Below are 46,462 nucleotides of genomic sequence, written 5' to 3'. Positions count from 1 at the left end.
AACCGGGGCTCCGCCCCGGACCCCGCTCCTCAAACGCCGGAGGGGCTGGAATTTGGGGCTCCGCCCTGGGGCCCGCTCCTCACACGCCGGGGGAGGGGCTGGGGGCAGGCTTCGGATGGCCTGCTCGGGGCCTAGCGGCGATGCTGCTCCTATGACTGACGTCGACGGGGGCGAGGGCGGGATCCGGGTGGCCTCGCCCGTGGGGCGGTGGGTCGTCCTGACCACCGTGCTCGGGTCCAGCATGGCTCTGCTCGACTCCACGGTCATCAACGTGGCCCTGCCCCGCATCGGTGACGACCTCGGCACCGATCTGGCCGCCCTCCAGTGGACCGTCAACGCCTACATGCTCACCCTCGCGGGGCTGATCCTGCTCGGGGGTGCGCTCGGGGACCGGTTCGGGCGGCGGCGGGTGTTCGTCGTGGGGGTGGTCTGGTTCGCCCTCGCCTCGCTGCTGTGCGGGATCGCGCCGAACGCGGAGGTGCTGGTCCTCGCGCGGGCCCTTCAGGGGGCCGGAGGTGCGCTGCTCACCCCCGGTTCGCTGGCCATCATCCAGGCGAGCTTCCACCCCGACGACCGGGCCCGTGCCGTGGGGCTCTGGTCCGGTCTTGGCGGGGTCGGGGCGGCGGTCGGGCCGTTCCTCGGCGGATGGCTGGTGGACGGGCCCGGCTGGCGGTGGGTGTTCCTGCTCAATCTGCCGCTCGCCGCGGTCTGCGTGCCCGTGGCCCTGCGGCATGTACCGGAGTCCCGGGACCCGGACGCCCACGGCCGGTTCGACGTCCTCGGCGCCGCCCTCGCCGCGCTGGCCCTCGCGCTGGTCACGTACGCGCTGATCGAGGTGCCGGAACAGGGCGCGTCCGTCATGGTGATCGGTGCGGCGCTCGGCGGTGTGGTCCTGGGGGCGGCGTTCGTACGGGTGGAGCGGCGCCGGGAGGATCCCATGGTGCCGCCGTCGATCTTCGCGTCCCGGCAGTTCACGGCCGTCAACATCGTCACGTTCTGTGTGTACGCGGCCCTCGGCGGGTTCTTCTTCCTGTCCGCGATCCAGCTCCAGGTGGTCGCCGGGTTCTCGGCGCTCGGCGCCGGCACCGCGCTGCTGCCCACCACGGTGCTGATGCTGCTCTTCTCCGCCTCCGCCGGTGACCTCGGACGGCGTATCGGGCCGCGGATCCCGCTCACCGTCGGCCCGCTGCTGGCCGCCGCCGGGATGCTCCTGATGCTGCGGGTCGGCCCCGGCGCCTCGTACCCGCTGGACGTCCTGCCCGCCGTGCTGGTGCTGGGCCTCGGCATGGTCACCCTGGTGGCGCCCCTCACCGCGACGGTGCTGGCCGCCGTGGACACCGGCCGGGCCGGGCTCGCCAGCGGCATCAACAACGCGGCGGCGCGGGCCGCCGGGCTGCTCGCGGTGGCCGCGCTCCCGCTGCTGGCCGGGATGGGCCCGGAGGCGTACCGCGACGCGGAGGAGTTCGCCTCGACGTTCCGGCGGGCCATGCCGATGTGCGCCGGTCTGCTGGTGGTGGGCGCCCTGATCGCCTTCCGGGCCGTACGGAAGGTTCCCGAGGCCGGGCGCGGGGCGCAGCCCGAGTGCACGATGCACTGCGGCGTCACCGCCCCGCCCTTGGAGCCTGAACGCCGGCCCAGGCACACTTGAGCCATGTCCATCCACGAGAACCTGCTCGGGGGCCCTGCCCCGACCCACCTGCCCGACGACCCGGAGCCGCGCGAACTGCTCGCCGGTGGCACGGCGCCCGCCGATGTGGCGGCGAAGTACCCCACGTCGTCGCTGGCCTGGGCGCAGCTCGCCGACGAGGCGTACGAGGCCGGCCGGGTCGTCGAGTCGTACGCGTACGCGCGCACCGGCTACCACCGCGGCCTCGACGCCCTGCGCCGCGCGGGCTGGAAGGGCCACGGCCCCGTCCCGTTCGAGCACGAGCCGAACCGCGGCTTCCTGCGCGCCCTGCACGCCCTCGCCCGGGCCGCGCAGGCGATCGGTGAGCAGGAGGAGTACGAGCGCTGCTCGTCCTTCCTGCGGGACTCCTCGCAGACCGCCGCCGACATCCTGGGCTGAGGCGACCTCGCCCTTCGGGCCCCGCGGGCCGTCGCCCGCGGGGCCCGACGCGTTCCGCGGATGGCCGTTAGGATGCCGAGCAGGGGACCGGAGCTCCACCACCTCAGAGGAAGGGGCGGACCGCTACCCGGAAGCTCGTGTCGAGGAGACAGCAATGTCGACGAACCACCCCGACCCCGAAGCCACCGGTGCGGAGACCCCGCACCTGGACTTCGCGGGAACGACCCCGTACGAGGACTACGTCCAGGCGGACGTCCTGACCCACCTCCAGCACCTGCGCTCGGACGATCCCGGCGAGATGGTCTTCCTGGTCACCACCCAGGTCATGGAGCTGTGGTTCACGGTCATCGTCCATGAGTGGGAGACGGCGGCGCACGCCCTGCGCGAGGACCGCATACCGGTCGCCCGGGACGCCCTGAAGCGCTCGCTGCGGGAGCTGGAGGCGCTGAACGCCTCCTGGAAGCCGCTCGCCGGCCTGACCCCCGCCCAGTTCAACTCCTACCGCGGATCCCTCGGCGAGGGATCCGGCTTCCAGTCGGCGATGTACCGCCGGATGGAGTTCCTGCTGGGCGACAAGTCCGCCTCCATGCTCGTGCCGCACCGGGGCGCGCCCCGCGTCCACGCCGAGCTGGAGAAGGCGCTCCACGAGCCCGGACTGTACGACGAGACGCTCGCCCTGCTCGCCCGGCGCGGGTACGCCGTGCCGCAGTCGGTGCTGGAGCGGGACCTCTCGCAGAAGTACGAGCCGTCCCCCGCGGTCGAGGCCGTCTGGGCGGAGATCTACGCCGACGCCGACCAGAACGCCGAGCTCGTACGGCTGGGCGAGGTGCTGACCGACGTCGGCGAGCTGGTGTGGCGCTGGCGCAACGACCATCTGACCGCGACCCGCCGGGCGATGGGTTCGAAGACCGGCACCGGCGGGTCCGCCGGGGTCGCCTGGCTGGAGAAGCGGGCCACCAAGAGCGTGTTCCCCGAGCTGTGGACGGCGCGTAGTCATGTCTGACTTCAAGGAGCGCGCCGAGGCGCTCGACACCGCCGACGAACTGGCCGCCCTGCGCGATCTGTTCACCCTCGACGACACCGTCTACCTCGACGGCAACTCGCTGGGGGCGCTGCCCCGCCACGTCCCCGCCCGGATGCAGGACGTCATCGCCCGTCAGTGGGGCTCGCTGCGCATCCGCTCCTGGGACGAGAGCGGCTGGTGGACCGCGCCCGAGCGGATCGGCGACCGCATCGCCCCGCTGGTCGGGGCGGCCGCCGGACAGATCGTGGTGGGCGACTCCACCAGCGTGAACGTCTTCAAGGCGGTCGTCGCCGCGACCCGTCTCGCGGGCGACGGGCGTGACGAGATCCTGGTCGACGCGTCGACCTTCCCCACCGACGGGTACATCGCCGCGTCGGCGGCCCGGATGACCGGCCACCGCCTCGTCCCGGTGGCTCCGGCCGATGTGCGGGCCGCGCTCGGCCCCCGTACGGCCGCCGTCCTCCTGAACCACGTGGACTACCGCTCGGGCAGGCTCCACGACCTGCCCGGTCTCACCGCCGCCGTCCACGGGGCGGGGGCCCTCGCCGTCTGGGACCTGTGCCACAGCGCGGGCGCCCTGCCCGTGGGCCTCGACGCGCACGGCGTCGACCTGGCCGTCGGCTGTACGTACAAGTACCTCAACGGCGGGCCCGGTTCGCCGGCCTACCTGTACGTCGCCGAGCGCCACCAGGAGGCCTTCGACTCCCCGCTGCCGGGTTGGACCTCGCACGCCGACCCGTTCGCGATGACCCCCGGATACACCCCCGCGGAAGGCTCCGTACGGGGCAGGGTCGGCACCCCGGACATCCTGTCCATGCTGGCCCTGGAGGCGTCGCTGGACGTCTGGGACGGGGTCTCGGTGGACGCCGTGCGGGCCAAGTCCCTGGCGCTGACGGACTTCTTCCTGGAGTGCGTCGCCGCGTACGTCCCCGAGGGCCGGGTCACCCCGGTCACCCCGGCCGCCCACGCGGAGCGCGGCAGCCAGGTCTCGCTGCGCTGCGAGGACGCGGAGGAGACGGAGCGGGTGATGGGCGCGCTCGTCGAGCGCGGTGTGGTCGGCGACCTGCGCCGCCCGGACATCCTGCGCTTCGGTTTCACCCCGCTTTACGTCGGTTTCGCCGACGCGGAGCGGGCGGCGCGGATCCTCGCCGAGGTGCTGGCGGTCTGAGCGAGGCCGTCGTGTGACGGCGCGTCATGACCCCTCCGCCGCCGTGCGGGTCCACACTCCGGGCCCGTGCGGCGGCGGTCCGCCTTACTGGTACCGTCCCCGCAGGTCGGTCCAGTTGGGCACGGGCCCAGGACGGTTGGAGCAGCATGTCGGATTCTGCCGCGCGCGAGCGTGACGCCGCCGAGACCGAGTCGGCGCTCGGGCACCCGGTGGTCGCCCCCGACGGGTCCGCGGCCTACGGGAGCCACCCCGACCAGGTGATCGACTTCTTCGCGCCGAGGGACGGCCGCACCGGCGTGCCCCTCGTGGTCCTGCTGCACGGCGGGGCCTGGCGGGCGCCGTACGACCGGCAGCACGTGTCGCCGTTCGCGGACTTCCTCGCGCGGCGCGGTTTCGCCGTCGCCAGCGTCGAGTACCGGCGCGGCGGGGAGATCCCGCAGCAGGGCGCGGCCGGGCCCGTCGCGGGCCGCTGGCCCGAGACCTTCGACGACGTGGCTGCCGCGATGGACGCGCTTCCGGCGCTCGCCGCCCGGGAGCTGCCGGGCGCGGATCTGCGCAAGACCGTGGTCACCGGGCACTCGGCGGGCGGGCAGCTCGCCCTGTGGGCGGCCGCCCGGCATGTGCTCCCCGAGGGGTCGCCGTGGCGGCTGTCCGCCGCTCCGCCGCTGCGCGGGGTGGTCGCACTGGCGCCGATCGGGGACTTCGCGAGCGCCGTGGAGCTGGACGTCTGCTCGGGCGCGCTGAACCAGCTGCTGGGCGGCGCGGACGACTTCGAGGCGCGGAGCGCGCACGTCGACCCGGCGCTGCTGCTGCCGACCGGGATCGCGACGGCCGTCGTGCAGGGCGCGGACGACATCACCGTGCCGCAGGCCGTGACGGAGGCGTTCGTGGACGCCGCGGCGAAGGCCGGCGAGATGGTGGGGCTGACCCTGCTGGACGGAGTGGGGCACTTCCCGCTGATCGACCCGTCCGCGGACGCCTGCGCCGTGGTGGCCGAGGAGCTCGCCCAGCTGGCCTGGTAGTACTTGCGACGGACCCCGAAGGATCCGTATCACTGCTGACGACCGGGGGCGCGGCCGCGCCTACCGTGTAAGCGTGACCGAGACGAAGACACGAAGCCCGGAGCACCGGGTGGCAGCCGGGGCGATAGAAGGCCTGCGGCAGGACCTGTTCCAGAACGTGCTCGACTACCGCCCGCTGAGCCCGCTGGGCACGGACGGGCCGGTGATCCGGCGCCTGCCGAGGAGTTTCCGGAAGGGCGTCGTCTGGTTCCCCCACGCGGTGGTGGGCGCGGTCGCGCTGATCTCGCTGATGGAGGGCGTCTTCTCGGCGAACACCTACTCGCCGTTCGGGATAGGCACCGTCATCACCGCCTTCCTGCCGGCCGTGGCGCTGATGATGACGCTGGTCCGCCCCGTCCTCGCGTTCTGGGTGTCGATCGCGATCACCCCCCTGGTGGCGGCGACGAGCAGCGACTGGCCGTGGGGGGCGAGCGCCTTCGCCTGCCACCTCGGCGTGCTGGTCGTGGTCGCGGCGCGGACCCGGCCGCGTACCGCCGCCTGGATGTGGCTGATCACGCTGTTCGTCGGGAGCGCACTGGGGAACTTCGCCGCCGCCTACTCCTCCAGCACCGAGGCCATGGCCGTCGCCTCCGCGCTGGCCCTGCTCCTCGTCGCACTGGTGCAGGTACGCCGTGACGCCCAGCGGGAGGTGACCGTGCAGCGCACCGTCACCGCCGTGGAGCGCGACCGGCGCACGCTGCTGGAGGAGCGCACCACGATCGCCCGTGAGCTGCACGACGTCGTCGCCCACCACATGTCGGTCGTCGCCATCCAGGCCGAGGCCGCCCCGTACCGGGTGGAGAATCCGCCGCCCGAGCTGGAGCAGGCGTTCGTCACCATCCGGGAGAACGCCGTCGCCGCGCTCACCGAGCTGCGCCGCGTCCTCGGCGTCGTCCGTGCGGAGGACTACGAGGCGCCGGACGCCCCGCAGCCCACCCTCGCCGAGATCGACCGGCTGCTGGACAACGTCCGGGAGGCGGGGCTGGAGACGGAGAAGACGGTCACCGGGGCGGTGCGGGAGCTTCCGCAGGGCGTCGAGCTGTCGGCGTACCGGATCGTCCAGGAGGCGCTGAGCAACACGCTCCGGCACGCGCCGGGAGCCGCCGCCAAGGTGGAGCTCGGCTATGTGCTGGGCGGGCTCGGGGTGCGGGTCGTGAACGGCCCCGCGCGGGGACTGGTCAAGCCGTCGCCGGGTGCCGGGCACGGGATCACGGGGATGCGGGAGCGGGTCGCGATGCTGGACGGGGAGATGACGGCGGGGTCGACGCAGGACGGCGGTTACGAGGTCGCCGTGTTCCTGCCCGTGCCGGCGCAGCGCTCCGAGGCGGAGGACGGTGAGGGCGCGTGACCGAGTCGCCCATCCGGGTCCTGATCGTCGACGACCAGATGATGGTCCGCGAGGGTTTCTCCGTCCTGCTCAACGCGATGCCGGGCATCGAGGTCGTCGGCGAGGCCGTCGACGGCCGGCAGGCCGTCTCGCAGGTCGCCGCGCTCCGGCCCGACGTGGTCCTGATGGACATCCGCATGCCGGAGCTCAACGGCATCGAGGCCACCCGGGAGATCGTCGCCGCCGACGCGGACGCCAAGGTGCTCGTCCTGACCACGTTCGACCTCGACGAGTACGTGTACCAGGCCCTGCGGGCCGGGGCCTCCGGCTTCCTGCTGAAGGACGCCTCGGCGCGGCAGCTCGCCGAGGGCGTACGGGTGGTGGCGTCCGGTGAGGCGCTGCTCGCCCCGACGGTGACCCGGCGGCTGATCACCGAGTTCTCGAAGATCGCCGAGTCGCCGAGGCCGCCCGCCATGTCCAGGATCGGTGAACTCACCGAGCGGGAGACGGAGGTGCTCGTGCTGATCGCCCAGGGGCTGTCGAACCTGGAGATCGCCTCGCACCTGGTGGTCGCCGAGTCGACCATCAAGACCCACGTCAGCCGCGTCCTGGTGAAGCTGGGGCTGCGGGACCGGACCCAGGCCGCCGTGTTCGCGTACGAGGCGAGGCTCGTCACGCCCGGATAGCGTCTGCTCATGCACGTGTCCTTCGACCCCTGGTCCCCGGCGTTCGTCGCCGACCCGTACCCCGCCTACGCCGCGCTGCGCGCCACCGGCCGGGCGCACTACTTCGAGCCGACGCGGCAGTGGCTCGTCCCGCACTACTCCGATGTGTCCGGGCTGCTGCGCGACCGGCGGCTGGGGCGGACGTATCTGCACCGCTTCAGCCACGACGAGTTCGGTGTCAGCGCGCCGCCCGCCGCCCACGAGCCGTTCCACACGCTCAACGGGCACGGGATCCTCGACCTGGAGGCCCCCGACCACACCCGGATCCGGCGGCTGGTCGCCAAGGCGTTCACGCCCCGGCGGGTCGAGGCTCTCGCCCCGACCGTGGAGCGGCTGGCCGCGGCCCTCGTCGACGACTTCGTCGACGCGGGCGGCGGCGATCTGCTGACGGCGGTCGCCGAGCCGCTGCCGGTGGCCGTCATCGCCGAGATGCTCGGTGTCCCGGAGGCCGACCGGGCGCTGCTGCGGCCGTGGTCGGCGGCGATCTGCGGGATGTTCGAGCTGAACCCGCCGGAGGAGACCGCGCGGGCCGCCGTCCAGGCGTCCGTCGAGTTCTCCGGCTATCTGCGCGAGCTGATCGCCGCACGGCGCGCGGACCCGGGGACGGACCTGATCTCCGGGCTCATCGCCGCCCATGACGACGAGGACCGGCTGACGGAGCAGGAGATCATCTCCACCTGTGTGCTGCTGCTCAACGCGGGGCACGAGGCGACCGTCAACGCCACCGCCAACAGCTGGTGGATGCTCTTCCGGCACCCCGAGCAGCTGGCCGCCCTCCGGGCCGACCACAGTCTGCTGCCGACCGCGGTGGAGGAACTGCTGCGCTACGACACCCCGGTGCCCATGTTCGCGCGGTGGGTCCTGGACGACATCGAGATCGACGGGACCGTCATCCCGCGCGGGGCGCAGGTCGCCCTGCTCTTCGCATCGGCCAACCGCGACCCGGAGCGCTTCGCCGACGCGGAGACGCTGGACCTGTCCCGGCAGGACAACCCGCACATCTCGTTCGGCGCGGGCATCCACTACTGCCTGGGCGCCCCGCTGGCCCGCCTCGAACTCGCCGCCTCGTTCAGTGAGTTGCTGCGCCGTGCGCCCGGGATGCGGCTGACGGCGGAGCCGCAGTGGAAGCCGGGTTACGTGATCCGGGGGCTGCGGGAGCTACAGGTGGAGGTGTGAGCCGAGGGACCGTACGTACGCGGGGTCCAGCTGGTCGGCCCAGACGTACAGTCCCACCGCGTACAGGAGCGTGACGCCCACGGCCGCCGCCGCGGCGATCATGACCAGGCTGCCGCGCCCCACGCTCCGGCGGAGGAGCCGGACCGTCAGCAGCCAGACGGCGACCGGGAGCACGCCCGCGGCGAGGACGACGAAGGGGAGCTCCGTCCACAGGACGGAGAGATCCTCGCCCTCCCCCTCGAAGCCGCCGCCCATGTGGATGCCGGTGCGCCGGGACGAGCTCCACACGACGAGGGCGATGACGGCCGAGAGGATGGCCGGAACCCATGCGGCCTTCGCCGGGTTCTCCTGGGTGTCCGTCTGTTCCATGCCCACCAGGACGTGCTCCCGGCCGTACCCGGTTCCCCTACTTGCACTCCAGGTCGCGGCGCCGGAAGCCCTCCAGGCCCAGCCACAGCAGCCCGGCCGCGACCAGGGTGAGGACCGCCGACGGCGTCCAGTTCATCCCGGCGGACGGCAGCTGGGGCACATGGCCGAAGGGCGACACGTTCTTCGTCCAGCCGGGGAACCGGAGCAGCGGGCCCAGGTAGCCGGCCACGAACGCGTACACCGGGACCGCCCACGCGGCCTGGGCCGCCCGGGGCAGCCAGCCGAACAGGACCGCGGCGACCCCGGTGGTGACCCACAGCGCCGGTGCGTAGGCGAGCGCCGCACCCGTCAGGGAGAGCACCAGGCCGGAGTCGCCGGCCGAGGCCGCCCCCGCGACGCCGATGCCGAGCCCGGCGAGGAGCAGCAGGAGCGTGCCGCCCGCCAGCGCGACCGCGAGATGGCTGCCCGCCCAGCGGGCACGGGACAGCCCGGTCGCCAGGAGGGGTTCGGCGCGGCCCGCGTTCTCCTCGGACCGGGGGCGCAGGGCGGCCATCACGACGTACACCGAGGCGACGACGGCGAGGACCACCATCACCATGGAGGCGAAGGACTCGGCCATCGTCCCGCCGGTCTTCCGCAGCGCCTCCTGGATCGGGTCGATGTCCTTCAGCATCTCGTCGGCCTGCCCGAGGATCGACCCGTACATCGCCCCCATCAGGAACACGCCCGCCCCGAAGCCGGCGAGCATCGAGCGGTGCAGCCGCAGCGCGAAGCCCAGCGGCCGGGTGAGTGCGCCGGAGGCCACCGGGCTGCCGGTCCTGGGGGCCCGGAGACCCGCGCCAACGTCACGACGGGTCGACAGGACGAAGCCGGCGCCGGCGCAGAGCACGGCGAGCACCAGGCAGAGCAGCAGGGGCCACCACCGGTCGTCCACGTAGACGTAGGTCCGCTGGACCCAGCCGATGGGGGAGAGCCAGGAGAGCGCGTCGTCGCCGCCCGCGTCCCCGGCGGCCCGCAGCACATAGGCGAGGCCGACGACGGCGAGGGCCGTTCCGGACGCACCCCGGGTCTGGGCGGTGATCTGGGCGGTCACCGCGGCGACGCAGGCGAAGACGATGCCCACGGCGGCGTGCGAGGCCCCGTAGAGCAGCGAGCCCCCGGCGCCGAGGCCCATCGCTCCGAGGCCGACGGCCAGGAGCAGGGCCAGGACCAGGTTGGCGAGCACCGCGACGGACAGCGCGGCGGCCAGATGCGCGTGCCGTCCGACGACGGTGGAGCGGACCAGTTCGGCGCGGTTGGTCTCCTCCTCGTCGCGGGTGTGCCGGGTGACGGTGAGGATGCTCATGAGGGCGACCAGGACGGCCATGAAGCCGAGCATCTGGTGGCCCGTCATCGCCCCGAAGCCATAGGCGTCGAGGTAGTGGCGGGGGCCGGTCATGGCGAGTCCGGCCGGGCTGTCCATCGTGGCGGCGACGGAGGCACGGTCCTCCGGACCGGCGTACAGCGTGCGGTAGTTGCCCACGGTGGAGAGCGTGCAGAGGAACAGGGCGAGGATCCATACGGGGAGCCTCACGCGGTCGCGCCGCAGGCCGAAGGCGATCAGGGTGCGGGTGCCGGCCAGCACCCCGGCGGCGGTCACGGCGCGGGCCGGTGCGGGCGCCCTGGTGGCGGTGGTCGCGGCGCTCATCGTGCGCCCCCGCGGGTGTGGGTGCCGCCGGTGTCCCCGTGGCGGTTGGCGGCGAGCTCGTCGCCGTAGTGGCGGAGCATCAGCTCCTCCAGGGTCGGCGGATGGCTGATCAGGCTGCGTACGCCGAATCCGGCGAGCTCGCGCACGGCGGTGTCGAGGTGGCCGCCGTCCACGGCGAACCGCACCCGGCCTCCGGCACCCTCGGCGGTGACCTCCACGGAGTGCACCCCGGGCAGCCGGTCGAGCCCGGCGGCGGGCCGGTCGGTCTCGGCCTCGATGGTCGTACGCGTCAGATGGCGCAGCTCGCTCAGCGACCCGGACTGCACGGTCCTGCCGAGCCGGATGATGCTGACCCGGTCGGCGAGCTTCTCCACCTGGGCCAGGATGTGGCTGGAGAGGAGCACGGTCCTGCCCGCGGCCTTCGCCTCCAGGATCACGTCCTGGAAGACGACCTCCATGAGGGGGTCGAGTCCGGAGGTCGGCTCGTCCAGGAGCAGCAGCTCCGCGTCGGAGGCCAGCGCGGCGACGATGGCGACCTTCTGGCGGTTGCCCTTCGAGTAGGCGCGCCCCTTCTTCGTCGGGTCGAGGCCGAAGCGCTCGGTCAGCTCGTCGCGGCGCCGCTTGTCCGCCCCGCCGCGCAGCCGCGAGAGCAGGTCGATGGCCTCGCCGCCGGTGAGGCCCGGCCACAGCTCCACGTCGCCGGGCACATAGGCCAGGTGCCGGTGCAGCTCCACGGCGTCGTGCCACGGGTCCTTCCCGAGCAGCTGCGCCGCACCCGAATCGGCGCGGAGCAGGCCCAGCAGGACTCGGATGGTGGTGGACTTCCCGGCGCCGTTGGGCCCGAGGAAGCCGTGGACCTCGCCCGCTTCCACGGTGAGGTCGAGTCCGTCCAGTGCGTGTGTCCGTCCGAACGACTTGTGCAGTCCGGACACGGTGATCGCCTTCGTGGTCATGTTTCTGAACGTACGCGACGTTCACAAAGTTGTGAAGTTAAGGAAGCGTATAAAGTTGGACCGTGATCGGAGCAGGGGAGGCGTCGGAGGCCATGACCAGCGGGACCGGGGAATCCGGGAGGACGGGCGAGGGCGCGGGCGCCGGCCGCGACGAGGAGGCGGTGTCGCGGTTCGTCGAGCGCTTCGCGGCCGAGATGACGGAGGCGGGGATGCAGCGGATGGCCGCGCGCGTCTTCGCGGCACTCCTCGCGGACGACGACGGCTCCATGACCTCGGCGGACCTCGGCCGGCAGCTGCGGATCAGCCCGGCCGCGGTGTCGGGCGCGATCAACTACCTCACCCAGGTCAGCATGGTCGGCCGCGAACGCGACCCCGGCTCACGCCGCGACCGCTACCGCCTGCACGACGAGATCTGGTACGCCACCTTCGCCAACCGGGACCAGGTGCTGACCCGCTGGGAGCGCACGCTGAAGGACGGCGCACGCTCCCTCGGCGAGGACACCCCGGCGGGCGCGCGCCTCGCCGAGACGGCGGAGTTCTTCGCGTTCATGCAGGCGGAGCTGGTCGGCGTCCTGGACCGGTGGCACGAGCACCGCACCTCCAGGCGGTGAGACCGCCGGCGGCCGGGCCTCAGGCGCCGGCCGCCGGGAGCACCAGCCCCCAGGCATCCGCGCGTACGGTCCAGGTGCGGGTCCTCACGGGGCCCGCGACCTGTATGTCCGCGCGGTAGCGGAAGTCCGGGCCGGAGACCGTGACCGCCTTGGCCTCCGCCGTGTGCGTCCCGCCGGACGCCGTGTGGACGACCACGTCGGCCAGCCCTCCGTCGCCCTGCGCGGTCACCGAGACGCCCTCGACCGGCCGGTCCAGGTCGTTCAGCAGGACCCCGTCCGCCTCGACCCGCAGCCGGTGGGACCGGGAGGGGCCGGAGGGCGAGGGCGGGGCCGGGCGGACCAGCGACGCCACGAGGGTGCGGCAGGTGTCCCACACCGTGTGGGGCTGGCCCGGTGTGGGCCAGGCCGCCGGGATGCGCAGCTCGCCGAGGACCACGCCGTCGCTGTCGTCGACGAGCAGGTCCAGCCGGCGCACGGCCCCGCCGAGCGCGGTGCGCGCCGCCGCGACCGCGCCCCGGGGCACGCCGAGCGCATGGGCCAGTTCCAGCGTGTGCGCCGCGCCGACCGGGATCAGGGAGAGCGCGCTGTCGGCCAGCTCCCGCTCCCGGTGCAGCTGGGACACCGCCCGCAGCAGCGCGTGGTCGTCGCCGACGACGACCGGACGCCTGGAGCCCCGCCGGTGCAGGGCTCTGGCGAACTCGTCGGGGCCGTCCGGAAGGCAGATCTTGGCCTGCGCGCCGGCGCCCAGCACATCCTTCGCGATGCGCACGGACTCGCCGTCGTAGCGGCGGGCAAGGGGGTCGATGAGCACGAGTAGCTGGTGGTCGCCGTCGCCGGGGGGCTCTGCAGCCGACACCTCGGTCCTTCCTCGGGTAGCATCTTGGTGCAAGAGCCCCTTGCGCTATTGCGCCAGGGGCTTCGTCTATTCCGGGGCACCCGGTTCGACGGCTCAGGCTTTGCCGTACATCGTCGTACGGCAGGTACGACCTTTACGTACGCCCCCTGACCTTGGACATGCCCCGCCCGGAAGGGGTGTACGCCTGTGCCCGCACTTGTGCTGCTCGGTGCTCAGTGGGGTGACGAGGGCAAGGGGAAGGCCACCGACCTCCTCGGTGGATCCGTTGACTATGTGGTGCGTTACCAGGGCGGCAACAATGCCGGCCACACGGTCGTCGTAGGCGACCAGAAGTACGCACTGCATCTCCTCCCCTCCGGAATCCTGTCGCCGGGGTGTACTCCGGTCATCGGGAACGGTGTCGTCGTCGACCCGGCGGTCCTGCTCTCCGAGCTGAGCGGTCTGAACGAGCGAGGCGTCGACACGTCCAAGCTCCTGATCAGCGGCAACGCTCATTTGATCACTCCGTACAACGTCACCGTCGACAAGGTGACGGAACGCTTCCTCGGGAAGCGCAAGATCGGTACGACCGGGCGCGGCATCGGCCCGACGTACGCCGACAAGATCAACCGGGTCGGCATCCGCGTCCAGGACCTCTACGACGAGTCGATCCTGGAGCAGAAGGTCGAGGCGGCGCTGGAGCAGAAGAACCAGCTCCTGGCCAAGGTCTTCAACCGGCGCGCGATCGAGTCCGGCAAGATCGTGGAGGAGATGCTCCAGTACGCGGAGCAGATCAAGCCGTACGTCGCCGACACGACGCTGATCCTGAACAACGCCATCGACGACGGCAAGGTCGTGCTCTTCGAGGGCGGCCAGGGCACCCTGCTGGACGTCGACCACGGCACGTACCCCTTCGTCACCTCGTCGAACCCGACCGCGGGCGGCGCCTGCACCGGATCCGGCGTGGGCCCGACGAAGATCAGCCGGGTCATCGGCATCCTCAAGGCCTACACCACCCGCGTCGGTGCCGGACCCTTCCCGACCGAACTTCTCGACGAGGACGGCGAGGCGCTGCGCAGGATCGGTGGCGAGCGCGGTGTCACCACCGGCCGTGACCGCCGCTGCGGCTGGTTCGACGCCCCGATCGCGCGGTACGCGACCCGGGTCAACGGCCTCACCGACTTCTTCCTCACCAAGCTGGACGTGCTGACCGGCTGGGAGCAGATCCCGGTGTGCGTGGCGTACGAGATCGACGGCAAGCGCGTCGAGGAGCTCCCGTACAGCCAGACCGACTTCCACCACGCGAAGCCGGTCTACGAGATGCTGCCGGGCTGGTCCGAGGACATCACGAAGGCCAAGACCTTCTCCGACCTGCCGAAGAACGCGCAGGCCTACGTGAAGGCGCTGGAGGAGATGTCCGGCGCCCCGATCTCCGCGATCGGTGTCGGCCCCGGCCGTACCGAGACCATCGAGATCAACTCCTTCCTCTAGGGGACCCGCAGGAGATACCGACGGAGCGGCCGGACCTTCCCCCGTGGAAGGTCCGGCCGCTCCGTCGTGTGCGCTCCCGTGGGCCCGTCAGGGCAGCTGGCGGAGGAACGCGACCACGAACAGCGCCCCGGCCGCGCAGCAGACGAGCACCGCCGGCAGCACCCAGCCCGGCCTGCGCTCCCCGCGCAGCGGCGCCGTCAGCCGCTCGTGCAGACCGGTGATCCCGTACAGCGCGGCCACCGTGGCCACCACGCAGGGAGTGGCGACGGCGAAGTGCGCGAGCCAGGCCCCCGCCCTGCTGGGGCCGCCCCAGGAGTGGTCGTAGGGGCCCTGGTCCACGAGCCCGTAGAACAGTCCGCGGGCCACGGCCAGCAGGAGCACGCCGGCCAGGACCAGGGAGAGCGCGCCCAGCAGCACGGTCGCCAGGGCGTGCCCGGCCACGCGTACCGCTCCCGGACGCGGCACCTCCGGGCCCGCCCCCACCCGCAGCAGGGAGCGTCCGGAGCCGCCGCGGCCCGCGGTGGCCGCGGCGAACGCGGCCGCCCCGCGGGGCAGCAGGGTGACCGCGTCCCAGGCGCGGCGGACGACGCGGCGGGCGGGTGCGGACGGGGAGCGGCGCGGGCGTGTGGTGGTCATGGGCGCGGATGCTAGGAGCCGGTCCGGGCGGTCGGCCAGATACCGGGGTGCTGTTCCCGCCCCCTACCGGAGTAGGGGTCAGCCCACCCCGCAGAGCCGCATGCCCTTGGGGGTGGCGCAGGGCAGGTGCCCGCTGGTCCGCATGATCTCCTCGCCGTAGTTGTCCACGTAGTTGAGGAAGCCGGCCACCAGGGAGTCGGCGGGCGGTGACCCGTAGGTGTAGGCGTACTCGATCTCCCGGTACGGATAGCTGCTGCTGCCGATCGTGTCGACGGAGGGGACGGTGCCGTCGATGGCCGTCCGGTGCGCCCCGTCGGGCACGTCGCCGTTGCGCAGCTCGGTGTAGCCGATCGCGCCGTCCAGCCGGGCGACCTCGGCCAGGACCTGGTCCGTGCCGTCGAGTTCGCAGCGGAGGACCGGGGCGTCGGCGTAGTCCTTGGTGGTGCAGTCGCGCGAGGACGTGGCGGGCTCGCTGCCGTTCAGGACACGGCGCTGGAACACCTCACGGGTACCGGAGTTGGCGTCCCGGCTGACGAGCCTGATCTCCAGGTCGGGGCCGCCCCCGATCTCGTTCCAGTTGCGGATGTCGCCGCGGTAGATCCGTCCGATCTGGTCGAGGGAGAGGTCGGTGACCGGCACCGTGTCGTTGACGACGAGGGAGAACAGCGAGATCGCGACCCGCTTCTCGTGCAGCTCGGTGAGCGCGGCCGGCCTGGGGCCGTCGGAGAAGGCGATCATGGCGGGCGAACCGGACGGTCCGGCCTTGCCGCCCACGGCGTCGAGCTTCCGCACCCCGGCGTTGCTGCCATGGATGTCCAGAACGATCTCCGCACCCTCGCACTCGTCCTCGTACGTACGCTCCAGCTCCTCCAGGACGGGCTTGAACGCCGTGGAGCCGGTGACCGTGAGGGTGCCCCTGGCGCAGTCCATCGTCGGCGGGGAGTCGTCCCGTACGACGATGATGCCCGCGAGCGCGACGACGCAGACGGTGAGCGCGACGGTGATGCTCCTGGCGGCAGGGCCGAACAGCGGGGGCTTCTCGTCGGGGCGGGCGGCCTTGTTCCGCGCCACGACACCGTCCCGGATGCCTCCGGTGACCTTGATGGGGCCGCCCACGTGCGAACCGGTGAGCAGGACCAGGAGCTTGAAGTGCTCGTTGCGGTTGAGCGGGACGCGCGGCAGCCGGATGAACGAGCCGTGGTGCCGCATCCCGGCGGCCGGGGTGAAGTGGTCCATCAGGTGGTCGGCGTCCGGCGAATGGGTCACGGCGATCCCGCGGACGGTCCGCCCGGTGAACTCCGCCGTGAGCCCGTTGAGTTCACCGCGTCCGGTGTAGTCCTCGTCGCCGATCGACTGCGAGCCGTCGTTCTCGATGCGCAGCAGGACGAGCGTGGCGTCGGCCATGTCCGCGGTCTCGTTGAACAGGCCCAGCCGCACATTGGCCCGGCCCTCGCTGACCTCGCTGCCGATCGGGGTGTCCATCTGCACGCGGTAGCCGATGCGCTTGCGGCGCGGGACGCGGCGTTCGTACCAGAGCACGCCCGCCGACGTCAGGACGCCCAGGAGGGCGGTGAGGACGGCGACGACGTTCTCGGGGCTGAACCACTCCATGGTCCTCGCGCTCCCTCGGGGGTGCGGTGTGCCGGATGGCGTCACGGTACGGCCGGGGACCGTGGGGAGGGGGAGCCTCCGGATTCCTTCCGGTGAAGTTCGCCTTTCGTTCAATATGCCTACGCGGAAGGGGAGTTGGGCGATGGGTGGAATGGGGCGAGTTCTGGTCTAGACCTTGACAGGTCCAGACCATCGACGCTTGAGTGGCCCCAACCCCCCATGGCGGCGCTCGCCCGGTGCGGGCGCCGCGCCCGAAGGAGAGTTCACGTGGCCAAACGTGTCATGAGCCTGATTGCCGCGCTGGGCGCGGTCATCGCGACGTTCGTCTTCCTCCCCGCCTCCACGGCGTCGGCCGCCGCGTGCGCCCCGGCCTGGAACGCCTCCTCGGTCTACACGGGCGGCGGCTCGGCCTCGTACGAGGGGCACAACTGGTCCGCGAAGTGGTGGACCCAGAACGAGCGGCCCGGTACGGCCGACGTCTGGGCCGACCAGGGCAGCTGCGGCTCCGGCGGCGGTACGGACCCGGGGGTGCCGGACCCCTCGGGCTTCCTGGTGAGCGAGTCCCAGTTCAACCAGATGTTCCCGAACCGGAATTCGTTCTACACCTACAGCGGCCTCACCGCCGCCCTGAGTGCCTACCCCGGCTTCGCCAACACCGGCAGCGACACGGTCAAGAAGCAGGAGGCGGCGGCGTTCCTCGCCAACGTCAGCCACGAGACCGGCGGTCTGGTGCACATCGTGGAGCAGAACACCGCCAACTACCCGCACTACTGCGACACCAGCCAGTCCTACGGCTGCCCGGCCGGCCAGGCCGCCTACTACGGCCGCGGCCCGATCCAGCTCAGCTGGAACTTCAACTACAAGGCCGCCGGTGACGCGCTCGGCATCGACCTGCTCGGCAACCCCTGGCAGGTCGAGCAGAACGCGTCCGTGGCCTGGAAGACCGGCCTCTGGTACTGGAACACCCAGAGCGGCCCCGGCACCATGACGCCGCACAACGCCATTGTCAACGGCGCCGGCTTCGGTGAGACGATCCGCTCGATCAACGGCAGCATCGAGTGCAACGGCGGCAACCCGGCGCAGGTCCAGAGCCGCATCAACACCTACCAGGCGTTCGTCCAGATCCTCGGAACCACACCCGGCTCGAACCTGAGCTGCTGAACCCGGCCCCACCCCGGGGAGAAGGGGGCGCGTACGGCTGCGGCCGGGCGCGCCCCCGATTCGTGTACGGGGGCGGGCGGTTGGCAGGATCATGGCCCATGGACACGGAAAACGCCGGTACTCCTCCCGCGACCACCGAGGCCCGCCTCGCCCTGATCGACAGCGTCCTCGCCCTGCCCTTCCCGCCGGGGGAGGAGAGCGAGGACAGCGGCGTACGCAGCAGCGGTCCCGGACACCATCTGCTGATCCTGCGGGCGAGCCAGGACTTCTGGGACGACCGGTCGCCCGAGGTCGTCGAACCCGCCGAGCAGGAGATCGAGACGGAGTTCAGCGCGCTGGCGACCGCGCTGAGCGAGCGGTGGGGCGAGCCGGAGACCGTCGACCTCTGGCCGTATCTGGAGGGGGACGACGACGCCGAGGGCGAGGGTGTCGCCCCGGAGCCCCTGGGGCAGCTCTGCCAGCTGGCGGGGAGCATGCAGGTCTGGCGTGTGCCCGGGGGCACGCGCTGGCTCGGCCTCGCCGTGGGGCAGGCCGATCCGGAGTTCCCCATCTGGCTGCTGGCCGCCGTCGGCGGGTCGGCGACGCTCCCGGGGCACTGAACGGCATACGGCCCCCGGGGCCCGGGGGAGCGCGCCCGAACGGTCGAAGCGGCGCGCCGGGTACGAGGTTCGGAGCAGCGCGGTGGGTACGGGCTCCGGAGCAGCGGCGGGGTTCGAGGTTCAGGGCAGCGCGGCCGGTTTCGAGGTCAGAGCAGCGGCGGCTTCACGGACATCAGCAGATGCTGGTGGGTGGCCGTCCCGGTCTCCTCCCCTCCGGTGACCATGGCGCGCTGCCCCGGCCCCATCAGCTTCATCCGGACCGTGTCCTCCTCGAAGGAGGACAGCGCGTCCATCAGATACGCGGGGTTGAAGGCCACGGCCATCTCCACGGCCGAGGCCGAGACCGCGGGCAGCCGCTGCGAGGCCACGTCGTCCTCGAACCCCGCCTGGAGCAGAACCGAGCCCTCCGGTCCGGCGGAGAACGTCATCTGGAGCGGGCTGCCGCCGTCCGCCACGACGGAGACCCGCTTGACGGCCTCCACCAGACGGGCCCGGTCCAGCTCCACGACGGCGGGGTCCGTCAGCGCGAACAGCTTGTCGTGACGCGGGAGCCGGCCGTCCAGCAGACGCACCGTCGTACGCGTCCCGGCGTGCTCGAACCCGGCCGATCCGCCGTCCACCGCGACATCGACCTGCCCGGACCCGCCGAGCGACCGGGCGATCTCGGCCAGCCGGCGGGCCGACACCACGACATCGGCCGCCACCTCGGGTGCGGTCGCCTTGAACGGCAGGGTGCGCACCGCGAAGCGGTACCGGTCCGTCGCCGCCAGGGTCATCGTGGTGCCGTCGAGACCTATACGGATCCCGGTGAGCGTCGGAAGGGTGTCGTCCCGCCCCGCCGCCACCGCCACCTGGGCGACCGCCGTGGCGAACTCCCCCGCGTCCACCGCCCCGCGGACCTCCGGCAGCGGCGGCAGCGCCGGGTAGTCGTCGAGGGGGAGGACCGAGAGGCCGAAGCGGGAGCCGTCACCGACGACCGTGAAACGCGAGCCCTCCAGGGCGCACTCCACGGGCCCCTCGGGCAGCACCTTGCAGATGTCGAGCAGCCGCCGCCCCATGACCAGCACCTTCCCGGGCCGGACGGTGTGCGCCTCCGTCTCGACACGGGAGGAGGCCTCGAAGTCCAGGCCCGACACACGGAGCCGGCCGGCGTCGGCGACGAGGAGGAGCCCGCCGAGGACTGGGACGGGCGAGCGCGCGGGGAGCACCCGGGCCGCCCGCGCGACGGCATCGGTCAGTGCGCCACGCTCGATGCGGAATTCCACGGCAGGGGGCCTCTCGTCCGGCGTACGTCACGGTCGAGAACCACGCTAGGCGGCACCACTGACAGTGGCCGCGGACCGACGACAGCGACCACCCCCGTGAGCCGCTGCCGCCGTGTCGTCCGGACGTCCCCCGACGTCCTCGGGAACTGGATCCGGGACGTCCTGACGTCCCCCGACGTCCCCCGAAACGTCCCGGAACACGCTGGGGACTTTAGGCGGACGGTACGGCGGGCGGGGAGATTCAAATCGCACTGTGTGGTCCGCGATGGGTATCAAACCGCACAGCTGGACCGGTACTCTGCACTCCGGTTTCGGGGAGGAGCGGAGGACACGTGCGTGCGCGGGAACGGGCCGACGACGTACTTCTGATGTACCGGCTGGCGCGGAGCGGTGGATCACCGGAACTGCTGCGCAGGCTGGCCCAGCGGGCCGAGGGCTGGGCCGGGATCCTGGACGGGGACGGCACGGTGCTCCAGGCCGTGGCCGGAAACGCCCGGTGGCCGGGCCACGAGGCGGCCGGGCTCGCCGCCCGGGCGGCCCGGGAGCTGACGGCCAGGGCCGCGGGCTCGTACTCCCTCGACACCGACGCGTGCGCCGCGCTGCTGCTCCCCCTCGACCGGACGGCCGGGAACCACGGCCCGGTTCTCGCGCTCGTCGCCCCCAAACCGCTCCCCGGCGGGCTTTCCACGCTGATGGCCGACGCGGTGATGCCGCTCGCCCTGTCCTGGGCGTCGGAGAGCGTCGAACGTAAGCGGAAGCGGGTGGACCTCGCGGAATCCCGTGGACGCGAGGCCGTACTGCACCTGCTGATGACAGGTCAGCTCTCCATCGCCCACCAGGTGGCGGGCGCCCTGCGTCCCAAGCTCCCCGACCCCGTGCGCGTCTGCGTCGTCGAGTGCTCAGGGGGACAGCGGGACGAGGTGGCCCGGATCTGCACGGACCTCTCCGGGGGCCGGACCTGGATCGTGCGCTGCCCGGTCTACGCCCGTCACCTGATCCTGATCGTGCCGGCGGAGGAGAAGTCGGAGCCGGAAACGGAACGGAAGGACGGACCGGACGGACCGGAAGGTACGGCAGGTGCGGGGGCGCCGGAAGGCACGGAGGTGCCGGAGGGCGGGTGCGCGCTCGGTCTCGCCGTCGCCGGACTCGTGGAGGACTGCGTCGTGGGCGTCAGCGAGGAGGTGCGGCTGCCCGACACGGCGACCGCCTACCAGCAGGCCTTCCACGCCCTGGCCGTCGCCCGTGGACTCCCCGGACGCCACGCCGAGTTCGGTACCGCCCCCGAGCCCGCGCTGGTCGTCGGCGCCGCCGGGGCGCGGTGGGCCGACGCCCTGCTCGCGCCCCTCCTCTCCCATCTGCCCCGCCGCTCGCAGGACCCGGGCAGCCAGGAGCTGTCGGCGACCGTCGCGTCCTGGCTGGCGTTCTCCTACCACGCCACCCAGCACCTGAAGATCCACCGCAACACGCTGGCCGCCCGCCTCAAGCTCGTCGGTGAGCTCCTCGGCCTGGACCTGAACCGGGTGTCGGACCAGGCGGCCGTCGATCTGGCCCTGCGGATCAGGGCGACCCCGGCCCTGCCGCGCACCGGCCCGGGAGACGCGGCCACGCCCCGGGACCTCGACACGGTGCTGCGCGCCCCCGGGGTCCAGGACTGGGCCGTCCAGCAGCTGCGGCTCGTCGACCTGGCGGGCCCGACGGCGGAGGAGACCCTGCGGACCTGGCTGCGCTGCGAGGCCCAACTGGGCCCGGCCGCAGCCGAACTGGGCATCTCCGTGCCCGGCACGCGTAAGCGCCTCACCCGGCTCGAAGCGCAGTTGTGCCGGTCGCTGCTCCAGACGCCGAGCGCGCGGTACGACCTGTGGCTCGCGTTCCGGGCGGTGGACCTCGCGGCGGCGTGACCGCGTACGGCACCGCCCGTCTGCGTCCCCCGCTCGAACCCCTCAGCCCGTCTTCGTGTACGTCAGGCTCTGGCCGGTGGAGGTGATCTGACGGCGCAGGGTGCCGTCCGGCAGCAGCGTCAGGACGGTGGGCTCTCCCGGGGTGCACGACGTCTTCGGTGCGCCCTCGACGACCCGGGAGGGTCCGATGCGGACAGGCCCGCCGGAGGACGGCTCGCTCGCGAGGTCGGCCTCGAACACGCAGCGGTAGGAGCCGCCCGTGTCGAGCGGGCCCTCGGCGGTCAGGGACAACACGGTGTCGCCCACCTCGCCCTTCCGAACGGTCAGTTGACGTGTGGACGCCCCGCCACCGCTCTCGATGGTGCCGGTCCAGGTGCCGAGGAACCCGGAAGGGACGGTGCCGCCGGAGCCCTTGCCGTCGCCTCCGCCGGAGCCCTGGCCGCCCGAGGAGCCGCCACCGGACGAGGAGACCGCCCCGCTCGGGTTCGCCGTGGGGTCGCCGTCCCCGCCCCGCATGAAGGCGTAGACCCCCCAGCCCGCCCCCACCGCGACGAGCAGGGCGACTGCTATCAGCGCCAGGGAGGAGCCCAGCGCGCGACGGCGTGGGGGCTGGGGCGGCGCATAGCCCGCCGGCGGTCCGTACGGGGGCGTGGGCCCGTATCCGTGGGCGGGGGAGGGCTGTTGTGGATAGCCGTACGCACGCGACGGCGCGGCCGGCTGCGGCACCGGGGGCCGGGGATGCGTGGGGCCGGGGTAGGGGGCGGCGGGGCGCGGGGCCGGTGCGGGAGGAGTGGGCCGGAAGGGCGCGGGGGGCACGGGCGCCGCCCGCGGAACCCCGGCCTGGCCGGGAGCCGCCGGGCCGGGAGCCGCCGGGCCGGGAGCCGCCGGACCGGTCGGGGCTTCGGGTTCCTCCGGGTCCTCGGCGTCCAGCAGTTCCACGGCATGCCGCCCCAGCTGCGCGATCAGCGCGCCCGGAAGCCACGGCTCGGCCGTGTCCGTGTCGCCCAGCCGTTCCAGGACGGCGTCCGTGGAGGGCCGCGCGGCCGGATCCTTCGTCAGGCACTCCTGGATCAGCTCGACGAGGTCGACGGGTACGCCGGTGAGGTCGGGCTCCTCCTGCGCGATCCGGTACATCAGCGCGTGCGCCCCGGTCTCCGCCGAGCCGAACGGCAGCCGGCCGGTGGACGCGTACGCCAGGACGGCGCCGAGGCAGAACACGTCGCACGCGGTCGTCACCCGCTCGCCCCGCACCTGCTCCGGCGACATGAAGCCGGGCGAGCCGATCATCGCGCCGGTGCGGGTGAGGCCGCCGTCGGCCACGGTGTCCAGGGCCCGGGCGATCCCGAAGTCGATGACCCGGGGGCCGTCGATCGTCATCAGGACGTTGGACGGTTTCAGGTCACGGTGGATCAGCCCGGCGCGGTGGATGTCCTGGAGGGCCCCCGCGAGCCCGGCGCCCAGGATGCGGACGGAGCGTTCGGGGAGTGGACCGTACGCCCCCGAGTCGGCCAGCGGCGCGCCGGGGCGCCCCGAGACGATGCGGTGGAGGGAGGGGCCGGCGACGTAACCGGTGGCCACCCACGGGACCGCGGCGTCCACCCCGGCGTCGAGCACCGGCGCGGTCCAGGAGCCGCCGACCTGCCGTGCCGCCTGCACCTCCGCGCGGAAACGGTCGCGGAAATGCTGCAGTTCGGCGAGCTCGGGGCGGACCAGCTTGAGGGCGACGGTGCGGCCGCGGTCCGAGCGTGCCAGGAACACCTGGCCCATCCCGCCCGAGCCGAGGCGCCCCAACAGACGGTAGGTACCGATGCGTTGCGGATCACCGGAGCCCAGCTTCTCCATCGTGCGTTTCCTCCCCCGTGCGGCCGTGGCGGACCGTGCGTCGAGGATAGCGGCGCACCTGGACCGGAGAGCCCCTCAGCCCCCGGAGGGCTCCGGCGGAAGCCCCGGCGGGGACGCCAGGGTGTCCATCACGGCCGAGAGCCGCTCCAGCACCTCGACGGTCCGCGCGAACTCCTCCTCGCCCAGCTCCCCGGCCAGCCGCGCCGCGAACTCCGCGTGGGCGGGGACGATCCGCCTCACCGCGGCCCGGCCCTCCGCGGTGGGGCGGAGCAGCTTGGCGCGCCGGTGGGCCGGGTTCGCGACGTACTCGGCGAGGCCGCGGTCGACCAGGAGGTCGGCGATCCGCTGCACGCTCTGCCGGGTGATCCCCATCGCGCGGGCGATCCCCGACACGGGAAGCGGCTCGGTGAGGACCGCGCCGAGCACCTGCCACCGGGCGGCCGTGAGTCCTGCGGGGCCGGCCAGCTCCTCGGCGACGGCCAGGAACCGGCCGTTGAGCCGGAACACCCCGAGCGCGGTGCGGCTGAGCAGCGTGGGGTCCCCCGGGCCCTCCCCGCCCCCGGCGTTCTCCCCGGCCCCGGCGCCCCCGGCGCTCCCCTCGGTCGTACCGCTCATCCGTTCAGCTCCTCGTAGGCGCCCGCGTCCGAGTCGTGGAAGAGCCGGTACCAGGCGTCCAGCTTCTTCGGCTCGAACACCCCGAGCAGCCCGAAGATCTCGCGGGCGAAGGCGACCGGCTCGGTCGGACCCGCCGTGACGAGAGCGCCGCGCGACGCCCCACCCGTGTCCGTCACCGCGTCGGCCTCCACGTAGTGCGCGCCGCCCGCGTACCCCGTGGCGGCGAGGTAGAAGGAGACGGCGCTCGTGTGGCGGCGGTCGTCGAGCAGCCCCTCGCGGGCCAGCCCCGCGGTCGCCCCGCAGATGGCCGCCACGGGCACGCCCGCCTCCAGGAAGGCCCGTGCCGTCCGGGCGAAGGGGGCGAGGGTGTCCCCGGTGTCCCAGAGCGCGGCGCCGGTGAGGATCAGCAGCTCGCTCCCGGCGGGGTCCAGCGCGTCGAGCGACAGGTCGGGCTGGACGCGGACCCCGCCCATCGTGGTGACGGGTGAGGTGGTGAGGCCGACCGTGCGCACGGTGCGGCCGTGCTGGGTGAGCTGGGCCGTGGCGAAGCCCGGCTCCCAGTCGGCGAACATGTCGTAGACGGCCAGGTGGACGCTGGTGCCGGTCATGACGACCTCCGGTGGCGGAACTTCCGGATACTGCCCCTTATGACAGCAGCCTGTCATGATGACAACATGCTGTCAATCGTTCGGCCGGTCGCCGGGCGGGGACCCGACACCCTGCCGAGCCGCGCGGCCCACGCCGTACAGAGTGGCCATGGAGGACGGCCGCGCCGCCGCATACGCTCGCCGCATGAGCCCCGATGCCCCTCGCGCCCCGTACGCCGACCCCGCCGCGGGCGCGGCCGTGAAGGCCGCCGACCGCGCCCACGTGTTCCACTCCTGGTCCGCCCAGGGCCTGATCGACCCACTCGCCGTCGCCGGCGCCGAGGGGGCGTACTTCTGGGACTACGACGGAAACCGCTATCTGGACTTCACCAGCGGTCTCGTCTTCACCAACATCGGCTACCAGCACCCCACCGTGGTCGCCGCGATCCAGGAACAGGCGGGCAGGCTCGCCACGTTCGCCCCCGCCTTCGCCGTCGAGGCGCGCTCCGAGGCCGCCCGGCTGATCGCCGAGCGCACCACCGGCGACCTGGACAAGATCTTCTTCACCAACGGCGGTGCCGAGGCCGTCGAGAACGCCGTCCGCATGGCCCGCGTCCACACCGGGCGTACGAAGGTGCTCTCCGCCTACCGCTCGTACCACGGCGCCACCTCCACCGCGATCAACCTCACCGGCGACCCGCGCCGCTGGGCGTCCGACACCGGATCGGCGGGCGTCGTCCGCTTCTGGGCGCCGTTCCTCTACCGCTCCCCGTTCTACGCGGGGACGGAGGCCGAGGAGTGCGCCCGCGCCCTCCAGCACCTGGAGGACACCCTCGCCTACGAGGGCCCCTCGACCATCGCCGCGATCGTCCTGGAGACCATCCCGGGCACGGCCGGCATCATGACGCCGCCGCCCGGCTACCTCGCCGGGGTCCGCGAGATCTGCGACCGGTACGGCATCGTCTTCGTCCTCGACGAGGTCATGGCCGGCTTCGGGCGCACCGGGAAGTGGTTCGCCGCCGACCACTTCGACGTCACACCCGACCTGATGACCTTCGCCAAGGGCGTGAACTCCGGTTACGTGCCGCTCGGCGGCGTCGCGATCAACGCCGAGATCGCCGCCACGTTCGAGACCCGCCCCTACCCCGGCGGACTCACCTACTCCGGTCACCCGCTGGCCTGCGCCGCCGCCGTCGCCACGATCGGCGTGATGGAGGACGAGAAGGTCGTCGAGAGCGCGGCGCACCTCGGCGAGCACGTGCTCGGCCCCGGACTGCGGGAGCTCGCCGAGCGCCACCCGTCCGTCGGCGAGGTGCGCGGGCTCGGCGCGTTCTGGGCGCTGGAGCTGGTCCGCGACCGGGAGACCCGCGAGCCCCTGGTCCCGTACAACGCGACCGGTGAGGCCAACGCCCCGATGGCCGCCTTCGGCGCGGCCTGCCGGAAGAACGGCCTCTGGCCCTTCATCAACATGAACCGCACCCATGTCGTCCCCGCCTGCAACATCACCGAGGCCGAGGCGAAGGAGGGTCTCGCGGCCCTGGACGCGGCCCTGTCGGTCGCCGACGAGCACACGCGGTAGGGACGTCACCCGGCATGACGCCCCCCACCAGGTCGTAAGGTGACCCAAGCCGAGAACGGGAGGGGGCGTCATGGGTGCGAGCGGAGGCGTGACCCGCAGCACGCTGCGGCAGCAGATCGCCGACGCACTGCGTGACGAGGTGCTCGCGGGGCGCCTGCGGCCCCGGGTGGAGTTCACCGTCAAGCAGATCGCCGAGCAGTACGGGGTCTCCGCGACGCCCGTACGGGAAGCGCTCTTCGACCTCTCCGCGCAGGGCCTGCTCGAATCCGACCAGCACCGCGGCTTCCGCGTCCGTGAGTTCTCCGTCGCCGACTACCGGGCCATGGTCGAGGCGCGGGCCCTGGTCATAGACGGGGTGTTCCGGCGGATCTTCGACGGGACCGGTTCGGCGTCCGCCGTGATCGGCGCGCACCGGGTCGCCCTCGTCTCCGTACGCCGCCGGGGCGAGGAGGCCTCACGGGCGGCGCGCGGCGGTGACCTCGACATCCTCATCGGCTACGACCTGCGGTTCTGGCGGGAGCTCGGCGCGGTCATCGGCAACGCCTACATCAGCGACTTCCTGCAACGGCTGCGGATGCAGGCCTGGGCCTTCGCCGTCCCGTACCTGCGCGGCGACGGCGACGGCGTACGCGACTGGCTGTGGCACGGTCACCGGGAGCTGGTGGAGGCGATCACGATGGCCGACGGGCCGGCCGTACGCGCGGTGCTCGACGACTACTACGCGCACGGGCTGAACTGGGCGGACCGGCTGGCCCACGGCGACCCCCCGCACCCGGGTCACACCTGAGCCCGCCCCGGCCCACGGCATGCCCGCACCCTGTGCGCGGGGTCCCGGCCGCATTACGCTGTCCCGACCGTTGCACGAACCCGTTGGAGAGCGAGACTTCGTGGCCTGTGACCTGTGGCTGGTCCCCCTCGTCGATGTGCTGTGCCACAGCCCCGACAACCCGTTCGCCGAAGAGATCGCCGTCTACGACAAGGCGCTGACCGAGGCGGGGCTGCCGCCCGTGCCCGTCTACGCCTACATGCCAGGACTCACCGGGGACGTGGCCCCCGTCGCGGGCTTCGACTACGACGCCCTGCACTTCCTGCGCCGCGCCTACCTGCTCCAGCTCAGCGGCCTCGCCGTCACACCTGTCGACGCACTGGGCGGGGACTACGAGCAGCTGCTGGAGATGTTCGAGCAGAGCGCGCAGGAGTCGCACCTGGTCTGGCACTACGACCACGCCGGGGCGTACGTCCCGCTGGATTTCCCCCATCCGCTCTCCGACGACCAGCTCCTGGAGGGCGGCGGCCCGCTGGGCTCCTCCCACGGCCTGCTGCGGGAGCTGGAGTTCGTCGCCCCGTCCATCGGCATCGACCCGGCCAACCCGCCGGCCGCCCCCCTCCCGCCCGCCGGCCCCACCACGCTGGAGGAACCGGCCGCTCCGGTCCCGTACGACGAGAGTCCGTTCGCCCGGGAGCGGCACGTCTGGCTGGGCCTGCACGCGGCGGCGACCCGCAGCCTCGCGCAGGGCTCGATGATCATCTTCAGCTGAGCCGCCGCACGCTGAGCCGCCGCGCCCGCGGCAGCCTCCGCACCGGCTTCCGGCCGCCGGGCCGGCTTCCGGCCCCCGCACCGGCTTCCGGCCGCCGGGGGCCGCTCCTTCACCGGGGCGGCTCCGGCGGCCGCTGGCGCGGCATGTTCGGCCGGGCCACCGGCATGGTGAGGCGGCCGTGCGAGGTCCCCGGCTCGGGGCGGCCACCGGGCCCGCCCGTCACCAGCGACTGCATCCCCATGGGCGCGGGTCCGGCCCGGAACTCGACCATCCAGTCCGCCGTCTCCATCCGGACGAGCTCGGTGATGTCCTCGGAGAACCGGCGCAGCACCCCCAGGCACCGCTCCGCCGCCTCGCTGGCGGTGCCCTCCGTCGGCCCGAGGACCTCGCGGACGCACTCGGACGACCAGTCGAACTGGAGCACCTGGAGGCGCCGCTGCACGGCCTGTGCCGTCGCGAGATTCCTTATCCAGCCGGAGGTCAGTCCGAAGTACCGGTCGCACGCCATGCACGCGGCGCCCAGCAGCAGCGACAGATAGCCCCAGCCGGCCGACCCGTGCAGCTCCCCGGTCAGATCGAGCAGCGGGAGGGCCGCGCCCGCCACCACCCCCGCCGCCGTGCCGAGCCGGAGCAGCCTGGCGGTGCGCCGCTTGCGGACGCGGTCGCGCAGATACCACTCGGCGGTCTCCAGGGCACCGGCCTCGACCCACCGGTAGAGCTCGTCGAGCCGCTCGGCGGGTTCACCCCAGTCGCCGAGGGGGAAGGCGCGGCCGGCCAGGTCCCGGGGGCTCGAACCGTAGCGTGAACCGGACCGATCGGTTCCGGTGCCTGCACCGGAACCCGCGCCGGACTCCTTGCGGGGCGGCCCTTCGGGCTGCATCTCCGGCTGACTCACCGGGGGACTCCTCTGCACTCTGCGTTCGGCACGTATCGACGCGGATCGGCACGGCTCTCGGTCACGGAGGGGGCGGTTCCCGGCATATGACCGGGGCCCCACCCGTGTAACTCTGCGTTACCCTCGCTCTGCGTACGGGTACGGATACGCATGCTCTTCCTACCGCCGAATGGTGGGCCGCGGGGTCGAAATCGCGGGATTCCCGGGTGGGCACGGCCTCTGGTCAGGTATAGGAGCCCGGCAGGCAGTTTTCAGAACTCACTCGAAAGAGTTGGTCCCGGTGGGTGGGGCGCGGCGTCCGGCGAACACGTAGGCTCGGCGTACCGAAACAATCCGTTGTCGAAATGCCAGGAGTGACCGTGATTCCCGGTGGTGGTCAGCCCAACATGCAGCAGTTGCTCCAGCAGGCCCAGAAGATGCAGCAGGATCTCGCCGCGGCCCAGGAGGAACTGGCCAGGACCGAGGTCGAGGGACAGGCGGGCGGTGGTCTTGTGAAGGCCACCGTGACCGGGTCCGGCGAGCTCCGCGCCCTGGTGATCGATCCGGGCGCGGTGGACCCGGAGGACACCGAGACGCTCGCGGACCTCGTGGTCGCGGCCGTCCAGGCGGCCAACGAGAACGCCCAGCAGCTCCAGCAGGAGAAGCTGGGCCCCCTGGCCCAGGGCCTGGGCGGGATGCCGGGTCTTCCGTTCTGACCCTGTGGCTCCCCGGGCGCACCGGCTACGGTACGAACGGTACGAGCAGGAAAAAGGAAAGGCGTTCCGTTGTACGAAGGCGTGGTTCAAGAGCTGATCGACGAGCTGGGCAGGCTGCCGGGCGTCGGTCCCAAGAGCGCGCAGCGGATCGCCTTCCACATCCTGCAGGCCGAGCCCACCGACGTACGCCGTCTGGCCCATGCCCTCCTGGAGGTCAAGGACAAGGTCCGCTTCTGCGAGATCTGCGGCAACGTCGCCCAGCAGGAGCAGTGCGGCATCTGCCGGGACGCGCGCCGTGACCGCTCGGTCATCTGCGTCGTGGAGGAGCCCAAGGACGTCGTGGCGATCGAGCGGACCCGTGAGTTCCGGGGCCGCTACCACGTGCTCGGCGGCGCGATCAGCCCGATCGAGGGCGTCGGCCCCGACGATCTGCGCATCAGGGAGCTGCTGGCCCGGCTCGCGGACGGCTCGATCACCGAGCTGATCCTGGCGACCGACCCCAACCTGGAGGGCGAGGCCACCGCGACGTACCTCGCCCGGATGGTCAAGCCGATGGGCCTGCGGGTCACACGGCTGGCCAGCGGGCTGCCCGTGGGCGGCGACCTGGAGTACGCCGACGAGGTGACTCTGGGCCGCGCCTTCGAGGGGAGGCGGCTGCTCGATGTGTGACCCGGCATCTGACTGCGGCTTTATGTGCGACGGCGCTATGTTCTACCCACCGTTCGCGACCGTGCCCACGGGAGGTCCCCTCGATGTCTGACGCCACGCTGAACTCCGTCACGCAGGACCCGGACGACTTCGCCGTCCAGATCGCGGACCAGATCAAGACGTTCATCGTCGCGGTCACCGAGGTGTCCAAGGCGGAGGAGCCCGAGGAGGCCGTGCCGGTCCTGCTGCTCCAGGTCTCCCAGCTCCTGCTGGCCGGCGGCAGACTCGGCGCGTACGAGGACATCCTCCCGGACGAGCGCTACGAGCCGGATCTGGGCGCCGAGCCGGACGCCGACGGGCTGCGTGAGCGCTTCGCGGAGCTCCTGGAGCCCATCGACGTCTACTCCGAGGTCTTCGACCCGTACGAGCCCCGCAAGGCGCCCGTGCCCCACCGGATCTCCGACGACCTGGCCGACCTGGTCACGGACCTCGGCCACGGTCTCGCGCACTACGAGGCGGACCGCACGGCGGAGGCCATGTGGTGGTGGCAGTTCTCGTACTTCTCCAACTGGGGCTCCACCGCCTCCGCGGCCCTGCGCGCGCTCCAGTCGCTGATCGCCCACATCCGGCTGAACCAGCCGCTCCAGGAGCTCGACGGCCTGGACACGGACCAGGACCCGGGCGACGGGGACCTGGCCGAGGAGGCCGGGCGGGTGATGGCCGAGGAGATCGCCGGACCGCTGGGTCTGCGGCCGGTGCTCTAGCCGCCCCCGTGGCTTGTGCGACCGCTGTGCCTGTTGTGTCCTGGGACACAAAGAGGCGTGCGGAACGGTGAAGCGGGCAACAGCCCCGTACGAGCAGTTCGGAACGATGCCGTTCCGGGTGGTGGGCGGGACATCTCACCATCCGGTACCGACGGGTCGATTCCGGACTGCTCGTTAAACTGAGCCGACCGCACCATTATTGAGCGAGGAGCGCACGTGGGCCTTGTCGTGCAGAAGTACGGAGGCTCCTCCGTAGCCGATGCCGAAGGCATCAAGCGTGTCGCCAAGCGAATCGTCGACGCCAAGAAGAACGGCAACCAGGTGGTTGTCGTGGTGTCCGCGATGGGCGACACGACGGACGAGTTGATCGATCTCGCCGAGCAGGTATCCCCGATGCCTGCCGGGCGTGAGTTCGACATGCTGCTGACCGCCGGAGAGCGGATCTCCATGGCCCTGCTGGCGATGGCGATCAAAAACCTGGGCCACGAGGCCCAGTCGTTCACGGGCAGCCAGGCCGGTGTCATCACCGACTCGGTCCACAACAAAGCGCGCATCATCGATGTCACGCCGGGCCGCATCAGGACCTCGATCGACGAGGGCAACATCGCCATCGTCGCCGGGTTCCAGGGTGTGAGCCAGGAGGGCAAGAACATCACGACCCTCGGTCGCGGTGGGTCGGACACGACCGCTGTCGCTCTGGCCGCCGCGCTGGACGCCGAGGTCTGTGAGATCTATACAGATGTGGACGGTGTCTTCACCGCCGACCCCCGGGTCGTGAAGAAGGCCCGGAAGATCGACTGGATCTCCTTCGAGGACATGCTGGAGCTGGCGGCGTCCGGCTCCAAGGTGCTGCTGCACCGGTGCGTCGAGTACGCACGCCGTTACAACATCCCGATCCACGTCCGCTCGTCCTTCTCCGGACTGCGCGGCACCTGGGTCAGCAACGAGCCGCAAGGGGACCAGCAGGTGGAGCACGCCATCATCTCCGGAGTCGCCCACGACGTCTCCGAGGCAAAGGTCACGGTCGTCGGCGTTCCCGACAAGCCGGGCGAGGCCGCCGCGATCTTCCGCGCCGTCGCGGACGCCGAGATCAACATGGACATGGTGGTCCAGAACGTCTCCGCGGCCTCCACCGGGCTGACGGACATCACGTTCACCCTGCCGAAGGCGGAGGGCCGCAAGGCCATCGACGCCCTGGAGCGCAACCGCGCCGGCATAGGGTTCGAGTCCCTGCGTTACGACGACCAGATCGCGAAGATCTCCCTCGTCGGCGCGGGCATGAAGACCAACCCCGGCGTCACCGCGGGCTTCTTCGAGGCCCTGTCCAACGTCGGTGTGAACATCGAGCTGATCTCGACGTCCGAGATCCGCATCTCGGTGGTCACCCGTGTGGACGACGTCAACGAGGCCGTGCGCGCCGTGCACACCGCCTTCGGCCTCGACAGCGACTCCGACGAGGCTGTCGTCTACGGGGGCACCGGCCGATGACCGGACGCCGCCCTTCGCTCGCGGTCGTCGGCGCGACCGGGGCGATCGGCGGCGTCATGCTCCAGATCCTCTCGCAGCACGAGGACGTCTGGGGCGAGGTCAGACTGGTCTCCTCCCCGCGTGCGGCCGGCACCAAGCTGGTCGTGCGGGGCGAGGAGACCGAGGTCCTCGCGCTCTCCGAGGACGTGTTCGACGGTGTGGACGTCGCCCTGTTCCTGGTGCCGGACGAGGTGTCCGCGCAGTGGGGGCCGGTCGCGGCCGCCCGGGGCGCCGTGGTCGTGGACGACTCGGCCGCCTTCCGGCTGGACGACGAGGTCCCCCTGGTCGTCCCCGAGATCAATCCCCATGCCGCGCGTCTGAGGCCGCGCGGCATCGTCGCGTCCCCGAGCTGCACGACGCTGTCGCTGATCGTCGCGGTCGGTGCGCTGCACGCCGAGTTCGGGCTGCGGGAGCTGATCGTCTCGTCCTACCAGGCGGTGAGCGGTGAGGGCAGGGACGGTGTCGCCGCGCTCCGCGAGCAGCTCGCCCTGGTGGCGGGCACGGAGCTGGGCACCCGCCCCGGAGACGTGCGCCGGGCGCTGGGCGACGGGGAGAAGAGTCCCTTCGCCGCCCCCGTGGCGCTGAACGTCGTGCCGTGGGCCGGGACGGACGGCGGGGACGGCTGGTCCTCCGAGGAGCTGGCGATCCGCGGGGAGTGCCGGAAGGTCCTGGGTCTGCCGGAACTGAAGGTGACGGCGACCTGCGTGTACGTACCGGTCGTCGCCACGCACTCGATGTCCGTGCACGCCCGCTTCGAGAACGAGGTCTCCGTGGACCGGGCGCACGAGGTCCTGGCGACCGCGCCCGGGGTGGTGCTCTTCGACAGCCCGGCGGCCGGTGACTTCCCCACGCCGTCCGATGTGGTGGGCACCGACCCCACCTGGGTGGGCCGCGTACGGCAGTCGATGGACGATCCACATGCCGTGTCCATGTTCATCTGCGGCGATAATCTCCGAAAAGGCGCGGCCCTCAATGTGGCCCAGATCGCCGAGTCGGTGGCCGGGGAATTTCCTCGTACCTGATCGAACCTGTTTTGTAGGATCTGTGTGCGCCCTGTGGGTAACTTGCTGGTCTGAACCTCTTGAGCTGGGGCGTTGTCATATCCGACGATGATCTCCTGGCCTCCCGCAACCGCTAGGCGGATGCGACGCGTCTATGTCGTCACTTCTTGCGTGGCTGGACGCGTTTTCGGGGCATTTGGGGAAGAGCAGGTACGAATGAGGGCATGTCGCACAGCATCGAAAGCGGTGCCGTACGCGTACAACCCTGACGGGGGGAAGCGTGTCCAACTGGCGTGGCAGAGGTTCTCGACATCACAGTGGTGGGCCCGTTGCGAGGCGCTTCGGTGCGTCCGCTCCGGCGGCCCCGCGCACCCGGCGGTATGCCGGTGATCGCGCCCATGCCGGCCGCTCGGTCCACCCGGCTGCCTTCGCAGCGCGAGGGCGCTGAGGAGACGGTGGCGGCAGGAACGACCGTAGACCATCTCACCGAGACCTACCGCGCTCACTACCGCTCGCTGCTGGGCCTCGCGGCGCTCCTGCTGGACGACACCGCGTCCTGCGAGGACGTGGTGCAGGAGGCGTTCATCCGGGTGCACTCGGCACGGAACCGGGTGCGCGACCCGGAGAAGACGCTCGCCTACCTCCGCCAGACCGTGGTCAACCTGTCGCGGTCCGCGCTGCGTCGGCGCATCCTCGGGCTGAAGCTCCTTTCCAAGCCGATGCCCGACATGGCGAGTGCGGAGGAGGGCGCGTACGACCAGTTGGAGCGGGACGCGCTGATCAAAGCGATGAAGGGGCTGCAGCGCCGCCAGCGCGAGGTGCTGGTGCTGCGTTACTTCTCGGACATGACGGAGGCCCAGGTCGCGGAGACCCTGGGGATATCGCTCGGTTCGGTGAAGGCGTACGGCTCCCGGGGCATCGCGGCACTGCGCGTCGTCATGGAGGCGCAGGCATGAGCAGGCCCGAGCACAGGCACGACGATGACCGGACTGGAAACGGAATTGTGAACCACAGGCCGGAGGGCATCCCCGACACCGACCCGGAGCAGGACGGTGAACGGAAGCAGCACACCGACACCGCCGAGGTCGACGGCGCGGAGGCCGCCTCAGGGACCACCACTCCCGGGACGGACCCCGAAGCGGAACTGGAAGCGGAGCTGGAAGCGGAGCCGGGCGGTCGTGACGCCGGGTCTGCCGGGTCCGGCGGGTCCGACGGTGAGGGCGGCGGCGGCACGCTGACCGAACTCTTCGGCGGAGGCTCGGGCGGGTCTGGAGGCCCGGGTGGGTCCGGTGGCTCCGGCGGCGCGGGTGGGTCCGGTGGCTTCGGCGGCGCGGAGATGGACGAGGCCGCGCTGCGCCGCATGCTGCAGGGCGCCGTCCAGGACCTGGAGCCCTCCGAGGGCACTCTCGACCATCTGTACCGCGCGGTGCCGGCCCGGCGCGCCAGGCGGCGGCAGGGCGTGGTCGGTGCCGCGGCCGCGGCGCTGCTGATCGGTACGGCGGTCCCCGCCTTCGTCCACGTGGCGAACTCGGACGGATCGGCCACCGCCAGCCCCGCCATCGCCGGCCACGGCGAGCAGGCCCAGGGCGGCAGCGGCGAGGACGCGGGCGCCGACGCCGACGGCGGGCGGACGGCGGGCCCCGAGGACCGCCGGAGCGAGGGCGCCGAGGGCGAGCGCGGCGACTCCGCGGAGCCGTCCGAGGGATCGGACCCCGGCGCCGAGAGCAGCGGGGCCGCGGGTCTGGACGACCCGCCGGGCGTCGATGTCGCCTCCACCAGGACCTGCGACCCCGGCCAGCTAGGCGTCGCCTCCGCCGACGCGGGCGCGGCCCGGGCCGACGGCACGGTGTACGGGACCTTCAGGATCGCCAATGTGTCCGGCGACGCCTGCTCGGTGACCAGCAACGGCACGGTCAGCTTCCAGGCGGCCGGGGCCGCGGACCCGCTGAAGATCACCGTGGTGCAGCACACCGCGGGCGACCCCGCACAGGGGCTGCCCGATCCGTCCCTGGAACCCGGGACCGTGTTCCTGAAGCCCACGATGACGTACGAGGTGCGGTTCGCCTGGGTGCCGTCGGACACCTGCCCGACCAGCGGCGGTTCGCCCAGCCCGACGCCCACGGACGGCGGCGGAGGCGGCAGCGAGGGCACGGCGGGGAGCGACGCGGGGACCGCCGACGTGGCGGCCCAGTTCGGCAGCGCGGACGAGGGCCCGGCGGACGGCAGCATCGCGGTCACCCACACCCCGGAGACGGGTGCACCGACCGCGGAGGCCAAGATCCCCAACGCCTGCGCCGGAACCATCTACCGCACGGGCGTACTGGACGCCTCGTAGCGGGCCCTGAACCCCCCCGGCCGGGCCGCGAGGCGAGCACGAAAGCGCCCGGCTACGGCCACGGGTACGGATCACTTCGCCGCGGACGCGGATACGGGCAGGGGCCCGCCGGAACTCTCGGGTTCCGGCGGGCCCCTGCCCGTTGCTGATGATGCTGTTGCCGGCGGGCCCTCGTCTGTTGCTGTCGCGGCTTCCGGCGTCGCTGGGCCTGCCTGCGTCGCGGGGCCTGCCTGCGTCGTGGGGCCTGCCTTGCGCGGGGATCGTCAGTCGGCGTCGGCCGCGAGCCCCAGCTGGATGTCGCGCGCCGCTTCCGCCTCGCGGCGTACCAGCCGGAACCACATGAAGAGCACGAAGCCGGCGAAGACGAACCACTCGCCGGTGTAGCCGAGGTTCTGGAAGGCCTTCAGGTCGAGCCCGCTGCCCTGCGCCGCCGCCGCGGGCACAGGCTTCATCCCGCCACCCGTGCCACCCGCCTCGGGCTCCGACAGGGTCACCCAGGCGTCGTAGACGTCGTACGGGACGAGGTTCACCAGGGAGGCCGCGCTGATCATGCCCAGCTGCCCCTCGGGGAGCCCGCCGCCGAGGTCGACGCCGCTGGTGCCGCTGTTCTCGGAGGCCTGCAGATCGCCGGTGACGGTGACCTCGCCGGCCGGTGCGGCGGGGACCTCGGTGCTGCCCGGGCTGCCGGCGAGCCAACCGCGCACGACGGGCAGGGCCTTACCGCTGTCCGTGCGCAGCAGATCCAGCACGTAGAAGCCGTTGCGATCGTCCAGCTTGCGGCCGGGGACCAGGAACTGATCGGCGTACGTCCCCTTCGCCACGGCCGGGCGGCCGGACGTCTCCGTGCTCACGGGGAGCAGCTCGTCGAGTGGCGCCGGCGAGCGGGAGCCCGGATCGGGACGCTCCTCGGCCTCCTCGTGCGTCTGCACACGGTCCTCGAAACGACCGAGCTGCCACGTGCCCATGAACACGCAGAACGGGATGGCCAGCACGACGAAGAGGTTGATCCCCCACCATCGCGGGGTCAGCAGGAACCGGTACACCCCTCCACGGTACGGTTTCCCGCTCCGGGCCCCCGGAGCGGGGTGCACCATTTATCCGGAACTTATGCCGCCGGCCCCGTCCCGTCAGCCGCCGAGGTGGCGCAGGGTGAAGTCCAGCTCCAGCCGCACCTGCTTGATCCGCTCCTCCACGACGAGCGAGCCGTGCCCCGCGTCGTAGCGGTACACCTCGTGGACCGCGCCTCGGGCCGCGAGGCGGTCCACGTAGTTCTCCACCTGACGGATCGGGCAGCGGGGGTCGTTGACGCCGGCCGAGATGTAGACCGGGGCCCGCACGGCGTCCACATAGGTCAGCGGGGACGACGCCTCGAAGCGCTCGGGCACCTCCTCCGGGGTCCCGCCGAGCAGGGTGCGGTCCATCGCCTTCAGCGCCTCCATCTCGTCGTGGTAGGCGGTGACGTAGTCGGCGACCGGGACCGCCGCCAGCCCGAGGGCCCAGGCCTCCGGCTGCGTGCCGAGCCCGAGCAGGGTCAGATAGCCGCCCCACGAGCCGCCGGCCAGCACCAGCCGCTCCGGGTCCGCGAGCCCCGAGGAGACCGCCCATTCCCGGACGGCCGCGATGTCCTCCAGCTCGATCAGCCCGACCCGGTGCTTCAGCGCGTCCGTCCAGGCACGGCCGTAACCCGTCGATCCGCGGTAGTTGACCCGGACGACGGCGAAGCCGTGGTCGACCCAGGCGGCCGGTCCTGACGCGAAGGCGTCGCTGTCGTGCCAGGTGGGTCCCCCGTGTATCTCGAAGACCGTGGGGAACGGGCCGTCACCGATGGCCGGCGTCTGCACCAGGGCGTGGATCCGCCCTCCGGGGCCCTCGACCCAGGCGTCCCGCACCGGCACCGAGGCCGGAGCCTTCGCGCCCGGCGGGTCGAGGACGACGGCACCCGTCGTGGACCGCACGGCGGGCGGCTGCGCGGCGGACGACCACAGGTACTCCACCGTGCCGTCCGGTCGGGCCGTGGCGCCCGACACGGTCCCCGGAGGGGTCTCGACCCTGACCGGACCCGCCGCTCCCGGCTCGTAACGCCACAGCTCGCTGCGGGCCTCGAAGCCGTGCTCGATGAGGAGCGCGGACCCGTCCGGATACCACTCGGCACCCGCGTCGCCGGGCAGATCGACCGGCAGATCCGTCTGTGTGCCCGCCACCGGGTCCCAGATCATCGGCTCCCACCGCCCGCGCCGCTGATGCCCCACCAGCAGCCGGGTGTCACCCGCCACCGGGGCGAAGCCCAGCACCGACAGGCCGAGCTCCTTGGTGCCGCCCTCGGTGTCGTCCAGCTCGGCGACCGTCGACCCGTCGGGGCGCACCACCCGCAGCGCGGAGTGCATGGCGTCGCCGTGCTCCGTGTGTTCCAGGGCGATCAGCGTTCCGTCGTGCGAGAGGTCACCGACCCCGGCGGACTCCCGGTGCCGGTAGATCTCGACCGGCTCCTCCCCGGGGCGCACCAGGTGGACCGTCGTGCCGTCCTCGTCCGTCGAGCGGCCGACCACCGCGGTGCCGTCACGGCCGATCGCGAGCCCGGCCGGGTAGGAGGGTTCCAGACCGGGCGTGGCCGGCTCGTCCGGGCCGCCGTCGAACGGCTGCCGCATCCACACGCCGAACTCGTCGCCGTCGGTGTCGGCGAACCACCAGACGGACCGGCCGTCCGGCGTCAGCACGCCGTCGGTCGTCCCGTTGGGCCGGTCCGTGACCTGGCGCTGCTTCCCGGTCGCCCGGTCCCACGCGTACAGCTCGTACGTACCGGTGGCGTTGGAGACGAAGAGCGCCTGGTCGGGAGCGTCCTCCGCCCAGTCGGGCAGGGACACCCGCGGGGCGCGGAAACGCTGCTCCCACTGCGGCGGCTCCTGCTCCCGCTCCGGTACGGACTGGTCGTTCTGTGCGTCGTTCATGACCCCATACAACCCGATGAGGCCACCATGCCGGGGCGGCCTGTGGATAACTGTTCGCACGCACCCCCAGCCTGTGGGTAACTTTCCCGGCATGTACTCACCGACGCCCGACGACTGGCGCGAGGCCAACCGCGCACGCTGGGACGAACGCGTGCCGATCCACGCCGCCAGCGACTACTACGATCTCGACGCCTTCCTGGCGGGCCGGGACGTCCTGCGCGGCTTCGAGATCGCGGAGGTCGGTGACGTGACCGGAAAGACCCTGTTGCACCTCCAGTGCCACATCGGCCTCGACACGCTCTCCTGGGCCCGTCGAGGCGCCGCCCAGGTCGTGGGTCTCGACTTCTCCGAGCCCGCCGTCGAGGTCGCCCGCGGCCTGGCCGGCTCGCTGGGCCTGTCGCAGGAGCGCGCGGCGTTCGTCCCGTCCGACGTGTACGACGCCGCGGAGGCCGTGCCGGACTCGGCGTACGACATCGTCTACACCGGGACCGGCGCGCTGAACTGGCTGCCGGACGTGCCCCGCTGGGCCGAGGTCGCGGCCTCGCTGGTCGCACCCGGCGGATTCCTCTACCTGGCGGAGTTCCATCCCCTGACCGACTGCCTGGACGACGAGACCGGCTCGACGGTCACGTACGACTACTTCAGCCGCGATGCCTGGGTGGACGAGTCACCGGGCACGTACGCCGACTTCGACGCCGCGACCGTCCACAACCGCAGCGTGGAGTGGCAGCACCCGGTGGGCGAGGTCGTCTCGGCACTGGCGGCGGCCGGGCTGCGGATCGAGTTCCTGCACGAGCACGACGCCTCGCTCTTCGCCCGCTACCCGGCCCTGGTGCGGCACGCGGACGGCTCCTACCGCTTCCCGGCCGACCGCCCGCGCATCCCGATGATGTACTCCGTCAAGGCCTCCCGGCCGGCCGGCGGCTGAGGAGACGCAAGCTCGGCCGGACCTCCGGCAGGGGGCCCGCCCGGTGTGTGTGCTCTGCCCGGGCGGGCCCCTCTACGCGCGTTACGCCGCGGAGTTGAAGGCCGGGAGATACCCGTTCGACTGCCCGACGGCCTTCGGGTGGTACGAGTTGGTGACCGGGATGGACACGCTGTGGATCCACGCGTCACCCGAGCAGAGCTCGTGCCCGGTGAATTCGTCCACCACGCTCGAGTACGTGAACCCCGCGTCGGCCGCCCGCTTGGCGAGCACCCCGTTCAGCACGTCCGAGGCGTTGTTGATGGCCCCGCGCTCGGTCTCGGTGAGGCCGGCGATGCAGCTGCCCGACAGCTGGTAGAAGCGCGGGTAGCCCAGGACCACCACATGGGCCTGCGGTGCCCGCGAACGGATGCCCGAGTAGAGGGAGTCGAGCCGGCCGGGCAGCGAGTTCTGCATCTCGGAGACCGCGGTGTTCACCCGGGCGACGCAGGTGGCCTCGCTCTGCAGGACGCAGGTCTGCATGACGTCCGCGAAACCGACGTCGTTGCCGCCGGCCGTGAGGCTGACGAGCGTGGTCGACGTGCTCAGCGCGCCCAGCTGGCCGCTGGCCACGGACGACGTCGTGGCACCCGAGCAGGCGACGAACGCGAACGTCGACGGGGCGTTCGCGTTCTTCCAGAGGTAGGGGTAGGCGTTGGTGCTGCGTTTGCAGTCACCGCTCTCCGAGGTGTAGCTCCCGGCACCGACTCCGGAGGAGTAGGAGTCACCGAGAGCGACGTAGTTGCCGCCGGCGGCGGACGCGGGTTGCGCGAGGCCGAGTGCTGCCACGGCGGCCACCGCGAGGGTGATGAGGGATGCCCGGAAGGTTCGTACTGACATGGCTGCCAGCCCTTCGAAATGTGGGGGACGAGTGGGGAGTTCGTGGGGCGTGCACGTTTGTAGCAGCTCCCGGTACTCGTCGGTAATGGGCGCGGGGAAAGTCGTCTGATATGCCCGAAGGATCGTTCGGTAGACGATGCTCCGCGCGTAGATAAACCTTCAACGGGCCCTCGAATGGGTGAAGTTGTGGATCTCTCCGGCACCTCTCGCGACTCCTCCGCGTCACCCTCAGGGGAGCGCCATCTGTTCGAGCGGCAGCCGCTTCCCGCCGTCGCCCCGCCTTCACCACCGCCGCGGCCCCGCCCACGGGCGGCCCCGGCCCCGCCCACGAGTGACCGTGGCACCACACACGAACGCGGCCGCCAGGAGAGTCCTGGCGGCCGCGGTGGGTCGGGTTACGTGCAGGCCTAGAGGGTGCGCTCCAGGCGGTCCGCCATCAGCCTGCTGAAGCGCGACGGGTCACTCAGCTCGCCCCCGTCCGAGAGGAGCGCCAGCCCGTGGACCAGCTCGGCCGTCTCGGCCAGTTCGGTGCGGGCACCCTCCTCGTCGCCCTGTTCGGCGTACGCCTTCTTCAGCCCGCTGATCAGTGCGTGCGAGGGGTTCAGTTCGAGGATGCGCTTGATCTGCGGCACCTCCTGGCCCATGGCGCGGTACATGTTCTCCAGCGCCGGGGTGACGTCGTGCGTGTCCGAGACGATGCAGGCCGGCGAGACGGTGAGCCGTGAGGAGAGACGTACCTCCTTCACGGTGTCACCGAGCTGCTCCGTCATCCAGGTCAGCAGACCGGCGTAGTCCTGCTGCTGCTTCTCACGCTCGGCCTCGACCTCCTTCTTCTCCTCGTCCGTGTCCAGGTCGACCTCGCCCTTGGAGATGGACTGGAGCGGCTTGCCGTCGAACTCGGGGACCGACTGGACCCAGACCTCGTCCACGGGGTCGGTCAGCAGCAGGACCTCGAAGCCCTTGGCGCGGAACGCCTCCATGTGCGGCGAGCTCTCCATGGCGGCGCGCGACTCGCCCGTCATGTAGTAGATCTGCTCCTGGCCCTCCTTCATCCGCTCCACGTACGAGCGCAGGGTGGTCAGGCCCTCCTCGTCCTGGGTCGAGGCGAACGAGGAGATCTCCAGGATCGCGTCCCGGTTCTCGAAGTCCTGGAACAGCCCCTCCTTGAGGACCCGGCCGAATTCCTTCCAGAACGTCGCGTACTTCTCGGGGGCGCCGGACCGCATGTCCTTCACCGTCGAGATCACCTTCTTGACCAGACGGCGCCGCATCATCTCGATCTGGCGGTCCTGCTGAAGGATCTCCCGCGACACGTTGAGCGACAGATCCTGGGCGTCGACCACGCCCTTCACGAAGCGGAGATACGTCGGCATGAGCGCTTCGCAGTCATCCATGATGAATACGCGCTTCACATACAGCTGAACTCCGCGCTTGTGGTCCTGCATGAACAGGTCCTGCGGTGCATGGGACGGAAGGAAGAGCAGTGCCTGGTATTCGAAGGTCCCCTCCGCCTGCATGCGGATGGTTTCGAGCGGTTCGGTCCAGTCGTGACTGATGTGCTTGTACAGCTCGCTGTACTCCTCATCGGTCACGGAGTCCTTCGACCGGGCCCACAGGGCCTTCATCGAGTTGACCGTCTCGGTCTCCGGCTCGGCGCCCTCCTCGCCGCTCGCCGCCGCCATGCGGATGGGCCAGGTGATGAAGTCTGAGTAGCGCTTGACGATTTCCCTGATCTTCCAGGGTGACGTGTAGTCGAAGAGCTTGTCCTCGGCGTCCTCGGGCTTGAGCCGCAGCGTGACCGAGGTGCCCTGGGGTGCGTCGTCGACGGACTCGACGGTGTAGGTGCCCTCGCCGCTCGACTGCCAGCGCGTGCCCGTGTCCTCGCCCGCGCGCCGGGTCAGCAGGGTGACCTCGTCGGCGACCATGAAACTCGAGTAGAAGCCGACACCGAACTGCCCGATGAGTTCCTCGGACGCGGTGGCGTCCTTGGCTTCCTTCAGTTCCTGGAGGAATTTCGCCGTGCCGGAATTCGCGATCGTCCCGATCAGCTGCACGACCTCGTCGTGCGTCATTCCGATGCCGTTGTCGCGGATGGTCAGCGTGCGCTGCTCCTGATCGGCCTCGATGGCGATGTGGAGGTCGGACGTGTCCGCCGCGATCGTGTCGTCGCGGAGCGTTTCCAGTCGCAGCTTGTCCAGCGCGTCCGAAGAATTGGAGATGAGCTCACGCAGGAATACATCCTTGTTCGAGTAAATCGAATGGATCATCATCTGCAGGAGCTGGCGCGCTTCTACCTGAAACTCGAACGTCTCGGCCGGCATGGGTGCGGGGTCCCTTTCCTGGGGTTCCTGGGGTAAGTCATCTGAGGCGTTCCATATCGTAACCAGGCCCCGGCCCGGCCATGTGCCGGTCGGCCCACGGCCGTTGACCGCCGGGTCTGTGCCGGCGGGCCGGACACGCGTGACCGGCGGAGGATGAGCGGCTTCCGGCCAGGCAGACTGGGCGCATGGGCGATACGCGAGCGACTTCCCGGGCCGTGGACGACCACGGCCTCCCCCCTGTGATCACGTGCCGGGAGCCCGGCAGCTTCGCCCGGGGCGTCATGGCCGAGCGCCACCCGACGCTGATCGAACAGGTGCGTGAGGCCTTCCCGTACGGCCCGGAGCAGCACCGCGCTTTGGATACCCTGCTGCACGAGATCCTCCACGGGGTCGTCGAACCGCTCGGTCCCGGGAGCCCGGACCGCGAGCTCTGGCTGGAGCGGGAGCCCGAACACTTCGGGCGTCCCTGGTTCGACGCACCGTTCCTCTGGGCCGAGAGCTACTTCTACCGGAGGCTCCTGGAAGCCGTCGGCTACTCCGGCGAGGGCCCGTGGCAGGGCGTCGACCCCTTCGCCTCCTTCAAGCGCGCGGAGCTCAACGGTCCCACGGTCGACGAGGAACTCCGTTCCCTGGACGACCTCGTGGATGTCCCCGCCGCCGAGCGGGCGACGGCTCTCCTGGGGGCCTCGCTCTGGGGCAACCGCGCCGATCTCGGCTTCCGCGGTCCGGCGGGCGAGTCCGCACCCGGCGAGGCCGACCCAGGTCTGGTCGCCGACGACAGCGCGGCGCTGTGGGCACTCCTGCCCGCCGGGTCCCCTGCCACGGTCGCCGTCATCGCGGACAACACCGGCCGCGAGCTGATCCCCGACCTCGTCCTCATCGACCACCTGCTCCGCCACGGCCACGCGCAGCGGGTGGTGCTCCATGTGAAGCCCTGCCCGTACTACGTCTCCGACGCCATGACGGCCGACGTCGTCGACTGTCTGCGCCGGACGAGCGGGGCCCCCGGCGAGGCGGGCGTGATCGGCCGGCGGATCTGGGAGGCGATGGGCGCCGGGCGGCTCGACGTACGTACCCACGCGTTCTTCTGCGCCCCGTATCCGTACGAGCGGATGCCCGCGGACCTCCGGGCGGAGCTGGGCGCAGCCACGCTGACGATCCTCAAGGGCGACCTCAACTACCGGCGTCTGGTGGGCGACCGTCGGTGGCCCGCGACCACACCGTTCTCCGGCCCCACCGCGTACTTCCCGGGTGCCGTCGCCGCGCTGCGCACGCTCAAGTCCGACGTCGTCGTGGGCTTGGACCAGGAGACCCTGGACCGGCTCGAGGGATCCGGCAAGGCATGGCGTACGAGTGGCACGCACGCCCTGATCCAGGTGCGCCCGTAGCCCGGCTTCACCGCTCTACCGCTGCACCCCGTACCGGTTGAGGAGGTCGTGCCAGCTCTCCTCCAGCCGGTCGATGTCCATGCCGCGTTCGCACGTCAGATGGTGGACGAGAGGCGTGTCGATCGAACCGAGCAGTGTGTGGGCGAGCAGCTCCGGTTCGCCCGCCGCCCGTGCCTGGCGCAGCAGCAGGGTCACATGGCTGAGCCTCAGCCGCTGGGCGGGGACCTCGTACGTACGGAGCGGATCGGTGCGGGATGCCAGGATCAGCTCGTGGTGGTCGCGTTCGTGGCGCATCAGGGCCGGGCCGAAGGCGTGCAGCCGCTCCGCCGCGGGGGCGTCCGGGCCCATGGGGGGCGGCCCGGTGAGGAAGGCGGCCTGGAGCAGTGCCTCGCGGTGGTCGAGGAGCGCGATGAGCAGGCCGGTGCGGTCCTTGAAGCGGCGGAAGACCGTGCCCTTGCCGACCCCGGCGGCCGCCGCGACCGATTCCATGGTGAGGTTCGCCGCCCCGCAGCGGACCAGGAGGCGCGAGGCGGCGTCCAGCAGCAGTGCGCGGTTGCGTGCCGCGTCCGCCCGCAGCATCTCCGGTTCGCCGGTGGCGGCGAGCGTGAGATTCGTCCGCGCGTCGCCGGGGTCGGGCGGCTCGGGCAGCGGGGGGAGGAGAGCGGTCATGGCTTCAGGGTAGCCCCGGAGGAATGGAAGTGGACCACGGTCCGTTTAGGTGGTACAACTTTAAACGGACCACGGTCCGCTTACTTCTGCAGTCTCCGTCTCCCGGGAGCTTCCCCCATGTCTGTACGCATCCTCGCCCTCGTCGGCAGCCTCCGCGCCGGCTCCCACAACCGTCAGCTCGCCGAGGCCGCGGTCAAGCACGCGCCCGAGGGCGTCGAGGTCGAGCTGTACGAGGGCCTCGTCGACGTCCCGTTCTACAACGAGGACATCGACGTCGAGGGCGGCGTCCCGGCTGCCGCGGCCCGTCTGCGCGAGGCGGCCGGCAGCTCCGACGCGTTCCTGCTGTTCTCGCCCGAGTACAACGGCACCATGCCGGCCGTCCTGAAGAACGCCATCGACTGGCTGTCCCGCCCGTACGGCGCCGGCGCCATGACCGCCAAGCCGGTCGCCGTGGTCGGCACCGCGTTCGGCCAGTTCGGCGGCGTGTGGGCCCAGGACGAGGCCCGCAAGGCGGCCGGCCTCGCGGGTGGAGCGGTTCTGGCGGACGCCAAGCTCTCCATCCCCGGTTCCGTGACCCGCTTCGCCGAGCTCCACCCGGCGGACGACGCCGAGGTCGTCACCTCGCTGACCGAGGTGCTCCGTCAGGTCGCCGAGGGGACGGCGGCGGCAGCCGCCTGACCGAGCACTTCCGTGGGCCCGGCCCCTCTCTCGCAGGAGAGAGGGGCCGGGCCCACGCGCGTTCCCGGGGTCGGATCCGCAGGCGGTCGCGCACTTACGGCAATATGGCAAACAGAATCGTTGACAATCCTGTTGGCCTAGATTTAGGTTCGACAGGCACTCACTCAGGGGGCAACGATGCCGAAGGAACCCGGTCCGGCCAGTGGGGAGCAGGCCAGGCAACTGGCTCTGACCCGTCTGCGGCAGGCGATTCTGCACGGCGAGATGGCACCGGCCCAGCGGCTGGTGGAGAACGAGCTCGCCGAGCAGTTCGGTGTGACACGGGCCAGCGTCAGAGCGGCGCTGATCGAGCTGGAGTCGGAGGGACTGGTCGAGCGGATCCGTAACCGCGGATCACGGGTACGGGTGGTGAGCGTCGACGAGGCCGTCGCGATCACCGAGTGCCGCATGGCCCTGGAAGGGCTCTGCGCGGCGAAGGCGGCCGTCACGGCCGGCGACGGGCAGCTGGACCGGCTCACGGAGGTCGGCGAGGCCATGACCAAGGCCGTCGCCGACGGCGAGCCGATGCTCTACTCCGACCTGAACCATGAACTCCACGCCCTGATCAGGGAGTTCTCCGGTCAGCAGACGGCCGTTTCGCTCCTGGAGCGGCTGAACGGCCAGCTGGTGCGCCACAGGTTCCAGCTCGCCCTGAGGCCCGGACGCCCCCAGCAGTCGCTGAGTGAACACCTGGCCATGATCGACGCGATCAGGGCCAGGGATCCGCAGGCGGCCGAGGCGGCCGTCCGCTCCCACCTGGCGAGCGTGATCGAGGCACTGCGCGGTTGACGCGCCGCGTCCGGTCGACGCACTGCGCGCATGGCGCGCCGCGCTGGTGGGCCGATGCCCCGTCCAGCAAGGAGAGTTCAGCCATGACAACCGAGACGGCGCGGACCGCGGAGCGGCCGGCATGAGCGGCGTCATCGTCAC

The 46,462-nt window shown here is 71.9% G+C and carries 44 protein-coding genes (1 of these 44 running past the window's edge); 28 read left to right on the top strand and 16 right to left on the bottom strand.

Annotated features, from left to right (window positions below; all coding sequences use genetic code 11):
• Nucleotides 1-151: 151 nt before the first annotated feature.
• The 8 genes from JKV81_RS13480 (at nt 152) to JKV81_RS13445 (ending at nt 8,546) form a co-directional block, all read left to right on the top strand.
• Nucleotides 152-1,648, top strand: a complete 1,497-nt coding sequence (locus tag JKV81_RS13480) for a DHA2 family efflux MFS transporter permease subunit (protein WP_202076052.1) — start codon at nt 152-154, stop codon at nt 1,646-1,648.
• Between the two features lie 3 nt (nt 1,649-1,651).
• Entirely contained in the window at nt 1,652-2,065 is a 414-nt protein-coding gene (locus JKV81_RS13475; RefSeq protein ID WP_099173450.1) for a DUF3151 domain-containing protein, read from the top strand.
• A 154-nt stretch (nt 2,066-2,219) separates the two neighbouring features.
• Nucleotides 2,220-3,068, top strand: a complete 849-nt coding sequence (locus tag JKV81_RS13470) for a tryptophan 2,3-dioxygenase family protein (protein WP_099173451.1) — start codon at nt 2,220-2,222, stop codon at nt 3,066-3,068.
• On the top strand, nt 3,061-4,257 hold the full coding sequence (gene kynU, locus JKV81_RS13465; RefSeq protein WP_202076050.1) for a kynureninase: 1,197 nt from the start codon (nt 3,061-3,063) through the stop codon (nt 4,255-4,257). Before JKV81_RS13470 ends, kynU begins: the two co-directional genes overlap by 8 nt.
• Nucleotides 4,258-4,403: 146 nt before the next feature.
• The gene (locus JKV81_RS13460) at nt 4,404-5,279 is read left to right on the top strand and encodes an alpha/beta hydrolase (RefSeq protein WP_129264457.1); all 876 of its coding nucleotides are present in this window, start codon (nt 4,404-4,406) and stop codon (nt 5,277-5,279) included.
• Between the two features lie 73 nt (nt 5,280-5,352).
• Nucleotides 5,353-6,666 (top strand): sensor histidine kinase, encoded by a 1,314-nt coding sequence (locus tag JKV81_RS13455; protein WP_129264456.1) that lies wholly within the window; start codon nt 5,353-5,355, stop codon nt 6,664-6,666.
• Nucleotides 6,663-7,331 (top strand): response regulator, encoded by a 669-nt coding sequence (locus JKV81_RS13450; RefSeq protein ID WP_124277728.1) that lies wholly within the window; start codon nt 6,663-6,665, stop codon nt 7,329-7,331. Before JKV81_RS13455 ends, JKV81_RS13450 begins: the two co-directional genes overlap by 4 nt.
• A gap of 9 nt (nt 7,332-7,340) precedes the next feature.
• Nucleotides 7,341-8,546, top strand: coding sequence for a cytochrome P450 (locus JKV81_RS13445; protein WP_202076048.1), 1,206 nt, complete (start codon nt 7,341-7,343; stop codon nt 8,544-8,546).
• On the opposite strand, the gene JKV81_RS13440 is transcribed toward JKV81_RS13445, so the two are convergent.
• From JKV81_RS13440 to JKV81_RS13430, 3 genes are read right to left on the bottom strand one after another with little or no spacing between them, the layout of a single operon-like run.
• Nucleotides 8,529-8,915, bottom strand: a complete 387-nt coding sequence (locus JKV81_RS13440) for a hypothetical protein (protein ID WP_129264454.1) — start codon at nt 8,913-8,915, stop codon at nt 8,529-8,531. The genes JKV81_RS13445 and JKV81_RS13440 overlap by 18 nt on opposite strands.
• A 37-nt stretch (nt 8,916-8,952) precedes the next feature.
• The gene (locus JKV81_RS13435; RefSeq protein ID WP_202076046.1) at nt 8,953-10,602 is read right to left on the bottom strand and encodes an ABC transporter permease; all 1,650 of its coding nucleotides are present in this window, start codon (nt 10,600-10,602) and stop codon (nt 8,953-8,955) included.
• Nucleotides 10,599-11,555 (bottom strand): ABC transporter ATP-binding protein, encoded by a 957-nt coding sequence (locus JKV81_RS13430; RefSeq protein WP_202076045.1) that lies wholly within the window; start codon nt 11,553-11,555, stop codon nt 10,599-10,601. The genes JKV81_RS13435 and JKV81_RS13430 overlap by 4 nt, the downstream gene beginning before the upstream one ends.
• A gap of 92 nt (nt 11,556-11,647) precedes the next feature.
• Between JKV81_RS13430 and JKV81_RS13425 the strand changes: the two genes are divergently transcribed.
• A complete protein-coding gene (locus tag JKV81_RS13425; RefSeq protein WP_129267051.1) occupies nt 11,648-12,166 on the top strand; it encodes a GbsR/MarR family transcriptional regulator in 519 nt (172 codons plus the stop codon).
• 19 nt (nt 12,167-12,185) lie between these two features.
• Here the strand turns inward: JKV81_RS13425 and JKV81_RS13420 are convergent, their stop codons facing one another.
• A complete protein-coding gene (locus JKV81_RS13420) occupies nt 12,186-13,022 on the bottom strand; it encodes a diacylglycerol kinase family protein (RefSeq protein ID WP_202076040.1) in 837 nt (278 codons plus the stop codon).
• A 186-nt stretch (nt 13,023-13,208) separates the two neighbouring features.
• Here JKV81_RS13420 and JKV81_RS13415 point away from each other — a divergent pair, with 186 nt between their 5' ends.
• A complete protein-coding gene (locus tag JKV81_RS13415; RefSeq protein WP_107489917.1) occupies nt 13,209-14,492 on the top strand; it encodes an adenylosuccinate synthase in 1,284 nt (427 codons plus the stop codon).
• An 87-nt stretch (nt 14,493-14,579) separates the two neighbouring features.
• Here the strand turns inward: JKV81_RS13415 and JKV81_RS13410 are convergent, their stop codons facing one another.
• Together JKV81_RS13410 and JKV81_RS13405 are read right to left on the bottom strand one after the other, a co-directional pair.
• Nucleotides 14,580-15,128, bottom strand: coding sequence for a hypothetical protein (locus JKV81_RS13410; RefSeq protein ID WP_202076038.1), 549 nt, complete (start codon nt 15,126-15,128; stop codon nt 14,580-14,582).
• 78 nt (nt 15,129-15,206) lie between these two features.
• Entirely contained in the window at nt 15,207-16,739 is a 1,533-nt protein-coding gene (locus JKV81_RS13405) for a PstS family phosphate ABC transporter substrate-binding protein (RefSeq protein ID WP_202076036.1), read from the bottom strand.
• 267 nt (nt 16,740-17,006) lie between these two features.
• Here JKV81_RS13405 and JKV81_RS13400 point away from each other — a divergent pair, with 267 nt between their 5' ends.
• Complete coding sequence (locus JKV81_RS13400; protein WP_099173464.1) at nt 17,007-17,900, top strand: glycoside hydrolase family 19 protein; 894 nt, start codon at nt 17,007-17,009, stop codon at nt 17,898-17,900.
• Between the two features lie 98 nt (nt 17,901-17,998).
• Entirely contained in the window at nt 17,999-18,499 is a 501-nt protein-coding gene (locus tag JKV81_RS13395; RefSeq protein WP_202076034.1) for a hypothetical protein, read from the top strand.
• Nucleotides 18,500-18,645: 146 nt separating this feature from the next.
• Here JKV81_RS13395 and dnaN read toward each other — a convergent pair whose 3' ends face one another.
• Nucleotides 18,646-19,764, bottom strand: a complete 1,119-nt coding sequence (gene dnaN, locus JKV81_RS13390; protein ID WP_202076032.1) for a DNA polymerase III subunit beta — start codon at nt 19,762-19,764, stop codon at nt 18,646-18,648.
• A gap of 368 nt (nt 19,765-20,132) precedes the next feature.
• On the opposite strand from dnaN, the gene JKV81_RS13385 reads away from it, so the two are divergent.
• On the top strand, nt 20,133-21,662 hold the full coding sequence (locus tag JKV81_RS13385; protein WP_202076057.1) for a helix-turn-helix domain-containing protein: 1,530 nt from the start codon (nt 20,133-20,135) through the stop codon (nt 21,660-21,662).
• A gap of 42 nt (nt 21,663-21,704) precedes the next feature.
• Here the strand turns inward: JKV81_RS13385 and JKV81_RS13380 are convergent, their stop codons facing one another.
• The 3 genes from JKV81_RS13380 to JKV81_RS13370 form a co-directional block, all read right to left on the bottom strand.
• A complete protein-coding gene (locus tag JKV81_RS13380) occupies nt 21,705-23,504 on the bottom strand; it encodes a serine/threonine-protein kinase (protein ID WP_202076027.1) in 1,800 nt (599 codons plus the stop codon).
• A 75-nt stretch (nt 23,505-23,579) separates the two neighbouring features.
• Complete coding sequence (locus JKV81_RS13375) at nt 23,580-24,119, bottom strand: MarR family winged helix-turn-helix transcriptional regulator (protein WP_129264442.1); 540 nt, start codon at nt 24,117-24,119, stop codon at nt 23,580-23,582.
• A complete protein-coding gene (locus JKV81_RS13370) occupies nt 24,116-24,727 on the bottom strand; it encodes a DJ-1/PfpI family protein (protein WP_129264441.1) in 612 nt (203 codons plus the stop codon). Before JKV81_RS13370 ends, JKV81_RS13375 begins: the two co-directional genes overlap by 4 nt.
• A gap of 184 nt (nt 24,728-24,911) precedes the next feature.
• On the opposite strand from JKV81_RS13370, the gene JKV81_RS13365 reads away from it, so the two are divergent.
• The 3 genes from JKV81_RS13365 (at nt 24,912) to JKV81_RS13355 (ending at nt 27,823) form a co-directional block, all read left to right on the top strand.
• Nucleotides 24,912-26,285 (top strand): aspartate aminotransferase family protein, encoded by a 1,374-nt coding sequence (locus JKV81_RS13365; protein ID WP_202076019.1) that lies wholly within the window; start codon nt 24,912-24,914, stop codon nt 26,283-26,285.
• Between the two features lie 70 nt (nt 26,286-26,355).
• The gene (locus JKV81_RS13360; protein WP_202076017.1) at nt 26,356-27,072 is read left to right on the top strand and encodes a GntR family transcriptional regulator; all 717 of its coding nucleotides are present in this window, start codon (nt 26,356-26,358) and stop codon (nt 27,070-27,072) included.
• A 100-nt stretch (nt 27,073-27,172) separates the two neighbouring features.
• A complete protein-coding gene (locus tag JKV81_RS13355) occupies nt 27,173-27,823 on the top strand; it encodes a putative DNA-mimic protein (protein WP_129264440.1) in 651 nt (216 codons plus the stop codon).
• Nucleotides 27,824-27,932: 109 nt separating this feature from the next.
• Here the strand turns inward: JKV81_RS13355 and JKV81_RS13350 are convergent, their stop codons facing one another.
• Nucleotides 27,933-28,718, bottom strand: a complete 786-nt coding sequence (locus JKV81_RS13350) for an SLATT domain-containing protein (RefSeq protein ID WP_099173474.1) — start codon at nt 28,716-28,718, stop codon at nt 27,933-27,935.
• 359 nt (nt 28,719-29,077) lie between these two features.
• Here JKV81_RS13350 and JKV81_RS13345 point away from each other — a divergent pair, with 359 nt between their 5' ends.
• The 7 genes from JKV81_RS13345 (at nt 29,078) to JKV81_RS13315 (ending at nt 35,688) form a co-directional block, all read left to right on the top strand.
• The gene (locus JKV81_RS13345) at nt 29,078-29,413 is read left to right on the top strand and encodes a YbaB/EbfC family nucleoid-associated protein (protein ID WP_147984368.1); all 336 of its coding nucleotides are present in this window, start codon (nt 29,078-29,080) and stop codon (nt 29,411-29,413) included.
• A 69-nt stretch (nt 29,414-29,482) separates the two neighbouring features.
• On the top strand, nt 29,483-30,082 hold the full coding sequence (gene recR / locus JKV81_RS13340) for a recombination mediator RecR (protein WP_099173476.1): 600 nt from the start codon (nt 29,483-29,485) through the stop codon (nt 30,080-30,082).
• Between the two features lie 83 nt (nt 30,083-30,165).
• A complete protein-coding gene (locus JKV81_RS13335; RefSeq protein ID WP_124277692.1) occupies nt 30,166-30,825 on the top strand; it encodes a DUF5063 domain-containing protein in 660 nt (219 codons plus the stop codon).
• Nucleotides 30,826-31,041: 216 nt separating this feature from the next.
• Nucleotides 31,042-32,313 (top strand): aspartate kinase, encoded by a 1,272-nt coding sequence (locus JKV81_RS13330; RefSeq protein ID WP_099173478.1) that lies wholly within the window; start codon nt 31,042-31,044, stop codon nt 32,311-32,313.
• Nucleotides 32,310-33,374, top strand: a complete 1,065-nt coding sequence (locus tag JKV81_RS13325) for an aspartate-semialdehyde dehydrogenase (protein ID WP_202076015.1) — start codon at nt 32,310-32,312, stop codon at nt 33,372-33,374. Before JKV81_RS13330 ends, JKV81_RS13325 begins: the two co-directional genes overlap by 4 nt.
• A gap of 359 nt (nt 33,375-33,733) precedes the next feature.
• Nucleotides 33,734-34,309 (top strand): SigE family RNA polymerase sigma factor, encoded by a 576-nt coding sequence (locus tag JKV81_RS13320; RefSeq protein WP_099173480.1) that lies wholly within the window; start codon nt 33,734-33,736, stop codon nt 34,307-34,309.
• Entirely contained in the window at nt 34,306-35,688 is a 1,383-nt protein-coding gene (locus tag JKV81_RS13315; RefSeq protein ID WP_202076013.1) for a hypothetical protein, read from the top strand. The genes JKV81_RS13320 and JKV81_RS13315 overlap by 4 nt, the downstream gene beginning before the upstream one ends.
• A 263-nt stretch (nt 35,689-35,951) precedes the next feature.
• Here the strand turns inward: JKV81_RS13315 and JKV81_RS13310 are convergent, their stop codons facing one another.
• Both JKV81_RS13310 and JKV81_RS13305 read right to left on the bottom strand, forming a co-directional pair.
• Nucleotides 35,952-36,731: an SURF1 family protein gene (locus JKV81_RS13310; RefSeq protein WP_202076012.1), complete on the bottom strand. Its 780-nt coding sequence runs from the start codon at nt 36,729-36,731 to the stop codon at nt 35,952-35,954.
• An 84-nt stretch (nt 36,732-36,815) separates the two neighbouring features.
• Nucleotides 36,816-38,633 carry a S9 family peptidase gene (locus JKV81_RS13305; RefSeq protein ID WP_202076010.1) on the bottom strand — a complete coding sequence of 606 codons (1,818 nt, stop codon included), beginning with the start codon at nt 38,631-38,633 and terminating at the stop codon, nt 36,816-36,818.
• Between the two features lie 91 nt (nt 38,634-38,724).
• On the opposite strand from JKV81_RS13305, the gene JKV81_RS13300 reads away from it, so the two are divergent.
• Nucleotides 38,725-39,561 carry a class I SAM-dependent methyltransferase gene (locus JKV81_RS13300; protein ID WP_129264435.1) on the top strand — a complete coding sequence of 279 codons (837 nt, stop codon included), beginning with the start codon at nt 38,725-38,727 and terminating at the stop codon, nt 39,559-39,561.
• 81 nt (nt 39,562-39,642) lie between these two features.
• On the opposite strand, the gene JKV81_RS13295 is transcribed toward JKV81_RS13300, so the two are convergent.
• Complete coding sequence (locus JKV81_RS13295) at nt 39,643-40,437, bottom strand: SGNH/GDSL hydrolase family protein (RefSeq protein ID WP_129264434.1); 795 nt, start codon at nt 40,435-40,437, stop codon at nt 39,643-39,645.
• A gap of 407 nt (nt 40,438-40,844) precedes the next feature.
• Nucleotides 40,845-42,758 (bottom strand): molecular chaperone HtpG, encoded by a 1,914-nt coding sequence (gene htpG, locus JKV81_RS13290; protein ID WP_129264433.1) that lies wholly within the window; start codon nt 42,756-42,758, stop codon nt 40,845-40,847.
• 185 nt (nt 42,759-42,943) lie between these two features.
• On the opposite strand from htpG, the gene JKV81_RS13285 reads away from it, so the two are divergent.
• Nucleotides 42,944-44,146 (top strand): damage-control phosphatase ARMT1 family protein, encoded by a 1,203-nt coding sequence (locus JKV81_RS13285; RefSeq protein ID WP_202076008.1) that lies wholly within the window; start codon nt 42,944-42,946, stop codon nt 44,144-44,146.
• A gap of 15 nt (nt 44,147-44,161) precedes the next feature.
• Here the strand turns inward: JKV81_RS13285 and JKV81_RS13280 are convergent, their stop codons facing one another.
• Nucleotides 44,162-44,815 carry a TetR/AcrR family transcriptional regulator gene (locus JKV81_RS13280; RefSeq protein WP_124277683.1) on the bottom strand — a complete coding sequence of 218 codons (654 nt, stop codon included), beginning with the start codon at nt 44,813-44,815 and terminating at the stop codon, nt 44,162-44,164.
• 117 nt (nt 44,816-44,932) lie between these two features.
• Between JKV81_RS13280 and JKV81_RS13275 the strand changes: the two genes are divergently transcribed.
• The 3 genes from JKV81_RS13275 to JKV81_RS13265 all read left to right on the top strand — a co-directional run.
• Nucleotides 44,933-45,493 carry an NAD(P)H-dependent oxidoreductase gene (locus JKV81_RS13275; RefSeq protein WP_124277682.1) on the top strand — a complete coding sequence of 187 codons (561 nt, stop codon included), beginning with the start codon at nt 44,933-44,935 and terminating at the stop codon, nt 45,491-45,493.
• Between the two features lie 177 nt (nt 45,494-45,670).
• Nucleotides 45,671-46,321 carry a GntR family transcriptional regulator gene (locus JKV81_RS13270; RefSeq protein WP_202076000.1) on the top strand — a complete coding sequence of 217 codons (651 nt, stop codon included), beginning with the start codon at nt 45,671-45,673 and terminating at the stop codon, nt 46,319-46,321.
• Between the two features lie 121 nt (nt 46,322-46,442).
• Nucleotides 46,443-46,462, top strand: partial view of a 4-carboxy-4-hydroxy-2-oxoadipate aldolase/oxaloacetate decarboxylase gene (locus tag JKV81_RS13265; RefSeq protein WP_147983475.1) — the start only. It continues 688 nt past the right edge of the window; the window shows 20 of its 708 coding nt (coding positions 1-20); it begins with the start codon at nt 46,443-46,445; its stop codon lies off the right edge, out of view.

The organism is Streptomyces silvae, from assembly GCF_016745505.1.
GTDB classification, from domain to species: domain Bacteria; phylum Actinomycetota; class Actinomycetes; order Streptomycetales; family Streptomycetaceae; genus Streptomyces; species Streptomyces silvae.
This window is presented reverse-complemented; position numbering and strand designations above follow the sequence as displayed.

Excerpts from the sequence above, each read along its gene's own strand:
- JKV81_RS13480 (WP_202076052.1), top strand. The coding sequence starts at position 152 with ATGACTGACGTCGACGGGGGCGAGGGCGGGATCCGGGTGGCCTCGCCC.
- JKV81_RS13475 (WP_099173450.1), top strand. The coding sequence starts at position 1,652 with ATGTCCATCCACGAGAACCTGCTCGGGGGCCCTGCCCCGACCCACCTG.
- JKV81_RS13470 (WP_099173451.1), top strand. The coding sequence starts at position 2,220 with ATGTCGACGAACCACCCCGACCCCGAAGCCACCGGTGCGGAGACCCCG.
- kynU (WP_202076050.1), top strand. The coding sequence starts at position 3,061 with ATGTCTGACTTCAAGGAGCGCGCCGAGGCGCTCGACACCGCCGACGAA.
- JKV81_RS13460 (WP_129264457.1), top strand. The coding sequence starts at position 4,404 with ATGTCGGATTCTGCCGCGCGCGAGCGTGACGCCGCCGAGACCGAGTCG.
- JKV81_RS13445 (WP_202076048.1), top strand. The coding sequence starts at position 7,341 with ATGCACGTGTCCTTCGACCCCTGGTCCCCGGCGTTCGTCGCCGACCCG.
- JKV81_RS13440 (WP_129264454.1), bottom strand. The coding sequence starts at position 8,915 with ATGGAACAGACGGACACCCAGGAGAACCCGGCGAAGGCCGCATGGGTT.
- JKV81_RS13435 (WP_202076046.1), bottom strand. The coding sequence starts at position 10,602 with ATGAGCGCCGCGACCACCGCCACCAGGGCGCCCGCACCGGCCCGCGCC.
- JKV81_RS13430 (WP_202076045.1), bottom strand. The coding sequence starts at position 11,555 with ATGACCACGAAGGCGATCACCGTGTCCGGACTGCACAAGTCGTTCGGA.
- JKV81_RS13425 (WP_129267051.1), top strand. The coding sequence starts at position 11,648 with ATGACCAGCGGGACCGGGGAATCCGGGAGGACGGGCGAGGGCGCGGGC.
- JKV81_RS13410 (WP_202076038.1), bottom strand. The coding sequence starts at position 15,128 with ATGACCACCACACGCCCGCGCCGCTCCCCGTCCGCACCCGCCCGCCGC.
- JKV81_RS13405 (WP_202076036.1), bottom strand. The coding sequence starts at position 16,739 with ATGGAGTGGTTCAGCCCCGAGAACGTCGTCGCCGTCCTCACCGCCCTC.
- JKV81_RS13395 (WP_202076034.1), top strand. The coding sequence starts at position 17,999 with ATGGACACGGAAAACGCCGGTACTCCTCCCGCGACCACCGAGGCCCGC.
- JKV81_RS13385 (WP_202076057.1), top strand. The coding sequence starts at position 20,133 with ATGTACCGGCTGGCGCGGAGCGGTGGATCACCGGAACTGCTGCGCAGG.
- JKV81_RS13380 (WP_202076027.1), bottom strand. The coding sequence starts at position 23,504 with ATGGAGAAGCTGGGCTCCGGTGATCCGCAACGCATCGGTACCTACCGT.
- JKV81_RS13375 (WP_129264442.1), bottom strand. The coding sequence starts at position 24,119 with ATGAGCGGTACGACCGAGGGGAGCGCCGGGGGCGCCGGGGCCGGGGAG.
- JKV81_RS13370 (WP_129264441.1), bottom strand. The coding sequence starts at position 24,727 with ATGACCGGCACCAGCGTCCACCTGGCCGTCTACGACATGTTCGCCGAC.
- JKV81_RS13365 (WP_202076019.1), top strand. The coding sequence starts at position 24,912 with ATGAGCCCCGATGCCCCTCGCGCCCCGTACGCCGACCCCGCCGCGGGC.
- JKV81_RS13360 (WP_202076017.1), top strand. The coding sequence starts at position 26,356 with ATGGGTGCGAGCGGAGGCGTGACCCGCAGCACGCTGCGGCAGCAGATC.
- JKV81_RS13335 (WP_124277692.1), top strand. The coding sequence starts at position 30,166 with ATGTCTGACGCCACGCTGAACTCCGTCACGCAGGACCCGGACGACTTC.
- JKV81_RS13325 (WP_202076015.1), top strand. The coding sequence starts at position 32,310 with ATGACCGGACGCCGCCCTTCGCTCGCGGTCGTCGGCGCGACCGGGGCG.
- JKV81_RS13320 (WP_099173480.1), top strand. The coding sequence starts at position 33,734 with ATGCCGGTGATCGCGCCCATGCCGGCCGCTCGGTCCACCCGGCTGCCT.
- JKV81_RS13315 (WP_202076013.1), top strand. The coding sequence starts at position 34,306 with ATGAGCAGGCCCGAGCACAGGCACGACGATGACCGGACTGGAAACGGA.
- JKV81_RS13305 (WP_202076010.1), bottom strand. The coding sequence starts at position 38,633 with ATGAACGACGCACAGAACGACCAGTCCGTACCGGAGCGGGAGCAGGAG.
- JKV81_RS13300 (WP_129264435.1), top strand. The coding sequence starts at position 38,725 with ATGTACTCACCGACGCCCGACGACTGGCGCGAGGCCAACCGCGCACGC.
- JKV81_RS13295 (WP_129264434.1), bottom strand. The coding sequence starts at position 40,437 with ATGTCAGTACGAACCTTCCGGGCATCCCTCATCACCCTCGCGGTGGCC.
- htpG (WP_129264433.1), bottom strand. The coding sequence starts at position 42,758 with ATGCCGGCCGAGACGTTCGAGTTTCAGGTAGAAGCGCGCCAGCTCCTG.
- JKV81_RS13285 (WP_202076008.1), top strand. The coding sequence starts at position 42,944 with ATGGGCGATACGCGAGCGACTTCCCGGGCCGTGGACGACCACGGCCTC.
- JKV81_RS13280 (WP_124277683.1), bottom strand. The coding sequence starts at position 44,815 with ATGACCGCTCTCCTCCCCCCGCTGCCCGAGCCGCCCGACCCCGGCGAC.
- JKV81_RS13275 (WP_124277682.1), top strand. The coding sequence starts at position 44,933 with ATGTCTGTACGCATCCTCGCCCTCGTCGGCAGCCTCCGCGCCGGCTCC.
- JKV81_RS13270 (WP_202076000.1), top strand. The coding sequence starts at position 45,671 with ATGCCGAAGGAACCCGGTCCGGCCAGTGGGGAGCAGGCCAGGCAACTG.